General features: G+C 38.8%; 48 protein-coding genes and 1 riboswitch (2 of these 49 cut by a window edge). Of the genes, 34 read left to right on the top strand and 14 right to left on the bottom strand.

Annotation, left to right across the window (positions count from 1 at the left end; all coding sequences use genetic code 11):
• Positions 1 to 184, bottom strand: partial view of a LysR family transcriptional regulator gene (locus AAV97_RS19765; RefSeq protein WP_005032554.1) — the 5' portion only. The gene continues 737 nt to the left of window position 1, outside the view; 184 of the gene's 921 nt are visible here — the first part of the coding sequence; the start codon lies at positions 182 to 184; the stop codon falls past the left edge of the window.
• 102 nt (positions 185 to 286) lie between these two features.
• On the opposite strand from AAV97_RS19765, the gene AAV97_RS19760 reads away from it, so the two are divergent.
• From AAV97_RS19760 to AAV97_RS19750, 3 genes are all read left to right on the top strand, one after another.
• A complete protein-coding gene (locus AAV97_RS19760; protein WP_046761514.1) occupies positions 287 to 1,663 on the top strand; it encodes an aspartate aminotransferase family protein in 1,377 nt (458 codons plus the stop codon).
• Between the two features lie 51 nt (positions 1,664 to 1,714).
• Positions 1,715 to 3,280: a CoA-acylating methylmalonate-semialdehyde dehydrogenase gene (locus AAV97_RS19755; RefSeq protein WP_406935488.1), complete on the top strand. Its 1,566-nt coding sequence runs from the start codon at positions 1,715 to 1,717 to the stop codon at positions 3,278 to 3,280.
• Between the two features lie 164 nt (positions 3,281 to 3,444).
• Positions 3,445 to 4,836: an amino acid permease gene (locus AAV97_RS19750; RefSeq protein ID WP_046761513.1), complete on the top strand. Its 1,392-nt coding sequence runs from the start codon at positions 3,445 to 3,447 to the stop codon at positions 4,834 to 4,836.
• 171 nt (positions 4,837 to 5,007) lie between these two features.
• Here the strand turns inward: AAV97_RS19750 and AAV97_RS19745 are convergent, their stop codons facing one another.
• Together AAV97_RS19745 and AAV97_RS19740 are read right to left on the bottom strand one after the other, a co-directional pair.
• Positions 5,008 to 5,349: a DUF6616 family protein gene (locus AAV97_RS19745; protein WP_046761512.1), complete on the bottom strand. Its 342-nt coding sequence runs from the start codon at positions 5,347 to 5,349 to the stop codon at positions 5,008 to 5,010.
• 62 nt (positions 5,350 to 5,411) lie between these two features.
• Positions 5,412 to 5,909, bottom strand: coding sequence for a MarR family winged helix-turn-helix transcriptional regulator (locus AAV97_RS19740; RefSeq protein ID WP_081409774.1), 498 nt, complete (start codon positions 5,907 to 5,909; stop codon positions 5,412 to 5,414).
• Positions 5,910 to 6,519: 610 nt separating this feature from the next.
• On the opposite strand from AAV97_RS19740, the gene AAV97_RS19735 reads away from it, so the two are divergent.
• Complete coding sequence (locus AAV97_RS19735) at positions 6,520 to 8,622, top strand: TonB-dependent siderophore receptor (RefSeq protein WP_046761510.1); 2,103 nt, start codon at positions 6,520 to 6,522, stop codon at positions 8,620 to 8,622.
• Positions 8,623 to 8,757: 135 nt separating this feature from the next.
• Here the strand turns inward: AAV97_RS19735 and AAV97_RS19730 are convergent, their stop codons facing one another.
• Entirely contained in the window at positions 8,758 to 10,272 is a 1,515-nt protein-coding gene (locus tag AAV97_RS19730) for a PLP-dependent aminotransferase family protein (RefSeq protein ID WP_046761509.1), read from the bottom strand.
• A gap of 413 nt (positions 10,273 to 10,685) precedes the next feature.
• On the opposite strand from AAV97_RS19730, the gene AAV97_RS19725 reads away from it, so the two are divergent.
• The 6 genes from AAV97_RS19725 to aguA all read left to right on the top strand — a co-directional run bounded on the left by AAV97_RS19725 (position 10,686) and on the right by aguA (position 18,733).
• Entirely contained in the window at positions 10,686 to 11,441 is a 756-nt protein-coding gene (locus tag AAV97_RS19725) for a TorF family putative porin (protein WP_046761508.1), read from the top strand.
• Positions 11,442 to 11,775: 334 nt separating this feature from the next.
• Positions 11,776 to 13,035, top strand: a complete 1,260-nt coding sequence (locus tag AAV97_RS19720; protein ID WP_046761507.1) for a Zn-dependent hydrolase — start codon at positions 11,776 to 11,778, stop codon at positions 13,033 to 13,035.
• A gap of 77 nt (positions 13,036 to 13,112) precedes the next feature.
• Positions 13,113 to 14,513 carry an aminotransferase gene (locus AAV97_RS19715; RefSeq protein ID WP_046761506.1) on the top strand — a complete coding sequence of 467 codons (1,401 nt, stop codon included), beginning with the start codon at positions 13,113 to 13,115 and terminating at the stop codon, positions 14,511 to 14,513.
• Positions 14,514 to 14,703: 190 nt separating this feature from the next.
• Complete coding sequence (locus AAV97_RS19710; RefSeq protein ID WP_046761505.1) at positions 14,704 to 16,119, top strand: aldehyde dehydrogenase family protein; 1,416 nt, start codon at positions 14,704 to 14,706, stop codon at positions 16,117 to 16,119.
• 103 nt (positions 16,120 to 16,222) lie between these two features.
• A complete protein-coding gene (locus AAV97_RS19705) occupies positions 16,223 to 17,551 on the top strand; it encodes an APC family permease (RefSeq protein WP_046761504.1) in 1,329 nt (442 codons plus the stop codon).
• 96 nt (positions 17,552 to 17,647) lie between these two features.
• Positions 17,648 to 18,733 carry an agmatine deiminase gene (gene aguA / locus AAV97_RS19700; RefSeq protein ID WP_046761595.1) on the top strand — a complete coding sequence of 362 codons (1,086 nt, stop codon included), beginning with the start codon at positions 17,648 to 17,650 and terminating at the stop codon, positions 18,731 to 18,733.
• A gap of 100 nt (positions 18,734 to 18,833) precedes the next feature.
• Here the strand turns inward: aguA and AAV97_RS19695 are convergent, their stop codons facing one another.
• Positions 18,834 to 19,850, bottom strand: coding sequence for an ABC transporter substrate-binding protein (locus AAV97_RS19695; RefSeq protein ID WP_046761503.1), 1,017 nt, complete (start codon positions 19,848 to 19,850; stop codon positions 18,834 to 18,836).
• A 3-nt stretch (positions 19,851 to 19,853) separates the two neighbouring features.
• On the bottom strand, positions 19,854 to 20,441 hold the full coding sequence (locus tag AAV97_RS19690; RefSeq protein WP_046761502.1) for an ANTAR domain-containing response regulator: 588 nt from the start codon (positions 20,439 to 20,441) through the stop codon (positions 19,854 to 19,856).
• Between the two features lie 450 nt (positions 20,442 to 20,891).
• Here AAV97_RS19690 and AAV97_RS19685 point away from each other — a divergent pair, with 450 nt between their 5' ends.
• From AAV97_RS19685 to AAV97_RS19620, 14 genes are all read left to right on the top strand, one after another.
• Positions 20,892 to 22,271, top strand: a complete 1,380-nt coding sequence (locus AAV97_RS19685; protein ID WP_042085968.1) for an MFS transporter — start codon at positions 20,892 to 20,894, stop codon at positions 22,269 to 22,271.
• 46 nt (positions 22,272 to 22,317) lie between these two features.
• Complete coding sequence (gene nirB, locus AAV97_RS19680) at positions 22,318 to 24,864, top strand: nitrite reductase large subunit NirB (protein ID WP_046761501.1); 2,547 nt, start codon at positions 22,318 to 22,320, stop codon at positions 24,862 to 24,864.
• 17 nt (positions 24,865 to 24,881) lie between these two features.
• Positions 24,882 to 26,507 carry a nitrite reductase small subunit NirD gene (gene nirD / locus AAV97_RS19675; RefSeq protein ID WP_046761500.1) on the top strand — a complete coding sequence of 542 codons (1,626 nt, stop codon included), beginning with the start codon at positions 24,882 to 24,884 and terminating at the stop codon, positions 26,505 to 26,507.
• Between the two features lie 197 nt (positions 26,508 to 26,704).
• Complete coding sequence (locus AAV97_RS19670) at positions 26,705 to 29,497, top strand: nitrate reductase (RefSeq protein ID WP_046761499.1); 2,793 nt, start codon at positions 26,705 to 26,707, stop codon at positions 29,495 to 29,497.
• A complete protein-coding gene (mobA, locus tag AAV97_RS19665; protein ID WP_046761498.1) occupies positions 29,494 to 30,132 on the top strand; it encodes a molybdenum cofactor guanylyltransferase in 639 nt (212 codons plus the stop codon). Before AAV97_RS19670 ends, mobA begins: the two co-directional genes overlap by 4 nt.
• A gap of 188 nt (positions 30,133 to 30,320) precedes the next feature.
• A complete protein-coding gene (moaA, locus tag AAV97_RS19660) occupies positions 30,321 to 31,466 on the top strand; it encodes a GTP 3',8-cyclase MoaA (RefSeq protein ID WP_046761497.1) in 1,146 nt (381 codons plus the stop codon).
• A 1-nt stretch (position 31,467) separates the two neighbouring features.
• Entirely contained in the window at positions 31,468 to 31,776 is a 309-nt protein-coding gene (locus tag AAV97_RS19655; protein WP_081409773.1) for a MoaD/ThiS family protein, read from the top strand.
• Between the two features lies 1 nt (position 31,777).
• Complete coding sequence (locus AAV97_RS19650) at positions 31,778 to 32,386, top strand: molybdenum cofactor biosynthesis protein MoaE (protein ID WP_046761496.1); 609 nt, start codon at positions 31,778 to 31,780, stop codon at positions 32,384 to 32,386.
• A gap of 58 nt (positions 32,387 to 32,444) precedes the next feature.
• Positions 32,445 to 33,368 carry a bifunctional molybdenum cofactor biosynthesis protein MoaC/MoaB gene (gene moaCB / locus AAV97_RS19645; RefSeq protein WP_046761495.1) on the top strand — a complete coding sequence of 308 codons (924 nt, stop codon included), beginning with the start codon at positions 32,445 to 32,447 and terminating at the stop codon, positions 33,366 to 33,368.
• The gene (locus tag AAV97_RS19640; protein ID WP_046761494.1) at positions 33,365 to 34,615 is read left to right on the top strand and encodes a molybdopterin molybdotransferase MoeA; all 1,251 of its coding nucleotides are present in this window, start codon (positions 33,365 to 33,367) and stop codon (positions 34,613 to 34,615) included. Before moaCB ends, AAV97_RS19640 begins: the two co-directional genes overlap by 4 nt.
• Positions 34,616 to 34,626: 11 nt before the next feature.
• Complete coding sequence (gene modA / locus AAV97_RS19635) at positions 34,627 to 35,382, top strand: molybdate ABC transporter substrate-binding protein (protein ID WP_009587099.1); 756 nt, start codon at positions 34,627 to 34,629, stop codon at positions 35,380 to 35,382.
• A gap of 11 nt (positions 35,383 to 35,393) precedes the next feature.
• A complete protein-coding gene (gene modB, locus AAV97_RS19630; protein ID WP_005032517.1) occupies positions 35,394 to 36,092 on the top strand; it encodes a molybdate ABC transporter permease subunit in 699 nt (232 codons plus the stop codon).
• Positions 36,079 to 36,720: an ATP-binding cassette domain-containing protein gene (locus AAV97_RS19625; protein ID WP_046761493.1), complete on the top strand. Its 642-nt coding sequence runs from the start codon at positions 36,079 to 36,081 to the stop codon at positions 36,718 to 36,720. The genes modB and AAV97_RS19625 overlap by 14 nt, the downstream gene beginning before the upstream one ends.
• Before the next feature lie 105 nt (positions 36,721 to 36,825).
• A complete protein-coding gene (locus AAV97_RS19620; RefSeq protein WP_046761492.1) occupies positions 36,826 to 38,214 on the top strand; it encodes a methylenetetrahydrofolate reductase C-terminal domain-containing protein in 1,389 nt (462 codons plus the stop codon).
• Between the two features lie 6 nt (positions 38,215 to 38,220).
• Here AAV97_RS19620 and AAV97_RS19615 read toward each other — a convergent pair whose 3' ends face one another.
• Entirely contained in the window at positions 38,221 to 38,883 is a 663-nt protein-coding gene (locus AAV97_RS19615) for an epoxyqueuosine reductase QueH (RefSeq protein ID WP_046761491.1), read from the bottom strand.
• A 333-nt stretch (positions 38,884 to 39,216) separates the two neighbouring features.
• Here AAV97_RS19615 and AAV97_RS19610 point away from each other — a divergent pair, with 333 nt between their 5' ends.
• From AAV97_RS19610 to uca, 4 genes are all read left to right on the top strand, one after another.
• Positions 39,217 to 40,131, top strand: coding sequence for a LysR family transcriptional regulator (locus AAV97_RS19610; protein WP_004828965.1), 915 nt, complete (start codon positions 39,217 to 39,219; stop codon positions 40,129 to 40,131).
• 1,069 nt (positions 40,132 to 41,200) lie between these two features.
• Positions 41,201 to 41,303: riboswitch (guanidine-I (ykkC/yxkD leader) on the top strand.
• A 30-nt stretch (positions 41,304 to 41,333) separates the two neighbouring features.
• Positions 41,334 to 42,089 (top strand): urea amidolyase associated protein UAAP1, encoded by a 756-nt coding sequence (locus tag AAV97_RS19605; protein WP_046761490.1) that lies wholly within the window; start codon positions 41,334 to 41,336, stop codon positions 42,087 to 42,089.
• Between the two features lie 14 nt (positions 42,090 to 42,103).
• Positions 42,104 to 42,772: an urea amidolyase associated protein UAAP2 gene (locus tag AAV97_RS19600; protein WP_046761489.1), complete on the top strand. Its 669-nt coding sequence runs from the start codon at positions 42,104 to 42,106 to the stop codon at positions 42,770 to 42,772.
• 2 nt (positions 42,773 to 42,774) lie between these two features.
• Positions 42,775 to 46,380 carry an urea carboxylase gene (uca, locus tag AAV97_RS19595; protein WP_046761488.1) on the top strand — a complete coding sequence of 1,202 codons (3,606 nt, stop codon included), beginning with the start codon at positions 42,775 to 42,777 and terminating at the stop codon, positions 46,378 to 46,380.
• Positions 46,381 to 46,440: 60 nt separating this feature from the next.
• On the opposite strand, the gene AAV97_RS19590 is transcribed toward uca, so the two are convergent.
• Positions 46,441 to 46,977 (bottom strand): NAD(P)H-dependent oxidoreductase, encoded by a 537-nt coding sequence (locus AAV97_RS19590; RefSeq protein ID WP_046761487.1) that lies wholly within the window; start codon positions 46,975 to 46,977, stop codon positions 46,441 to 46,443.
• Positions 46,978 to 47,071: 94 nt separating this feature from the next.
• Between AAV97_RS19590 and AAV97_RS19585 the strand changes: the two genes are divergently transcribed.
• From AAV97_RS19585 to AAV97_RS19570, 5 genes are all read left to right on the top strand, one after another.
• The gene (locus AAV97_RS19585; RefSeq protein WP_009587107.1) at positions 47,072 to 47,431 is read left to right on the top strand and encodes a winged helix-turn-helix transcriptional regulator; all 360 of its coding nucleotides are present in this window, start codon (positions 47,072 to 47,074) and stop codon (positions 47,429 to 47,431) included.
• A gap of 281 nt (positions 47,432 to 47,712) precedes the next feature.
• On the top strand, positions 47,713 to 47,838 hold the full coding sequence (locus tag AAV97_RS21570) for a hypothetical protein (RefSeq protein ID WP_004828958.1): 126 nt from the start codon (positions 47,713 to 47,715) through the stop codon (positions 47,836 to 47,838).
• 4 nt (positions 47,839 to 47,842) lie between these two features.
• On the top strand, positions 47,843 to 48,277 hold the full coding sequence (locus AAV97_RS19580) for a CopG family ribbon-helix-helix protein (protein WP_042085901.1): 435 nt from the start codon (positions 47,843 to 47,845) through the stop codon (positions 48,275 to 48,277).
• A gap of 9 nt (positions 48,278 to 48,286) precedes the next feature.
• Positions 48,287 to 50,101, top strand: a complete 1,815-nt coding sequence (atzF, locus tag AAV97_RS19575; RefSeq protein ID WP_171249399.1) for an allophanate hydrolase — start codon at positions 48,287 to 48,289, stop codon at positions 50,099 to 50,101.
• Positions 50,098 to 51,120: an ABC transporter substrate-binding protein gene (locus AAV97_RS19570; RefSeq protein WP_046761485.1), complete on the top strand. Its 1,023-nt coding sequence runs from the start codon at positions 50,098 to 50,100 to the stop codon at positions 51,118 to 51,120. Before atzF ends, AAV97_RS19570 begins: the two co-directional genes overlap by 4 nt.
• A gap of 570 nt (positions 51,121 to 51,690) precedes the next feature.
• Here the strand turns inward: AAV97_RS19570 and AAV97_RS19565 are convergent.
• The 6 genes from AAV97_RS19565 to AAV97_RS19540 all read right to left on the bottom strand — a co-directional run bounded on the left by AAV97_RS19565 (position 51,691) and on the right by AAV97_RS19540 (position 56,831).
• On the bottom strand, positions 51,691 to 52,023 hold the full coding sequence (locus tag AAV97_RS19565; protein ID WP_009587047.1) for a DMT family transporter: 333 nt from the start codon (positions 52,021 to 52,023) through the stop codon (positions 51,691 to 51,693).
• A 16-nt stretch (positions 52,024 to 52,039) separates the two neighbouring features.
• Positions 52,040 to 52,927, bottom strand: a complete 888-nt coding sequence (locus AAV97_RS19560; RefSeq protein ID WP_009587094.1) for a hypothetical protein — start codon at positions 52,925 to 52,927, stop codon at positions 52,040 to 52,042.
• On the bottom strand, positions 52,924 to 53,928 hold the full coding sequence (locus AAV97_RS19555; RefSeq protein WP_009587102.1) for an isopenicillin N synthase family dioxygenase: 1,005 nt from the start codon (positions 53,926 to 53,928) through the stop codon (positions 52,924 to 52,926). The genes AAV97_RS19560 and AAV97_RS19555 overlap by 4 nt, the downstream gene beginning before the upstream one ends.
• An 80-nt stretch (positions 53,929 to 54,008) precedes the next feature.
• The gene (locus AAV97_RS19550; RefSeq protein WP_009587090.1) at positions 54,009 to 54,890 is read right to left on the bottom strand and encodes an ABC transporter ATP-binding protein; all 882 of its coding nucleotides are present in this window, start codon (positions 54,888 to 54,890) and stop codon (positions 54,009 to 54,011) included.
• Positions 54,890 to 55,834 carry an ABC transporter permease gene (locus AAV97_RS19545; protein ID WP_046761484.1) on the bottom strand — a complete coding sequence of 315 codons (945 nt, stop codon included), beginning with the start codon at positions 55,832 to 55,834 and terminating at the stop codon, positions 54,890 to 54,892. Before AAV97_RS19545 ends, AAV97_RS19550 begins: the two co-directional genes overlap by 1 nt.
• Positions 55,835 to 56,597: 763 nt before the next feature.
• The gene (locus AAV97_RS19540) at positions 56,598 to 56,831 is read right to left on the bottom strand and encodes a hypothetical protein (protein ID WP_004828949.1); all 234 of its coding nucleotides are present in this window, start codon (positions 56,829 to 56,831) and stop codon (positions 56,598 to 56,600) included.
• A 277-nt stretch (positions 56,832 to 57,108) separates the two neighbouring features.
• On the opposite strand from AAV97_RS19540, the gene AAV97_RS19535 reads away from it, so the two are divergent.
• Positions 57,109 to 57,671, top strand: partial view of a LexA family protein gene (locus AAV97_RS19535; RefSeq protein WP_042085885.1) — the 5' portion only. Its footprint extends 49 nt past the window's final position; only the first 563 of its 612 coding nucleotides appear in the window; it begins with the start codon at positions 57,109 to 57,111; its stop codon lies off the right edge, out of view.

Raw genomic sequence — 57,671 nt, 5'->3', positions numbered from 1 at the left:
CTCGTTGGCAAAGCCGAATACCTAAACGATTTTCAAGATCACTCATATGTAAACTAATCGCAGATCGGCTAATGCCAAGGATACTTTCAGCAGCAGTAAAGCTGTGGCAATCGCATACTGTTTTAAAAATTTTAAGCAACTTTATATCAAAATCAGTCACTTGGTTTAATTTTTTTGGTTTCATTTAGTTTTACTTTTTTATATCTAAACTCAAGATAATTTGAATTTATCAAAACTATATCGCTTTGTACACTCAAGACATAACCCTAAAACAAGAAGAGTGATTATGTTTGAGATCGATACATCAACTGACCGTGACTATGCAGCGGAAGCAAGTCAATCCAATACGCAGATGAATTTGAACTATCAAGCTTACTGGATGCCGTTTTCTGCAAATCGTAATTTTCATCAAGACCCACGTATGATCGTTGGGGCACAAGGATCATATTTAATTGATAACCATGGGCGTGAAATTTATGACTCATTGTCAGGTTTATGGACCTGTGGTGCAGGGCATACGAGAACTGAAATTCAACAGGCAGTCAGTCAACAGCTGGCGAAATTGGATTATTCACCGGCGTTCCAGTTTGGTCATCCTCTGGCTTTTCAATTGGCTGAAAAAATTATTCAGCATATGCCTGAAAAACTACAACATGTTTTCTTTACTGATTCAGGTTCAGAATCCGCAGATACCGCGATCAAAATGGCACGCGCGTATTGGCGAATTCAAGGAAAACCAAGTAAGACCAAATTGATTGGTCGAGCACGTGGTTATCATGGGGTAAACGTTGCAGGTACCAGTTTAGGTGGCATTGGCGGGAACCGCAAAATGTTTGGGCAATTGATGGATGTTGATCACTTGCCTCATACTTTACAATCCGATTTGAGCTTTACCAAAGGCTGTGCAGAAACTGGTGGCGTAGCGTTGGCGGATGAATTGCTCAAGCTGATTGAGTTGCATGATGCTTCTAATATTGCAGCAGTGATTGTAGAACCAGTGTCTGGCTCGGCAGGCTGTATTGTGCCACCTACAGGGTATCTACAACGCTTAAGAGAAATCTGTGATCAACATGATATTTTACTTATTTTCGATGAAGTCATTACGGGTTTTGGACGTATCGGAAAATGGACTGCGTCGGAATATTTTGGGGTGAGCCCAGATATATTGACCTTTGCTAAACAAATTACCAATGGTGCAATTCCTTTAGGTGGCGTGGTGGCGAGCCATGAAATCTATGATGCCTTTATGCAACAAGATCTGCCTGAACATGCGGTTGAATTTACCCACGGCTATACCTATTCAGCGCATCCAGTGGCTTGTGCTGCAGCATTAGCAACCTTGGATGTTATCGAAAAAGAAAACTTAATTTCTCAGTCTGCAATTTTAGCGCCAAGTTTTGAAAAACTGATTCATGAATTAAAAGGTGCACCTCATATTCTTGATATTCGTAACTGTGGATTAATCGGTGCCTTACAATTAGCCCCTCGTGATGGAGATGCGACAATTCGTGGCTTTGAAATAGGAATGAAGTTGTGGAAAGCAGGCTTTTATGTTCGCTTTGGTGGTGACACCATTCAATTTGGACCGATGTTTAACAGTACCGAAGCACAGCTGTCTCGATTAATGAATGCTGTTGGAGATACCTTATACCAAGTGAAATAAGTTTTGTAGATGAAATCAAAGCTCATGGAAAATGACGATCGACAAGGAAAAGTGATGAATAATTTAGAAAATTTTAGTCCAGCATCATCAGATACAGGTTTTACAGAAACAATCGAAACGGTTGATGTCGTTGGACATTTTATTCAAGGTGGTCTGGTTGCTAAGACCACCAGAAAACAAGCTGTGTATCATCCAGCAACAGGTCAGGTTAGCAAACAGGTGGCACTTGCTGATACTGCACTGGTCAATCAAGTCGTTGAGCTTGCGCAACAAGCATTCCCGGAATGGCGTGATACACCTGTGATTAAGCGAGCGCGAGTAATGTTTAAGTTTAAACAATTACTTGAAGAAAACGCGGATAAACTCTGTGAATTAATTGGACAGGAACATGGCAAAATTTGTCATGATGCCAAAGGTGAATTGCAACGTGGCATTGAAAATGTTGAATATGCTTGTGGAGCACCTGAATTTTTAAAAGGTGAATTTTCAAAAAATGTCGGTCCAGATATTGATTCATGGAGCGAATTTCAACCTTTAGGTGTGGTTGCTGGAATTACCCCATTCAATTTCCCTGCGATGGTGCCACTGTGGATGTTTCCAATGGCAATTGTCTGTGGCAACTGCTTTATTCTGAAACCCTCAGAAAAGACTCCATCCGCAGCCCTATATTTAGCTGAATTGTTGAAACAAGCGGGTTTACCAGATGGTGTGTTCAATGTGGTCAATGGTGATAAAGAAGCAGTCGATGCTTTGCTCCATCATCCAAAAGTACAAGCCATGAGTTTTGTTGGTTCTACCCCGATCGCTGAATATATTTATCGTACAGCAACCTCAACAGGCAAACGTTGTCAGGCATTAGGCGGTGCAAAAAATCATGCCATTATCATGCCCGATGCGGATATTGATAATGTAGTCAACTCGTTGTTGGGTGCCGCTTTTGGCTCATCTGGTGAGCGTTGCATGGCATTGTCTGTCGCTGTGGCAATCGGTGATGAGGTTGCCGATCTTGTGATCGAAAAACTCAAACTGGAAATGCAACAGTTAAAGTATGGACACTATGCCGATGAGCAAAATGACTTTGGACCGCTCATTACACAAGCACATAAAGAGAAAGTTCAAGCTTTTATCCAAAGTGCTGAACAACAAGGTGCTAAAATTGTTGTGGATGGACGCAATGCGAAGCCATTAGGTTATGAAACAGGTTTTTTTGTTGGTCCTACTTTGATTGATCAAGTCTCATCAAAAATGGTCAGCTATCAACAAGAAATTTTTGGTCCTGTTTTACAGGTGATCCGCGTAGCAACCATGCAAGAGGCGATGCAATTGATTAATGAGCATGAGTATGGAAATGGGACTTGTATCTATACACGCGATGGAGAAGCTGCCCGTTATTTTACCAACCATGTTCAAGTAGGCATGGTGGGCGTAAATGTACCATTGCCTGTACCAGTCGCATACCATAGTTTTGGTGGTTGGAAGCGTTCATTGTTTGGTGACTTATATGCTTATGGTCCAGACGGTGTGCGTTTTTATACGCGTCGCAAGACCATTACCCAACGTTGGCCTTCAGCTCAAATCCGCGAGTCCAAACAATTTGCAATGCCAACTTTAAATTAGCGTTGCGATCCAGAGAGAAAATCCTTGGTTTTCTCTCTTTATTTTTAATAGGAATTTAAAAATGTAATTCACAGTTTTATAAAAGCATGACCATTTTCCAAAGCGTTGTGACAAAGCTCAGATTTGAAATGGAAACTGCTGCTGATTATTTTAAGGAATAAAATATGAATAGTGCAAAAACAACAAAACTAGGTGAAGGACTTTCCAACCGACATATCACGATGATTAGTATCGGTGGTGTAATTGGTGCAGGTTTATTTGTTGGTTCTTCTGCTGCAATTGCAAAGGCGGGTCCTGCTGCTGTACTTGCTTATATTATTACCAGTGTGATCGTTTTTTTAGTGATGCGCATGCTTGGAGAAATGGCCGTAGCTCAACCAGATACAGGTTCTTTTTCTACCTATGCACGTAAAGCGATTGGTCCTTGGGCAGGTTTTACTGTTGGATGGTTATATTGGTGGTTTTGGGTCTTGGTGATCCCGATTGAAGCGATTGCAGGTGCTGAAATTTTACATGCTTGGTTTCCACAAGTCTCCAGTGCGATTTATGCTTTTGCATTTATTATTTTACTGAGTCTTGCCAACTTCTTTAGCACAAAAAGTTTTGGCGAGTTTGAGTTCTGGTTTGCTTTAATCAAAGTGATTGCGATCTTGTTGTTTATTGTGATTGGTGCAACAGCAGTATTTGGACTTTGGCCTTTGGCTCGAGATGTAAGTGGTGTGGGAAATTTATTTTCCAATGGTGGATTTATGCCTCATGGCATGGGCGGTGTGTTGTCAGCGATCCTAATATCTGCATTTTCATTTTTTGGTATTGAAATCCTCTCTATCGCAGCAGCCGAATCAAAAAAACCACAGGAAAAAATTAAACGTGCGACCAATTTAGTGCTCTATCGTATTATTTTATTTTTTGTTGTTTCGATATTTCTTGCCGTGGCCTTGGTCGATTGGCGTTCACCCGACTTACAAAAGTTAGGTACATTTCAGTATGTATTAGTGAGCCTAAATGTCCCTCAAACTAAATTGATTATGGATATGGTGGTGTTCATTGCGGTTGCGAGCTGTATGAATGCGGCGGTTTATACTTCTTCAAGAATGCTGTTTGCTTTGGGAGCACGCAACGAAGCACCAAGACTGGTTACTCAAATTAATGGTTCGGGTGTACCAACAATTGCAGTATTTGCTTCGACTTTTATTGGCTTGATTTGTTGTGCTGTGAATTATATGTTCCCAGGACAGGTTTTTGGCTTCTTACTGTCAACTACAGGCTCTATTGCTCTGGTGGTTTACTTGGTGATCGCTGTTTCGCAATTGCGTTCACGACATCAGTTGGAAAAAAGGGGCGCGCAGATTAGCTTTAAAATGTGGATGTTCCCTTGGCTGACTTGGTTTGTAATTGCCATCATCATGAGTGTGTTGTCTTATATGTTTTTATCACCGCAGTACAGTTATGAAACAACCTTGTCCTTGGGTGTAACTTCTATCGTAGTGATATGTGGTGTACTGGTGACCCGTAAGAATAAAACAACCAAAAGAGTAGTCGTACAAGTAGATTAGAGAATTTGCTCCAGTTTGTTCAAAAGATCAAACATTGCTAAAGTGATTTAATTGAGCTGTCAGAATTTATCCACTTTGAAGCCTCTATTTGTTGGCTGATAAAGTGGATAAATTTAATTTAAAAAATAATTTGATTCGTTCAATCAATTGTAGGGATATTCTTGAGTGTTTCTACCCACCATTGACCAAAGCTTGGATATGTTGAAGGAAATTTGCTTCAGCACCTGCAGCATTCACATGATCAAAATATTGATACCAACCACTGTCACGAATACCATCAAGGAGTGCTTCGCGCGCTTGCGAATTGGAAAAACGCCAAATTCCTAAATATTGATGAGCTGTACTTTGGTCAATTGGAGAAATGGTTTCCGTCAGAGTCAAAACTTCAACCCCCATACTTGATAAGTTTCCTAAAGCCTCGCCAACTTTACTCAGATATTCCAATCGTTGTTCATTTGGAAGTGTCTGCCAAGTGGTCTTTGGTGTATATAATTCAACAAGATAATGATACATATAATTTTTCCTTTCTTCGGTGGTTTTAAAATTTTAATTGTGCGTGATTTGATTTTGATGTTTTAAGCTTCTTTTTCATGAATCAGGTTTTGACTCACTTTTTCCAAAAGCGAAGTGAGCTGTATGCGTTCTTGTATCGTTAAGTTGCCAAAAATCTGTGCAATCCAACGACTATGTTGTTCAAACACAGTTTTCGCTGTTTGTTTGCCTTGCTTGGTCAGATGAATCTTTAAAGCACGTCGGTCATCATGGTCAGCATGACGTATGATGAGTTCATCCCGTTCTAATCCATCCAACAAACCAGTCACTGTTGCACGCGTAATACCTGCTTTATCAGCAATATCTTTTGGAGCTAAACCTTGTGGTGATGCATCTAATAAGAATAGAACGATAAAACGACCTTCGGTTAAACCATGTGGGGCAAGTTGCATTGCACAGTCATGATCAATCAAAGATGCGAGTGAAAGGGTTTGAAAACATAGTTTTATACTTTCAAGGTTCGCAATGTTTTGTTTGCTCGCTTCATCCAAGAGGGCTCGGTATTTTTGTTCTAGCTTCATTTTATTAGCTACCATATAGTATGGTGGCTAACTATATGCATCATATCAAATATTGTCAACTTAATTGAGTCAATGTTTAGTTAAATTTTAGTCAAAAAATATTGATGAAATTGTTGAATTTTTATTTAAAAAATAAATTTAAAATGATGTGTTTTAAGTTTTTTATAAAGATATTTTTGATAATCAAATTTTGATGATTGAATAAAAGTGGGTGATTGGATTGCTTTTTTGATCTTTATTTTTTTGGAGTCTAGAAATCAGTCAAAATAGATATTTGCTAAAGTGGATCAAAAACAATCATGGATAGAGTAATTAAAAGCTTAGAAAATTTGACAGATCTTTTTTACAATTAATATAAATCAATTAGAACAGAATAGACTGAAACCCTTGGAATGGGCATATCTTTAAGCTCATGACTAGGTGTTAGATACGATTCAAGATATGCCCTGAGTTCAATAATGACTAAGAATATGTCAATAACTTAGCATTTCTATATTTTATTTAAAGGGCTAAATTTAACGATATTAAAAGTCAGTTTTTCATGTAAAATTATTAGAAATTTAAATAAAAATGATTATAATTGCGATTAAATTTTTTTGGCTGTTGTTTAATGCAATTTAATAAATCCTCCCTGACATTTTCTGTGCTTGCCATCATGGCAAGTACTGCCTATGCACAAACTGAAGTTGGTCTTGAACAGCATGCAGATACTCAGAAACTCCCCACCATTACGGTTCAAGCAGAAAATAATCAGCAGCCTTATGCAGCAAAAACAGCAAATGCTGTTTTAAGATCGAATACGCCTTTATTTGAAACAGCTCAGTCGATTAGTGCAATCGGTCAGCAACAGATTGAACAAAAGCAAGCGAAAACTGTGGCTGAGGCATTGGAAGGTGTGGCAGGGGTCACGTCAGGACAATATGGTCGCCGTGGGTGGGATGACTTTATTATTCGTGGGCAGATTTCAAGTTCGCAAACTTTTATTGATGGTCTACGGATACAGGCATCTGATAATGTTTTGCGTGCTGAAGATATTTCGGGTTTAGAATCCATCGAAGTAGTCAAAGGACCAACTTCCGTAGGCTTTGGACTTGCCTTGCCTGGAGGACTGGTAAATTTAACGACTAAGCGTCCACAAGCTGAAACAGCCTATAAAGCAACACTGAGTTATGGAAGTTATGGTTTAAAAGAAGGGACATTTGATCTTAACTATGCACCCAATAATAGTGCAAAAGGTGCTTTTCGAGTTGTCGGACGAGTATCTGATCAGGATGACCCTACAGATCATGTTTATTTTAAAAATCAATATATCGCACCATCTTACAATTTTGACTTAGGTGATAAAAACGATCTTTCTGTCATTGCCAGTTATCAACATCGTGAATATATTCGTCAACAAGGTATTCCATATAGCAAAGGCAATTATAAAAACTATCCATCAAGCCTATTTTTTGGTGAACCTGATCATGGTTATGATGTTGGTGTTTATCGTCTCGGTGCAAATTATGCCCATTATTTTGACAATGACTGGGTGTTTAAACAGAACTTTGCCATTACTAAAACAGATACACAGGGTAATCCGATATTGGCATCGGGAAGCAATACATTACCAACAATTAAACGTGCAATTAACAACCAAGATAAACAGGACTTGAACTATACCTTAGACAACAATTTGCAACGTAATTTTGATCTTGGAAAGGTCAATTATGATGTGATGATTGGGGTCGATATGATGCGTGAACGAAGTGATTATGCACGTCGAACAGATACCATTAATGCTTTTAATGCAGATCGTCCTGTCTATGGAATCACCAGCACAAAATTAGGTTCGCCAACTCAAGCATTGACTTATAGTCAGTACGCAGGGCTCTATCTCCGCAATACCATTAAGGTGGATGATCATTGGATTATCGGGCTATCAGGTCGTCATGATTGGACACAAATCGAAATTGAAAATGTTTTAAAAAATACCAGCACTAAGAATTCAGATCGTGCATTTACTGGTAGTGGTTCAGTGATGTATCGTATCAATGATATGTTTGCTCCTTACATCAGCTACTCTACTTCATTTATGCCTGTGACCGATGTAGGAGAAAATGGACAATTACTGAATCCTGAAAAGGGTAAACAAGCCGAGGTTGGTGTTAAATTACAAGCACTTGATCAGCGTTTACAAGGTTATGTTGCCTATTATGATTTAACCCGCAGAAATGTCACAGAAACAGATGCTTCAGGAAATTTTTCGATTCAAACAGGTGAACAAGTCACTAAAGGGTTTGAAGCTGAAATAGCAGCAGCAATCACCAATCAATGGAATATTTCAGCGAATTACAGTTATATCCCAACGGCAAAAGTGACTGAAAGTGTGATCAGCAGCGACATTGGTAAGCGTAGTAACCATGTGCCTAAAAATGCCAGTTCATTGTCAACTCAATATTATTTTAGTCCAGATAAATTAGGTTGGAATATTGGTGCTGGCATTCGTTATCAAAGTTCTCGAACTGCACAACGTAATGCTGACTTCGTCTATCTACCAAGTTATGCATTATTTGATGTCAATGCAGGATATGAGGCTAAAAATTGGGGTGCAGGGCTGAGTATTAAAAACTTATTTGATCGAGAATATCTAGCTGGAACGACACCGAATGCTCAATTGGTCAATTGGGGTGATCCAATGATGGTGCGCTTGAATGTGAAGTTTAAGTATTAAATAAAAGGCTATTTTCTAAATATAACGCATTATTTTAGTATTCAACTCAGTGGGTATACCTAAAACATATACACACTTTGTATTTGAGCATTCAAAAATTTAGTTAGCCTGTTATAAAAATATTTTTTGATTGAGTTATACATTGATTTTTGGAACATTTGAATGAACACCATTTTCAATTAAACATTGTCGTAAAATACTAAATGTAAAAGTCATATCTTGTTCTTGAACACAAGCAAAACCAAGTAATAACCCTTGCTGAATAGGTGTATGAGTACCTGAATAATATTGTGAAAGTGGACGAACATTAATACTGCGAGAAAGTGCTAATCTGCAGATTTCAACATCATTCGCATGTTCAGGTAATTTAAGAACCAAGTGTAAGCCTGCATCATGATTATATTCATGTAAAAATTCTTCACCTAAATAACGATGAATCAGTTCAATCAGGTATTTGTGCCTTTTAGCATAAAGTAAACGCATACGACGAATATGTGCAGCATAATGACCTTCAACAATAAATTCAGCCAAAGCCTGTTGTGTCAATAAGTGTCCTCCCCGATATAGTTCTGCTGATATTGTTCGGAGGGGATGTACAAGTTGTTTAGGAACCACCATATAACCAATACGTAGAGCGGGATAGATCGTTTTACTAAAGGTTCCTATATATATGACGGGTGTATTTTCTTCTAAACCTTGCAATGAAGGATAAGGCTGACCTGAAAAGCGAAATTCACTGTCATAATCATCTTCGATGATCCAGCTATTGTACTTCTTTGCGATATCCAGCAATTTTCTTCGTCTCGATAAGCTTAAATGTGAGCCTAATGGATATTGATGTGAAGGCGTAACAAAAATCAATCGAGGAGTGATCTGGGGTTGTTCTTTCGGGATAATCCCCTCAGCGTCTACAGGAATTGGGGTAATAGATAAGCCATTGATACGAAGAATGTTTTTTGCACCCCAATAACCTGGATCCTCAATCCAAACCTCATCGTTCAAATCACACAAGGCACGAGATATAAGATCAACAGCTTGATGAATACCTTCTGTAATAATAATTTGATCAGTTTCACAATTGACTGAACGAGCAATCTTTAAATATTCAGCAAGCGCCTGTCGCAATTCAATACATCCACCTGCATTACTATAGATCAAATTTGAGATTTCAGGCTGGCGACTGAGGCGTGATTTAATACGATTAAATTCAACATGTGGAAATTCAGTGACATCAGGTACACCAGGAACAAAAGCACCCCATTGATAAGGGGATGCAGCTGCATGTTCAAGTAAGCCTACAGCACGGTCAGAAAGTGTAAAATTTGGCTCAATTTTGGCTGTTGAGATGGAAGTAGGTGTTGAACCAACCTCAATATAGTGATCTGGTAAGGTTTCAGATACCCAAGTTCCGCGTCCGGTATGCGCTTGTATATAACCTTCAGCTCGTAATTTTTCATAAGCATTTAATACAGTATTACGTGAAACATTAAGTTCATTTGCTAAATCGCGTGAAGCTGGAAGGCGAGTATTGGGTGAAAGAACGCCTTCTAAAATAGCATCTCTCAAACAATTAAAAACTCGAGTGGGTAACGTACCTTCACAGGTTTCTTGTAAATGTTGTAATAGATAGTCTGCTAATAGCGTATGCAATTGACTCTCTCCTTGAGCCCTAAAATGGTCTCTTTATTTGTTATAAAAGATACGCATTAATTCAAAATTATGCATTTGCGTGTTATTTCCATATCGTTTGTTTAAAGCTATTTAAATGCCGAATATTTTATTATTTTTATAATACAGCCATTAAATGGATACATAGCATATTGCAATAAATGTTCGTAAACAGCAAGCAAACTCTGGTAGTGTTGAAATAATACATTATCCAAGTCATCTAATTTTGCTGTTTTTCTATTTCATTATTGAGTACATAATTGGAGCGCTTTAACTGGCTTATCTTTTTGATGGTTTAAATGGTACCCATTATTTAATTAAATTGGTTCTCGGTTTTATTTTTAAATGAACGAAAATAAAAATTCAAAATAATTATCGACTCAAGGAATAAGTCAATGATAAAAAATACAGTGATGCTTGGGGTTTTCGCATCAACAATTGTCTCAAGTCTTAATGCCAAAGCGATTGAGGATAAGATATTAAAAGATCAGTTTGTGATCAGTGGCTCACTTTCATTTTTAACAGAATATTATTGGCGAGGAGCAACGCAAACACAAGGTAAACCTGCAGTTCAAGGTATTCTAAGAATGGATCATGATACAGGTGTATATGCACAAATTTTTGCATCAAATATACAGCTTGGAATTGGAAGTAGTTTAGAGTTTGATTATTTTCTTGGATATAATTATTCACTCAATGATCACTTAAAATTAAATTTACAGTATTTGGATGTGAACTATCCTGGCAAAGACAAAACTTTGCCACAGGTGGATTTTGAGGAATATTCACTCGGGTTAGCTGCTTCAGATTTATTGCGTAGCGATGATCAACTGGACTTTTCGTTTTATTATTCACCTGACTACACTTTAGAAACGGGGAAAATGTTACGTTACGAAGCGGGTTACCGCTTTCCAATCAATTCAAAGTGGGGAACTTATACTCAAATTGGATATAATAAATTTTCCAGTCTAGATGCGTATGCACGACTTTGGGACACGGATAAAAAGAAATATTTTTACGACTATAAAGTTGGAGTTGACTTAAGCTTTCAGAATTTTATTTTTGATTTGTATTATGCTGATGCAAATATAAATAAAGCTTTATCAAATGCAGATTCTACTGTGGTATTTAGTTTAAGTAGGATGTTTTAAATGGGTGATAAATTTAATATGTTTTAAAAATAATGATTTTATTTGCAATCTTATGGGTTAGTTAATTTTATATTTTTGTGTGAAAAATGACTCAAGAATGGGTTGGTTTATTATAAGATTATTTTAATTTGTTATATTTTTTCAACAGTATTTTATATGCTAAATAGTCTTTTAGTGCCAGTTAATTACACGTTTGTAATATAATTTTTTTTGCTTGTTATTTTTAAATTGGTTCCTAAAAATGTAATGGAATTGGTACTCGTTTTTAATCTAATTATCTTTCAAAGTACATATTAAGCTAATTCTAAAAATATTTAAAAAGGATGAATAAAAAATGAGAGTAAATGCAGAGCGATTATGGCAAATGCTGATGGAAATGGCAAAAATTGGCGCCACTGACAAAGGTGGAAATACACGTCTTGCACTGAGCGATCAGGATATTTCTGGACGAAACTTACTTTTAGAATGGGCAAGAAAAATTAATCTTTCAGTACATTATGATGAAATAGGGAATCTAATTTTACGCCGTTCAGGTCAAAATGATGAGCGATTGCCCATTGTAATGGGAAGTCATTTAGATACTCAACCTAAAGGTGGACGTTTTGATGGTATCTATGGTGTTTTAGCTGGAATGGAGGTATTGCAACGGCTTACAGAGGAGAACATCACAACATCTCATCCGCTTGAACTTATCGTGTGGATGAATGAGGAAGGGGCGAGATTTACACCAGCGATGATGGGCTCAGCGACATTTGTTGGAATATTACCTAAACAACAAGCCTATGATACGACTGACAAACATGGTATCTCAGTATATGAAGAGCTCATACGTACCCAGCAATTGGGTAAATATCCGTTGGCGCGCCCATTTCAAGCCTATTATGAAGCCCATATAGAACAAGGACCAGTGTTAGAAAACAATCAAATTGCAATTGGTGTTGTGACTGGTGGACAAGCGATTCTTTGGTTAGATGTCGAGACCAAAGGTAAAGCTGCGCATGCAGGCACCACGCCTATGAATATGCGCAAAGATACCATGGTGGGTACTGCTGAAATGATTGTTGCATTAGAGCAACATATTTTAGAGAAGTTTCCACAAGGCTTAGTGACCTTTGGTGAAATGCAAGTTGCAAACTCTTCACGCAATACTATTCCGGGGCATCTTCAATGGACCATTGATTTACGTCATCCAGAGGATGACATATTAAAGGCAATGGAAGTTGCAACGCGTAACATCTTACAGTCATTCGCTATTCAAAGAGGCTTAGAGCTTCGGATTTCACAGCATTGGCTCAGTCCAGCCACTTATTTTGATGCTATGTGTGTTGGTACGGTTCAAGATGCAGTAGATCAACTGGGTTATAGCCATCAACCGATTGTCAGTGGTGCAGGTCATGATGCAATTAATATTGCAAAACATTGCCCAACCACCATGATTTTTATTCCTTGTATTGGTGGTTTAAGTCATAACGAAGCTGAGGATGTGCATTTCAAAGATGCAAGCCAAGGAGCTGATGTTTTACTCAATGCAATTCTAAATTATGACCAAAAGTGTGCAGGATCAATGCGACAAAAACAAACAGAAGCAATTTAACAATTCTAACAAGACGCAAAATGTAAGAAATACAGGATTTTAAAACGAAGTATTTTGATGAAAAAGGATAGATCATTATGAACTCTAAATTACCCGTTGCAATCGATATTCAAGAGATTTGGCAAAAAGATAAAGATCATGTGATTCACCCATGGACAGATTTTTCGACCTTTCAAGATGAAGGTTCTTTAATCATGTCTAAAGGTGAGAATGCTTATGTATATGACGCTCATGGTAATAAATACCTTGATGGTATAGGTGGATTATGGTGTGTCAATATTGGATATGGTCGAAAAGAAATTGCAGATGCGGTTGCCGAACAAATCATGCAATTGCCTTACTATTCACCATTCGGTCATCAAACAACAGTACCCGCTGCAAAACTTGCCGCAAAGTTGGCTGAGTTGGCACCTGGAAATTTAAATCATGTCTTTTACGGCTGTGGTGGTTCAGTCGCAAATGATACGGCGGTGCGTTTAATTCACCATTATTTTTATCAAATTGGCAAACCTTCTAAGAAAAAATTGATTGCTCGTAAAGATGCTTATCATGGCAGTACTTATATCAGTATGACACTTACTGGAATCGAAGCAGACCACGTTGGATTCGAAATTCATAATGAACTGGTTCATCACGTTTCGTGCCCAAATCCATACCGCAAGCCAGCATCACAGTCGATGGAAGATTTTTGTGATGAAAAAGTCAAAGAATTAGAAGATACAATTTTAGCGTTGGGTCCAGATAATGTCGCAGCTTTCTTTGCTGAACCTATTATGGGAGCAGGGGGAGTAATTGTCCCGCCAGAAGGTTACCACGTTAAAACCTTGGCTATTTGTAAAAAATATAATGTTTTATATGTCTCGGATGAAGTGGTTACTGGATTTGGTCGTCTAGGTCATATGTTTGCTTCTGAAGCCGTTTTTGGCATTGTCCCAGATATTATTACCTGTGCAAAAGGTTTGTCTTCAGGATATTTGCCTTTAGGCGCGACAATTATTTCAGATGAAATTTATGATGCGATAAGTAAACCACATCATGACGGAGGATTATTAACGCACGGTTTTACTTACTCAGGGCATCCTGTCAGTTGTGCAGCTGCGCTTAAAAATATTGAAATTATTGAAAATGAAAATATTTGTGAACATGTCCAAGATATGGGCTGCTACTTCGAAGAACAATTGAAGACTTTAGATGATCTAGAAATTGTAGGAGAAGTACGTGGTAAAAAATTCATGATGTGCATAGAAAATTTACGTGATAAGCAAACTAAAGAACTATTTGATCGTTCTGTAGGTGTGGGGAAGCGTATTGCCAATCATTGTCAAAAACTCGGTTTAATTGTACGTCCTGTAGGACATATGAATGTCTTATCACCGCCATTAATTTTAACACGCGAACAAGTTGATTTTATTGTGCAAACTCTACGACGAGCAATTCAAAATACGATTCAGGAATTAAAGTCTGAAGGCTATTTATAAATATATCGTTGTTTTTCAATTTTATTGGTCGATCAACCTGTCCAAAGTGAATGTTGATCGCCCAATGTGAACATGCTAAAGAAGTAGCGCGAAAAACGTAAAAAAACAACTAATTGAATGATTTATAGTTTTTAAAAAAATACCAAAAAGTGAATGCCTAAAAGTGTATCGAAAAATGGAGAGTCAGCAGATGCAGAATTATATCAATGGAAGGTGGCAAAACACCACAGGAACATCAGAAATTGAACTGATCAATCCCTGCAATGAACAAGTGTTAATGCGCTATTTCACTGCTTCGACACAAGATGTAGATGCTGCTGTATTAGCCGCTCATCAAGCGTTCCATAGTTGGAGTTTGACGACACCTTTAGAAAGAGCAGGTTGGTTAAACAAAATTGCGAACCAACTTGAAAAAGTACAATCTAAATTGATTGAACTTTCACATTTAAACAACGGTAAGTCATCTGAACAGGCACGAGTTGATGTTGAAAACAGTATTCATTGCTATCGCTATTACGCAGATTTAGTTCAAAAAATAGCATTTAGCCAAATTACGCAGTGTGAAGATGAGACTGAATTGATCCATCAAAAAAATCCAATAGGAGTTGTTGCACTCATCACTCCATGGAATTTTCCTTTAATTACCAGTGCATGGAAAATTGCGCCTGCACTTGCTGCTGGTTGTACTTTGGTTTTTAAGCCATCTGAGCTTGTTCCTTTACCTGAATATGAATTCACAAAGATGCTAGATGAAATCCAGTTTCCACAAGGTGTCTTTAACTTAATTTTAGCTGATGCGGTTGCTGCACAACATTTAGTTGCCCATGATGACGTTAATAAAGTCTCGTTCACTGGAAGTACAGAAGTTGGGATACATGTTATGCAGGCAGCTGCTCGATCAGTCAAACGTGTCACTTTAGAACTTGGGGGAAAATCACCCATTTTAATTTTACATGATGCAGATTTGGATGAAGCAGTAGATAAAGCATTAGGCGGGATGTTTTATAACAGTGGTCAAATGTGTTCAGCTACTTCGCGTTTATTGGTACATCAGTCAATTGCAGATCGCTTTTATCAAAAGTTCAAAGCAGCTGTTGAATCCATGACTCTAGGAGCTGATCTCGTTGGACCTTTGAGTATGGGACCAATCACCACGCAGAAACAATTGAACAAGATACAAGAGTATTTAATGATTGCGCAAAATGAAAAACTGCAATCTTTAATTGATTTGAATCAAATTCAGTTGCCGAAATTAGGATTTTTTATCAAACCTCATGTATTTATCGATGTGCCTACAGAAAGCAGACTTTGGAAAGAAGAAATTTTTGGACCCGTAATCTGTTGTCGAATTTTCGAAAGTGAAGAGGAGGCAATCAACTTAGCCAATGATTCAGATTTTGGTTTGGCTGCGACCATTATAACGGGTTCAGTTGCGCACGGTAAAACGCTTGCTAAGCGACTACGTTCAGGTCACATCTGGATTAATTCTTTTCAAATGATTCAACCCAACTCGTTATGGGGTGGATTCAAAAAAAGTGGTATTGGTCGAGAACTTGGAGAGTCTGGTCTCAGCGGTTATTTAGAAGAAAATGTGATCACAATTTAGTTTTTTAACACGTACCTGATTGAGAAAAGGACTTCTCTTTCAAGTACTCGATAGTCAATAAAAATCTACAAAAAGTATTTGCACGAATACAGGAGAAATATGCATGGAAAGCGAGAATAATCATAGAGGGCTTTCACTTTGGCAAGTCGTTGTAATCGGTGTGGCCTATATGGCACCCGCAACAGTGTTTGATACCTTTGGTATCATTTCAAGAGTCACTGAAGGTCGTGTACCTTTAGCTTATATGTTGGCATTGATCGCAATGTTGTTAACGGCTTTTAGTTATGCCCGTTTTAGTCGGTCTTCGCCAAAATCAGGTTCAGCCTACACTTATACCACTGAAACTTGTGGTAAGACGGCAGGTTTCTTTGTAGGGTGGTGCTCACTCATCGATTATCTATTGATTCCCCTCGTCAATGTTTTATTGGCATCATTTTATCTCAATGCCTTGATACCAGACGTATCTTACACGGGATGGGTGATCATCATGGTGGGACTTCTCACCTTGATTAATAGCTTTCGCATTAATATTCTTGCGAATTTCAGTTTTGTATTCATTGCTGCAACACTTTCAATGATGTTGGTTTTTATCTTTTTGGTTGTAACTGGGATTGGCAAATCAGAGGGGTATAGCAGTGTGATGACTTTAAGACCGCTTTTTAATGGTCATTTTGAATACCTGACCATACTGACCGGTGTTTCTTTGGTGTGTTTTTCTTATTTAGGTTTTGATGCGGTATCTACGTTGGCACATGAGAGCAAGAACCCAACCAAGACGATTCCTAGAGCAATTATGCTCACCACGTTATTGGGTGGTGTTATTTTTATTACAGTTTCATGGTTTGTTCAATTGTCATTTCCATCACTTGAGCAATTTAAAAAGCCAGATGAAGCATTACCTGAAATTGCTTTGTATGTGGGTGGTGTACTCTTTCAGTCAGTATTATTGACAGTACAAATTATGAATGCCTTTGCTTCAGGTTTGGCATCGCATGCCAGTGCTTCACGTTTGCTCTATATCATGGGGCGAGATGGAGTATTCAATAAAAGGATATTTGGTTCGGTAAATGCAAAATTAGGTACACCACTATATTCAATATTTTTTGTGGGTATTGTTTCTTTATTGGCAATTGTTATTGATTTAGCAACAGCTGTCAGCCTAGTGAGTTTTGGTGCATTAATCGCCTTTACCATGGTGAACTTTTCAGTATTTATGAAGTTTTTTGTGCTTCGTAAAGAGCGTGCAGGATTTAAAAACATTTTCTTGAACTTATTACTTCCTATGGCTTCAGTGTTGTCATTATTAGGATTGTGGTTGCATTTAGAAAAATCTGCATTGGAATTCGGTGCAATGTGGTTAGCTGCAGGAGCTTTATTATTGCTTTATAAAAAGTTGAGAAAGCAACCGATTTCTTTTGGTGCAACCACCTAAAATACTCAAACCTAACACTTCGAAAGATTTAAAAATGAAAATTGAATTAGATGAATCATTATTTCTAAGGATGAAATTGTCGTGGATAAACAAAATATGGAACACAAAATAAATACACCGAATCAAGATGGTTTTTGTATGCCAGGCGAATGGGCTACTCAACAAGCTGTATGGATGATTTGGCCATACCGTACAGATAATTGGCGTGCAAATGCTCAACCTGCGCAACATGCTTTTTCCCAAGTTGCGAAAGCAATTGCTCAAACAACGCCAGTTTTTATGGCAGTTCCAAGGGCTGAAATGTATAAAGCACGTGACCTCCTAACAGATCAGGTGGTGCTTGTTGAGATGGAGAGTGATGATGCATGGGCACGTGATACTGGTCCGACAATTGTGAAAAACATACAAGGTGAAAGGAAAGCAATTGACTGGGTATTTAATGCTTGGGGAGGAGAAAATGGAGGGTTATATTGCCCTTGGGATCGAGACCAGTTAATTGCAAGAAAAATTGCTGATATACATGGTTTTTCCACATATCCAACGCCTTTAGTGCTTGAAGGTGGTGCAATTCATGTTGATGGGGAGGGCACACTTTTGACTACAGCAGAATGTTTGTTACATCCAAATAGAAATCCTCATCTTAGCCACCATGAAATTGAGAAAATATTGACAGAATGTTTAGGTGTGACCCATTTTATCTGGCTACCTTTAGGTGTTTATAATGATGAAACGGATGGGCATGTCGATAATATGTGCTGTTTTGTTCGTCCTGGAGAAGTTGCTTTACATTGGACAGATGATATAAATGATCCGCAATATCTTCGTTCAGTTGCAGCATTAGAGGTGCTTAAAAATACCAAAGATGCTCAAGGAAGAAGCTTAAAAGTTTGGAAATTACCAGCACCCGGTCCACTCTATACTTATGAAAGTGAAACGATTGATATCGAAAAGGGAAATGCAATTGAACGTTTTGAAGGAAATCGTTTGGCTGGTTCTTATGTGAATTACTTGATAAGTAATCAACAGATTATTTTCCCGTTACTCGACCATAGGACTGATGAACAAGCGAAAGTGTTATTTCAAAAGATGTATCCTGACTATCTCATTACTGGTGTTCCTGCACGAGAAATTTTATTAGGTGGAGGAAATATTCACTGTATTACCCAACAGATTCCAGCTTAAAACTTATTGGAACAGCTATATCATTTTCTGATATAGCTGTTATTTCAGCATATAAATTTATAGTTAAAAACGACTTCGTTGTAGCGGTAATTCTATACATTCAATTAATAATATTTTTAGATGAAGTATTACTTTCTTTTCCTACACATTGAACAGCAATTGCTTTAATTTGTGATTGATCCAATTTTAAATTTTCCCACGCACACATCTGTTGCAATATCCATTCAAAATCTTCAGCTTTGGGTGCATCTTGCATTCCAAAAGATCGAATAATATTTTGAATCTTATAAAAGGCTTGGGTATGAATCAAATCAGAACAATTAAAACGGATAATTTCACTGCGTTCTAACATATCCCAGACCAGTTGTAGAGATTCAAGTGATCTCAAGTCTTGTTGTGCTTGTTGAATTGCAACTTCAAGTGCATGTAACGTATGAGGATGTGTTTGTGCCCATTCTTGCGTCGTTGCTAAAACTTTGTCTGCAACTTCAGGAATAATTTGCTTGCTTTCCGCAATGACCAGACCATGACCTTGAATTTGTGCTTGAATATTCCAAGGCTCACCAACACAAAAGCCATCAATCAGTTGAGTTGAAATGGCATCAACCATATAAGGTGGGGGGAGTGTTAACAATTGATGTGTTTTTGCAGTGTCTAAATCTGCCAAAGCTAACCATTCTCTTAAGCAATAGTGGTGAATAGACTGTTTAAATACATGCGCCAATTGGATTTGATGACCTTGTTTGATTGAATCAACAATTTTCCTTGCAGACTGTTGTGGTGTGTCTTGAGCAGAGATGTCTAAATCATAACAGAGCTTTTGACTCAAACTGATAAATGCGCGATTGGTGCTGAGTACTAATGTGCTTTGTAAAGGAATTCCCAATTGATCATTGCCTGTTGCAGCGGCTGGAAGCATTGCCGATAAACAATGTGCTGCATCTAAAAGACCAAAAGCCAAACGGTCACGCAGACTTGCCCAAGATGGCTCTTTGACCAATGTGACATTTAAACCTTGCGCCGTGAAATAGCCTTGATGCTGTGCCCAAAGGATTGCGGTACAGTCCAATAGTGGAATATAACCTAATTGAATATCAGTTTTTTCAAGTGCCTGCATAGGTTATTCCTTAAATTGGGATTGAAGCAACGCTTGAGCTTCAATTAATTTTCGTGCCATTTCGCCCATTGTCATGCGATGACTCATGGCATTTTTACGCAATAAACTGAATGCTTTTTCCTCTTCGATTCGATGCATGTGCATCAACATTACTTTGGCTTTTTCAATGTCTTTACGGTCTGCAAGTTTGCATTTGGTCTCGTTTAAATCTTTGAGCAATTTTTTGTGTTTTTTAAATTGTTCGATTGATATCTCTAAGATACTTTCTAATTTTTCAGGATCGATTCCATCCACGATGTAGGCAGTTACACCTGCTTGAATGGCACTTTTTATGGTGTCTTTTTGCGAATTTTTGGTAAATAAAACAGTTGGTAAATCAAACTGACTGACGCAACTTTCGATGATGTCACGATGAGGATGATCCATATCGAGCAAAATTACATCAGCATGTAACTGTTGTAAGTCTGTACTATTTAAATGGTCAATCATTAGGCAAGCAACAACCTCGAAGCCATGTTCGATTAATGATGATCTGATAAAAGATGCGCGTTCTATATCATCATCAATGAGTGCAATTTTTAATTTTGACATGCAACGACTTGAGTGTGTCTAGACATAAAGATTGACTCAATGATAAGCAATTAAGATGCCAATTCTTTTACAGCACTCTGACTTGTTTATGGATGATGGATTGGTTTGTGGATGATGAATTGGAAAAAGGGAAAAATAAAATGCACTCTATTGAAGCAAATTGCATTCTAAACATGCATGTGCAATGAATATAAAGGGGAGATCAGTGTTTAGGTCTTTATATTTTAATTCTGAAGTCATGATTATTTTTATTTAATAAAACCTAAAGGAATTAAATTAAATTTAAAAACAGTGATTTAAAAATATTGGCACGAACTATGCTTATATCTGAGCAAGTCAAAGAAGACTTTCAAAATTTGTAAGACGGCCAACGACGTCCGTTCTGATCGTTACTGATATGCCTTGTGCATAGCAGCAACTTGTATGCGTTCAGTTCAGGAGATCGAAGCTATGTCTTCAAATTTAGATGCTAAAAAAGCAACAAAAATTAATCTGTTTAGTTTCAGCAGCGCAGCAATGCGAGCCTTCCATATGAGTTGGCTCGCTTTTTTTGTCTGTTTTTTTGCATGGTTTGCCTGTGCACCTTTAATGCCTGTGATTGCGGGTGAATTTCATTTAACCAAAGATCAAATCGCCAATATCAATATTGCTGCTGTTGCCATCACTATTTTAGTCCGTCTGATCGTTGGACCCTTATGTGATAAATACGGTCCACGTAAAACATATACGGCATTGTTGATTATCGGCAGTATTCCAGTTTTTGGTGTAGCTTCTGCAAATAGTTATGAGTCCTTTTTATTCTTTCGATTATTGATTGGTGCAATAGGTGCCAGTTTTGTCATCACGCAATACCACACCAGTATCATGTTTGCCCCAAATGTCGTAGGTACAGCAAATGCAACAACTGCAGGTTGGGGAAATGCAGGTGGTGGTGCAACTCAAGCATTGATGCCGTTGATGCTCGCTGCATTGGTCATGTTTGGTGTAGAGCAAGCGATGGGGTGGAGAGTTGCACTGGTTGTACCGGGTGTGCTGATGCTGATTGTTGGGGCGATGTACTGGAAGTTCACGCAAGATGCACCACAAGGGAATTTTAAAGAACTCCGTGCACAAGGGCTACAGGTTGGCAGTGATAAGAAAGGCGGTATGGCGATTTTAATACATGCTGCAAAAAACTATCGAGTGTGGATCTTATTTGGTGCTTATGCAGCATGCTTTGGGATAGAAATTTTCATTCATAACATTGTCGCAATGTATTACGTAGACCATTTTAAATTTGGTTTAAAAGAAGCAGGAATGGCGGCAGGTATTTTTGGTTTATTGGCACTCTTTGCACGTGCTTTCGGTGGCATTGTTTCAGACAAAGTTGCGACCAAGAAAGGTTTAGACGGGCGTACGAAAGTGCTGTTCGCCATGATCTTGATGGAAGGTGTTTTTCTCATCGTGTTTTCACAAATGAATACAGCGATATTAGCGATTCTTGCAATGACAGTATTTGCTTTATTTACCCATATGGCTTGTGGTGCAACTTATGCGCTGGTGCCATTTATTGATCGTGATGCATTGGGTGGTGTTGCTGGAATCATTGGCGCTGGTGGAAATGTGGGCGCAGTCGCAGCGGGTTTTTTATTAAAAGGTATGTTGGATATTCAAACCACATTGATGGTATTGGGCGGTTTAGTGGTGATCGCTGCGAGTTGTGTGTTGATGATTCGCTTCTCAGTTGAACATAAAGAGAAAGAGCAAAAGTTATTTGAAGCCGCTGTACTTGAACGCAATAGCATGGAACAAAATGCGACCACAAGTATTAAACACAACAGTGCGGCTTAATTGAGTCACAAATAACAAAAGCAAAAGTGAATTGAGGAGAATGAAGATGAAACTTGTCATGATTGGTCATGGAATGGTTGGACACAAATTTATTGAATCTGTGTTGGAACATGCGGGTGATGAAATTGAAATTACGATTTTGGCAGAAGAACCACGCCTCGCTTATGATCGGGTGCATTTAACAGAATATTTCACTGGAAAATCAGCAAAAGATTTAACCCTTTGTCGCACAGACTTTGCTGATGCTTATGGCATAGATCTTCGTTTAAGTACCAAAGCCATCGCAATTGATACAGTTAATAAACGTATCACCACCAATCAGGGAGATGTCATTGCCTATGATAAATTGGTACTTGCCACAGGTTCTTATGCATTTGTCCCACCTATTCCGGGAAATGAACGCGAAAACTGTTTTGTCTATCGAACCATTGATGACTTGGATGCAATTCGAGCAGCGAGTTTAAATGCCAAATCAGGTGTTGTTATTGGTGGTGGTTTGCTTGGTCTTGAAGCAGCAAAAGCTTTAAGAGATTTAGACCTTGAAACGCATGTGGTTGAGTTTGCACCTCGTCTCATGGCTGTTCAAATTGATGATTTAGGCGGTAAGGTTTTACGGGCAAAAATCGAAAATCTGGGTGTAAAAGTACATACCCAAAAAGCCACTTCTGCGATTGAAGCAGGTCAAAACAGCACGCACTTGATGAAATTTGGTGATGGCTCTGAACTTGAAACAGACATTATTTTATTCTCAGCAGGAATTCGCCCACGTGATGAATTAGCCCGTCAAAGTGGTTTAGTGTTGGGGGAGCGTGGCGGTATTGTGATTAATGACTATTGCCAAAGTTCCGATCCGGACATTTATGCGATTGGTGAATGTGCATTATGGAATAACAAAATTTATGGTTTGGTTGCGCCTGGTTATGATATGGCACGTATTGCAGCCAAACACGTGATGCAACAAAGTTGTGGTGCCTTTGCTGGCGCAGACATGAGCACCAAGTTAAAACTGATGGGAGTAGATGTTGCATCCGTAGGCGATGCGCATGCCATGACACCGAGTGCTTTAAGCTACTTCTATGCAGATGAAGATGCGATGGTTTATAAAAAAATCGTCGTCAATGCTGAGAAAACACAATTATTAGGTGCGGTACTGGTGGGCTGCGCCAAAGAATATAATGATTTATTGCAAATGATGTTGAATGGCTTGGCTGTTCCAGAAAATCCAGAAAGCTTAATCATGCCGGGATATGCTCAGTCTGCTGCTAAAGCAGGCGGGAGTGGAGTCGATCTATTGCCTGATAGTGCCACTATTTGTTCGTGTAATAACGTATCTAAGGCAGATCTATGTCAAGCCATCGCTGATGGCTCGACTTCATTAGGCGCATTGAAAAAATGCACCAAAGCTGCAACGGCATGTGGTGGCTGCGCACCTTTAGTTACACAAGTTTTAAAATCAGAGTTACAGCGTCAAGGCGTCACAGTCAATAACCATCTTTGTGAGCATTTTGCTTACTCCCGTCAAGAGCTGTATCACTTGGTTCGGGTCAATGAAATTAAAAGCTTTGACGATTTGATTCAACAGCATGGACATGGTTTGGGCTGTGATATTTGTAAACCGACAGTCGCCAATATTTTAGCTTCTTGCTGGAATGATTTTATATTGAAAGCAAATCATGCAGGACTACAAGACAGCAATGACTATTATCTGGGAAATATCCAAAAAGACGGCTCTTATTCTGTCGTACCACGTATGGCAGGTGGTGAAGTAACGCCAGATGGTTTAATTGCCATTGGTCAAATTGCCAAAGAATATGGTTTATATACCAAACTGACAGGTGGACAACGTGTTGATATGTTTGGTGCGCAAGTGCATCAATTACCTGAAATTTGGCAAAAACTGATTGATGCAGGTTTTGAGTCTGGACATGCCTATGGAAAGTCATTACGAACAGTAAAGTCATGTGTCGGCAGTACATGGTGCCGCTATGGCGTGGATGATTCTGTAGGTTTAGCGATCTTTCTTGAGAACCGCTACAAAGGCTTACGCTCACCACATAAATTAAAAATGGCGGTTTCAGGCTGTACCCGTGAATGTGCTGAAGCACAAAGTAAAGATGTAGGAGTGATTGCAACTGAAAAAGGTTGGAACCTCTACGTCTGTGGGAATGGTGGAATGAAACCACGTCACGCTGAATTACTGGCTTCAGATTTAGATACGCAAACTTTAATTCAATACATTGACCGATTCTTTATGTTCTATATCCAAACAGCCGATCGTTTACAACGTACTTCAGTGTGGCGTGACAATATGGAAGGTGGTTTGGATTATCTAAAAGATGTGGTGATACATGATTCTTTAGGCATCGCGACAGAATTAGAGCGCCGTATGAGTCATGTGGTTGGAACTTATCAAGATGAATGGCGCACTGCAATTGAAGATCCTGAAGTTCGTAAGCGTTTTGTGACATTTATCAATGCCAAGTCGCAACAACAACAAGACCCACATATCCAATTTGCAGAGGTTCGTGGACAAATTCGCCCTAAAACACAAGCGGAACGAGATCTTAGTCGTATTGCTGTAGTTGAAGCTTAAAGATAAGGGAGAGTCTCATGACAATTTTAAAAGAAATGAATGAATTAGATTGGTTGGATATTTGTGCTTTGGACGATATCACACCGAATACTGGTGTCGGTGCTTTGTTGAATGAGCAACAAGTGGCAATTTTTCGTGTAGGGAATGAAAAGCGAGTATATGCGCTCAGTAATCAAGACCCATTTAGCCAAGCATTTGTAATGTCACGTGGAATTATTGGAGATATTCAAGGTGAGCGTGTCGTAGCTTCACCCATCTACAAGCAACATTTTAGTCTCGCCACAGGACGTTGTTTAGAAGACAAAGACCAAAAGTTGTTGGTCTTCCCAAGCAAGATTGAAGATGGTCGAGTCTGGATTAGCCCAACGCCACAAAAAACCTATATCACTAACAATGGCATGACTCAGGAAAAAATGAAGCTGGTTTTGATTGGCAACGGTTTAGCAGGGATGCGTTGCTTAGAAGATCTGTTGGATATGGCACCTGAGCGCTACGAGGTCACGGTGATTGGTGAAGAACCATGGGGGAACTATAACCGAATTATGCTGTCACCTGTTTTATCGGGAGATAAAACGATAGAAGACATCATGTTACACCCACATGCATGGTATGCCGATAAAAATATTCGTTTCATCGCAGGTGATCCAGCCGTGCGTATAGATCGCCCTCGTAAGAAGATCTACACCCAAAAAGGTTTAATGGTGGATTATGATCGTTTGATTTTGGCCACAGGCTCTAAACCATTTATCCCACCTGTTCAAGGTGCTGATCTCAAAGGAGTATTGAGTTTTCGTGACATTTATGATGTCAACAAAATGCTTGAATATTGTCAGTCCAAACGCAATGCGGTGGTGATTGGTGGTGGCTTATTGGGCTTGGAAGCTGCTTATGGATTAAAACAACGTGGCATGAATGTCACAGTTTTACACTTGATGGATCGTATTATGGACCGTCAATTGGATGCCAAAGCCAGTCAAATGTTGCAAACGGCAATCGAGCAAAAAGGTATTTCAATTATCACGCAAGCCAATACAGAAGAGCTGTTGGGTGAAGATGGTCATGTCAGTCAAGTGTGCTTAAAGGATGGCACGATATTGGCTGCTGATTTGGTTATTTTTGCCGTTGGTATTCGTCCAAATATGGCTTTAGCACAAAGTGCAGGATTACGTTGCAATCGCGGTGTGTTGGTCAATGACACCATGCAAACCTATGACCCGAGTATCTATGCTGTGGGAGAGTGTATTGAACATCGCCAGCAAACCTTTGGTTTGGTTGAACCACTATGGGGGCAAGCCTTTATCTGTGCATCACATTTGGCAGAGCATGGCAGTTTGACTTTTAAAGCACCCACTGTTCCAACTCAACTTAAAGTCAGTGGTTGTGATGTTTTCTCCGCTGGACGTATTGATATCGAAAATAGCCAAGAGAATGAGGGCTTTGAAGATATTGTGTTGAATGATGAAAAACGACAAATCTATAAACGCATTATTATCCAAAAAGACCATGTTGTGGGTGCGGTGTTATTTGGAGATACAGAAGACGGTGCATGGTATGCAGAGTTGATTGCAGATCAAACTCCGATTTCTGCAATTCGCAATAAGTTGCTATTTGGGCGAGATTTTGCATTGAAAAAAGCAGGCTAATTTTATTCATGATTTTATCCCACTCACGCTGTATATGCCCAGCTCAAGTGTTGTTTAAGGCAATTACAGCATTTAACTTTTCTGATTTTGAATACTTCGTTGTGAACGAATGGTATTGATCCAGTCAAGTTATAGCGTGGGAATGAAAACCTCTAAAAATTGTTAACTCCATGCACAAGATAAGGAGTACCGCAGAAATGAATAGTATCCCTGTCGTGGAACTGCATAGCTCTACAGAAACTAACATCAAAATCACCCACACCACATGTCCTTATTGCGGTGTAGGTTGCGGTGTGAGTGCGACAGTTGAAGAGACTGCATTTGGGCAAAAGCTGTCTGTTGCAGGAGATATCGATCATCCATCCAATTATGGAAAACTTTGTATCAAAGGAAGCAATCTCGCTGATACAGTTGGTTTGGAAACACGTGTTTTACACCCCATGCTTGGAGGTGAAACAGGACGTCAAGAGAGTGACTGGGATACTGCAACTGATTTGATTGCAGATAAATTTCAACACTATATCCAGCAATATGGGCCCGAAAGTATTGCATTTTATGTCTCTGGGCAGTTATTGACTGAAGACTATTATGTGGTCAATAAATTTGTTAAAGGTTATTTGGGAACAGCCAACATCGACACCAACTCAAGGTTATGCATGTCTTCGGCGGTTGCGGCACATAAACGTGCTTTTGGTGAAGACTTAGTACCTGCCAGTTATGAGGATTTTGAACATACAAACATGGTGGTGTTGGTTGGGTCAAATACGGCATGGTGTCATCCTGTGTTGTATCAACGAATCATGCAAGCTAAAGAGTGTAGACAACAGCAACAAGATGATTTATTTGTGGTGGTCATTGATCCACGGTTTACCGCAACATGCGAAGCAGCTGACTTACATCTACCAATTCAAATTGGACAAGATGTCGCACTGTTTAATGGGTTACTCCAATATTTATATCAACATAACTATACCGATACCGAATTTGTAAATGCCCATACACAAGGGTTGAACGAAGCATTACAAAGCGCTGAAACGGAATCAAGCTTAGAAAATGTTGCGAGAAAAACAGCAATTTCACAGGAAAAATTACAGTTATTTTTTGAAAAATTTGCACACACAGAAAAAGTGATGACGCTTTTTTCAATGGGCGTTAATCAATCCTCTCGAGGTGTGGACAAAGCCAATAGCATCATCAATTGTCATCTGTTGACTGGAAAAATTGGAAAGTTAGGTGCAGCGCCATTTTCGATGACGGGGCAACCAAATGCCATGGGTGGACGTGAGGTGGGGGGACTTGCCAATATGTTGGCAGCACATTTGGATTTGGAGAATCCTCTTCATCAACAATTGGTACAAACATTTTGGAATAGTCCAACGATTGCTCAACAGGTGGGTTTAAAAGCAGTAGATTTATTTGAGGCAGTTGAACAAGGGAAAATTAAAGCCATTTGGATTATGGCAACTAATCCTGTGGTGAGTTTACCCAATGCAGATCAGGTTAAACGTGCTTTAACTCAATGTGAGTTTGTGGTGGTATCCGATATATGTAAAGACACAGACACTACAGCATTTGCAGATGTGCTTTTACCTGCTTTGGGGTGGGGAGAAAAAGATGGAACAGTGACCAATTCAGAACGGCGTATTTCAAGGCAACGGGCTTTTTTAGCAGCACCTGAACAAGCAAAAGCAGATTGGTGGTCTGTGTCGCAAGTGGCAAAAAAATTGGGTTTCTCAGGATTTGATTTTGAAAATAGCCATGAAATTTTTAAAGAACATGCACAGTTATCTGCATATCAAAACCAAAGACTGTCATCTCGTTCAGAGACCGGCACATTTCGATATTTTAATTTGGCAGGTTTAACTGGACTTTCATTTCAGCAATATCAAACGCTTGCACCAGTACAGTGGCCTATTTTGGATTCAGAACATCAGCAGGATGTTGGTCAATTATTTTCTTCTGGGCAATTCAGCCATATCAATGCACATGCCAAATTTATTGCCACAACAGCGATTGATCCAGTGCATTCAACAACACATGAATATCCTTTAATTCTCAATACAGGGCGGATTCGTGATCAGTGGCATACCATGACTCGCACAGGTCTTTCTGCAAATTTGTCTAGCCATAAGGCAGAACCTTTTTGTGAAATCCATCCTAATGATGCATTGAAGTATGGGGTGAAGGACGGTGAACTGGTTGAGATCAAATCCGCATGGGGCTTGTGTGTTTTAAGAGCGATACTGAGTGACAAAATTCGCCGTGGACAAATTTTTGCACCAATCCACTGGAATGATCAGTTTGCATCAGATGCACGGATTGGAAAAGTGGTCAATCCAGTTGTTGATGCCATCTCAGGAGAGCCTGAATTCAAGCATACTCCAGTGATGATTCAACCATTCTATACACAATGGCAAGGCGTGTTTTATGTACGAGTGGGTTATGAACATCTGGTTCAAAACAGTATCGAAAGTACAGTTTGGTGGACCAAAATTAAAACCACTCAGGCGATACGTTATGAATTGGCAGATCGGCGTCGTTTTGAGCAAATTACCCAGCATTTAAAGCAGCTTTTACCTTTTCAAGATGAAAGCTTTGAATGGCTGAATTTAGAAGATCAAACCGCACATATCAGTCATAGTGTAGTGTTAAAAGATGGTCGCCTGATTGCGAGTTTATATATCGCACCAAAAGCTTTATTACCTGATCGGGACTGGATTGCCAGTTTATTTAAGCGTGAACGACTCAGCGCAATGCACCGAAAAGCACTTTTGGCAGGACAAGCCATGTCGATAGCAAATAGTGATGGTTCACTGGTTTGTAGTTGTTTTAAAGTGGGTAAAAATCGAATTATTGCCACCATTAAAGAAAAAAACATCCAACATGAAAAACAAGTAACTGCATGCTTAAAAGCAGGTGGTAACTGTGGTTCCTGTCTACCTGAGATACGTGGACTGATTAAAGCCTGTCAAGCGGAGGCAATAGAATGAAAAAAAATAGTGCAATAACAACAAAGCTGTCGACATACCCTCAAACTGATTTGGTGATCCTTGCCGGTGGTCAAGCAAGACGTATGAATGGAATAAATAAGCTTTTACAAAAGTTTGATGATCAAATTCAGTTGCTAAAAATCCATCAACAACTGAAACATCAAGTTGCACAAGTCTGGGTCAACAGTCATCGTGATTATTCGATTTATCAAAAACTTATTCCCAATATTTATTGCTATCAAGATGATGAAAGAGGCTTTTTAGGTCCTCTCATGGGAATGAAAAGTGCGTGGTCTTATGTGAAATCTGACTATGTGTTGTTTGTGCCCTGCGATGTGACATTTGTTCCAGTACAGGTGGTTGAGAAATTACATCGGGCTTTAGCACGAGTCCCGTTGGCAGAGGTGGCTTATGTTGAGTTCAATGGCAAAGCGTTATACCCATTCTGTCTGTTAAAGCGTAGTGCATTCGCCATGATACGCACTCATCTTGAACAGGGACAGCGTAGTTTAAAACAATGTTTTAGTGATTTGCACGCTCAAAAGGCAGCTTTTGAAAATCATGCACTATTTTTTCACAGTATAAATTCTTTAGATGAGCTACAGCAATATCGCCAGTTAAAACTATTGTATTAAAAAATAGATTATTGTTTGAAATCATTGGGTTAGTTTTTAGTAAAAAACAACAACAGTGGTTTTATTTTAAGTTCGCTTCGCAATGATCAAAGTTGGAACACTTTTTGCAATTTTAAGCTTAAGAAAATAGCGCAAATTTCAAGTTCAAGAACATTTTGAACTTAAACAGTGCTTCAAGGGATGTGTGTATGAATGCAATGACACCACATAAACAGAATACTGCCTTTATCGACCAACATGGTCGCATTAAGCGTAAGCTTCGAATTTCAGTAACTGATCGCTGTAATTTTAAGTGTGTTTATTGCATGCCTGAACATCCTAAGTGGATCAAAAAACATGATTTACTCAGTTTTGAAGAGCTGTATGTTTTTTGCGAATTTATGGTGCAGCGTGGAATCGAGCATATTCGTATCACAGGTGGAGAACCGTTGATGCGTCAAGGTGTAGTACATTTCATCGATGAATTACAAAAATTGAAAAAGCTGGGTCTAAAAAGAGTTTCGATGACCACCAATGCTTATTATCTTAAACAACACGCAGTGCAGTTAAAACAAGCAGGACTTGATGATTTAAATATCAGTCTAGACAGTTTGCAACCTAACCAATTTAAAGATTTGACCAAAAAAGAATTATTGCCTGTACTTGAAGGAATTCGTGTTGCACAACAGGTCGGATTAAAAATAAAGATCAATGCGGTACTCATCAAAGGTAAAAATGAAGATCAAATTTTACCTTTGGCACATTGGTCGATTCAAAATAATTGCGTCGTGCGTTTTATAGAATTTATGCCTTTAGATGGTGTAGGACATTGGACACAATCAGATGTTGTGAGTGAACAGTATATCTTAGCGCAATTAAAGCAAGATTTTGAAGTCAGCTTACAACAGGGGCAATCCTCTGAGCCTGCTCGACAATATTTAATTAATGGTTATCCGATTGGGATTATTTCAACCATCACTCATTCATTTTGTGGTACTTGTGATCGTGTGCGTCTGACAGCTCAAGGCGATTTCTTCAATTGTTTATTTGCCCCTCAAGGTATTGCCCTCAAGGCACAGATTAGAGCATTACAACAATCATCAGCTCGGATGCATCCAACATATTTCGCTCAAACACCTTCGGTGCAAACCATATCTTTTGCGGTACACGCTAGATTGCCTCAACGCTTTACTTTTTTTCCTAAGACTTTCAATTTACAGTCTAATTTACAACTTCAACAGACTCTGACTGATTATATTTGGCAGAAAAAAAGAGGTTTTCATGATATCGCTCAAGAAGCAAAGTTAGATCACTCCCCATCCCGAAAAATTAGCATGTATATGATTGGAGGCTAATATGTTGAATTCTTCCGTTCTTTCTAAAACAGCAATAGACCATGATTCAAAGCAATCATCGCCAACGATTGAGATTAAAATTGAATGTTTTGGTGCGATAGAACGTTTATTACCTTCAGATTTAAGTCTGCAAACTAAATCTGGAATGACAATCTCAGACATTTTAGATGACTTAATATGCCGTTATCCCAAGGCAGAATCATTGCTTGATCGTTGTGCCTGCGCGATTGGTGAAGACATTATTCCACGTCAAACTTTATTAGAATCAGACAGTATCGTGGTTTTACTGTCTCCAGTGGCTGGAGGTTGATATGCATACTTTTAAACATAGTCTCAAACAATTTAACCGTATTCAGGATTCAGCACTGCACCTAGAAAGTTTTGACCCGATTCAAAATTTTCCTGAATGTGGTGGAATTGATTTTTTTATTGGAACTGTGCGGAATCATCATGAAGGTAAAGCGGTTAAGTCATTAAAATATACTTCCTATGCGCCTGTTTCTGAAAAAATGATTCGTCAAATTGAACAAGAAATCCAACAGCAGTTTGCTGTGCCTTATGTTCGAGTGATCCATAGGGTTGGGACTTTGGATATTGGTGAAAAAGCCATTATTGCAGTGGCTTATGCAGCACATCGTCGTGAAGCTTTTGCTGCGTGTGAAGAAGCTGTAGAGCGAGTAAAACATGAAGTTCCTGTGTGGAAAGAAGAGTTTTATCAAGATGGAAGTAGCCAGTATGTTGCAGGCTGTTGTATCCGTAAGGACTATGTAGGATCAAGTCAAGTTTCACATAATGAATCTCACATGCAACAGCATTGTGAACATCAACATTCAGCACATAAATCATTGCAGTCAGATCGTGAGCAAAACGCTGTAATGAATAAGACCTGTGAACAGACTATTTATCAATGGCATATGTAAAGCATATTCAGCACAACACGATTTGCCTTGGAAAATATCGCAATAGAAGGAAGATGTAATGAAAAATGTGGGCATGAAAGCAGAAAGCTATCGTACAGCGGTTGCAACAGGAATATTACATGCACCTTCGCATTGCATCGAACTGTTAAGAAATGGCAATACTGAAAAAGGTGATGCATTAAAAACTGCCCGAATTGCAGGAATTTTGGCAGCCAAACGTACCGATGAGTTAATTCCACTGTGCCATCCTTTGCCAATCTATCGTGCAGATGTGGAATACGAGTTAAATGAAACCTATGTGGTGATCATGGCTACAGTTGAAACAATAGGTCCAACTGGCGTAGAGATGGAAGCATTAACAGCAGTGAGTTTGGCAGGTTTAACTTTGTACGATATGTTGAAACCGCATTGTGAACCCGAGGACTTATGCCTAGATCAATGCAAATTACAAAAGAAAAAAGGTGGGAAATCACACTTTACGCGTGTATTGAAAGAATCTTTGGCAGCTTCAATTATTGTTTTATCTGATACTGTTGCTTCAGGCAAAAAACCAGATACTGCTGGGCAAAATGTATTGGAGATCCTCGAACAAGCCAATTTTGTGGGAATTGACTATCAAGTGATTCCTGATTCACCTGAACAATTATTGGCTTTAATTGAACAACAAAAAAATCAATATCCACTGATTTTAACAGTGGGAGGGACAGGGTTAGGGTCAAAAGATCTTACTGTGGAAACCATTCAACCCTTACTTCAGCGTGAAATTCCCGGTTTGATGGAAGCTTCACGCAGTTTTGGTCAGCGCCGTACACCTTATGCTGCTTTAAGCCGTGGGGTTGCTGGCTATATTGAAAAAAGCTTGGTCATCACCTTGCCGGGAAGTAGACAAGGTGCGCAAGAATCATTGATTGCGATTTTACCTGCTTTGGTTCATCTCTTTGATGTGCAAAAAAACATCCCACATGCAGGAGGCTATCAATGAATCAACACCTTGTTAATCAAGGTTGTGGTGTAGAGAAGGGCTTAATTTCTATTGATCATGCTTTAGCGCTTATTTTGACACATAGCCATTGTTTAGATACAGAAGTTTTACCACTGAGCCAAGCGCTTAATCGATATCTTGCAGATGATATTTTTTCAAAGATTGACTTACCTTTGTTTTCGCAAAGTGCTGTTGATGGATATGCATTATCTAGTCAAGAACCGGTAGAAGCGGGCACACAGTTTGATGTTGTGGGTGAGGTGCGTGCAGGGCAAACAGTCGATGTGAAACTGTTACAAGGACAGGCCCTACGAATATTCACAGGAAGTCAAATACCGATAGGAACTACTACAGTTGCCCGTCAGGAAATTGTGGAAGTGCTTAGCACGCAAGTGATTAGAGTTGATGAAAAATTAAAACAATATGCAGATATTCGTGAGAAGGGTGAAGAGGTGACGCAAGGTCAGCGACTTGCGCCTGCTGGTCAGAAGCTAAATACGGGAGTGATTGCTGCGCTGAGTATGGCAGGAGTAAAACAATTAAAGGTTTTTAAATACCCTAAAATTGCTGTAGTAATTACAGGGGATGAAGTTGCTGAGACTGTCGAGTGCTTAAATTCAGGTAAAATTTTTGATGCAAATGGACCTTTGATTCAAGCATGGTTCCAAACACACAATCAAAGCATAGATGTGATTCATGTTGATGATCAACAACAACAAGTCCTCAATTTATTTGACGAACTCAAAAATCAATATGATTTGATTATTAGTACTGGTGGTGTCTCTGTTGGGGACTATGATTTTGTTCGACCTGTTGCACTCAAGTTAGGTTTTGAGCAAATTTTTTGGAAAGTCAAACAAAAACCTGGCAAACCGATGTTGTTTGCTAAATATCAGCGCAAAGATCAACATCATTGTTATTTATTGGCATTACCGGGAAATCCAGCTGCGGTCTATATCGGTATGCAAGTCTACGTCTCAACTTTACTGGGCGCTTTGCAAGGACATCTATCTCCCCCGCATTGGCAAAACGGCATCATCAGTCACACGCTTAAATCCGATGCACGTGAAAGATTTTTAAGAATGAGTGCTGTCTTTGAACAAGGTCACTTAAGTTTAAAAAGTTTAGCAAAACAACAATCTCATATGCTCAGTAATCTCATTCATGCCAACTGTATTGTACGGGTTCCCGCAGAGCAAGACATACAGAAAGGACAGATTTTACCGGTGTTATTCATTCAAAATTGAGGGAATAAAAAATGCGTAGACCGATCAATTTTGTGCTTGCTTTCACGCTGTTTTCGACGCTATCACATGCTGAAACCGTTAAGATTTATTCGGCAGCAAGTTTGACCAATGCTATTACAGATATTGCCAAAGTATATGAAAAGCAAAATCCAGAGATTAAAATTGTGCCTGTGTTTGGTGCATCATCAGCACTGGCAAAGCAGATTGAAGCAGGTGCACCCAGCGACATTTTCTTTTCTGCCGATCAGGATTGGATGAATTACTTGGTACAAAAACAAAAAATTCAACACAACCAAGTGAAGCCTTTTCTGTTTAATCTGCTGGTTTTAATCAGCCCAGTTCAAAGTAAGCAACAGTTTAAAGCTGTACCACAGTTCAATTTTGCGCAATCCTTTCAGGGTCGCTTGTGTACAGGACAAATGGAATCTGTACCCGCAGGTAAATATGCCAAACAAAGCTTAATTAAATTGAATTGGCTCGATAGTTTGAATGGTCGAATTGTTGGCACTGACGATGTTCGCTCAGCCTTAGCATTTGTTGAACGTGGCGAGTGTCAGGTGGGAATCGTCTATAAAACAGATGCGTTGATCAGTAAAAAAGTCAAAATTTCAGGTGTTTTTCCAAGCAATAGCCATCAACCCATCGTCTATCCGATTGCTTTGACTGAACAGGGGCAAAATAATCCATCTGCAGTCAAATTTAATCAATACTTAAAGGAAAATCCGCAAGCTAAAAAAATACTGCTTCAATATGGATTTACCCTTTAAGGCCATCGTCTATGTTAAGCCCTGAAGAGTGGAGTGCGCTGTATTTATCTGCAAAAGTTGCGACTTGTGCAACTTTATTCTGCCTGCCTTTTGCAGTGATGCTGGCTTGGATACTGGCGCGTTATGACTTTAAGTTGAAGTTTGTTGTTGAAGCATTACTACAAATGCCAATGGTCTTACCGCCAGTTGTTTTAGGTTATTTACTTTTAATCTTATTTGGTGCACAGGGTTGGATTGGTCAATATTTGAATCAACTCGGTATTCAAATGGCTTTTAATTGGAAAGGTGCAGTTTTGGCATCGATGGTGGTGGCTTTCCCACTCATGGTACAGCCGATTCGATTGTCTTTTCAAATGATCAATCAGCAATTAGAACAGGTGGCAGGCTCTCTAGGTGCCAGTCCATTCAAGGTGTTTAGAAGTATTAGTTTGGTTTTGGCGCTACCCGGAATTTTAATCGGGAGTATTTTATGTTTTAGCCGTAGTTTGGGGGAATTTGGTGCAACCATTACTTTTGTCGGGAATATTCCAGATGAAACCCGCACTATCCCAATCGCCATTTATTCCTTGATTCAACAACCTGACGGCGAGCAGGCTGCCATGCGTTTGGTGGTGCTGTCATTGTTAATCGCTTTCTCTGCATTAATCGCAAATTATTATATTTTGCAGAAGTATCAGCGAAAACTGGGAGGTAAAGATGCTGCAATGTGATTTTCAGTTTCAATATGCTGACTTGAATTTACAGGTACAGTTGCACATGCAGCAACAATTACTCGGGATTATGGGACCTTCAGGATGTGGTAAATCAACCTTACTTAAAAATATCACTGGGTTATTACAACCGAGCCAAGGCTCAATATTACTGAACAAACAAGTATTATTTGATGATCAGAAAAAAATTCGTGTCCCGATGCATCAACGCCGTATTGCATTGGTTTTTCAAAAGGCATGGTTATTTCCACATATGAATGTTCAACAGAATTTAAAATATGCCGAACATTTACGCACTGATCTCGATAAAAAATTTGCTTTTGAGCAGATTGTGGATTTATTGGAACTAAGGAACTTACTTAAGCGCCATGCACATCAACTTTCTGGTGGCGAGGCGCAACGTGTTTCAATTGGACGAGCACTGTTGTCTTCTCCAGATTTATTATTACTCGATGAACCTTTAACAGGTTTGGACCAACGCTTAAAACAACAAATTTTACCTTTCCTTGATCGGGTAAAAACCCAGACTCAATTACCGATGATTTATGTGACACATCACGCCGATGAGTTGGCTTATTTAAATGCGCAAGTGCTTTATATGGATCAGGGAAAAATAATAGAGCGTTAAAATTATATCCAATATAAAATTGTGTCTAAGCACAGTAATTTGATGCAAAACATTCTATAATTCTGACTTAATTTTTTTGTTGTTTGTCCTTTTACATTTGCAATTATGTCTAAGCTTTCCCAGTATTTTGCTCAAAATCAATTTTGTTGCTTAGTAGAGTATCTCCCTACAAAAAATCAGGTACTGCCTGTAAGGGAAAGTTTGGCTGGTTTTCCAGCCTGTATGACCTTATCTGATCGTGTGCGTTCTGATGAGGATATTGCTCCTTTGATCGCTGCACAAGCATATCCAGATCATATCGAGAAGGTTTTACATTATGCAGGTAAGGGGCGAGACATTGATGATTTTAAATTATTTTTAAAGCAAGCAGATTCAGTCGGATTACGAGATATCTTGTTACTGACAGGTGATAAGCTTAAACAACACCATGATGGTCAGGGGCAACATGCCAGAACCCGCTATTTAGAATCGGTCAATGCGGTTATGGCTGCTCATCAATATGGCGGTTTCCATATTGGTGTAGCTTTTAATCCCTTTAAATATACGCCAGCTGAACAACAAGCACAGTATTTAAAACTACATAAGAAATTAAATGCAGGTGCAGATTACATCATTACTCAATTGGGTTTTGATTTGTCCGCTTTAAAACAACTGCAAACTTTTTTAGCCCAAGAAAAATATATCCAAAAAACGCTCGCTTGTGTCATGCCACTGACTTTAGCGCGAGCACAATTTATGGTGAAGCATAAAGTTGCCGGTATCGTGATTACCCCGCATATGCTAGAGGTTTTAACACAGGATCAAGTCAATCAATGCCCAGAAAATGTGTATAAGCGCTGTGCTTTACAAATTCTGATTTGCCAACATTTGGGTTATGCCGGTGTACACCTTTCAGCATGTCATAAAGCTGATGAGCAAATGCTGTTAGAACAGTATATTGAACAATATCGCGGCCTGAATTTGTCTCAATGCGAGATACTTTGGAATCAATTGTGGCAGCTAGCAGAGGGTGAACAACTTCGACCAAAAGTGACGGCTAAACGGATAAAGTCAGCATTGAACAACAAGGTGAAATATCAGTTTTTAGACCTGATTCATCGTGCTATGTTTCAGTCTAGCTTTATGAAAGGGGTGGGTACTTTTATTTTTAATGCCAGCTTCTGGAATAGAAAAACTGCCGCCAAAGTACTCTTACAGACTGAATATTTAAGTAAGCATTATTTGCTGGGCTGTGAAAGTTGTGGTCAATGTCGTTTGGCTGAAACTTTATATATTTGCCCAGAAACTTGTCCCAAAGGATTAGCCAATGGTCCATGTGGCGGTACCGATTTAGATCGCTGTGAGTTTGGCGATAGGGAATGCATCCATTCGGTTAAATCCCGTTTAGCGCATGATGTGGATCAAATTCAACTGTTAAAAGAACAACTGATTCCAACTGTACCGATCGAGGTACGAGGAACCAGCTCTTGGAAAAATTGGTATAAAGCAGAGTAGCTAAATTTAGTGCTCTTCATCCATAGCATTACTATAAAATTTTTCACCTAATTTGATTCGATCACGACCATTTTTCATACGCCAGCGATTGGTATCACGTAATGAATACACACAGCCACAATATTCTTGCTGGTAAAATTCTTCGCGTTTACTGATTTCAATCATACGATGCGCACCACCATTTTTGCGCCAGTTATAATCCCAATATTCAATTTCAGGATAATGTGCTGCTGCTCGGATTCCACAGCCATTGATCTGTTGCATGTCTTTCCAACGAGATATACCCAAGGAACTACTGATTAAGCGAAAACCATGTTCATAGGCATATAGGGCTGTTCGTTCGAAACGCATATCGAAACACATGGTACAGCGAATACCTTTTTCAGGTTCGTTTTCCATGCCTTTGGCACGGGCAAACCAATTGTCGGTATCGTAATCGCAGTCGATAAATTCAATATTGTGCTTCTCGGCAAAACGAATATTTTCTTCTTTTCGTATCAGATATTCTTTTACTGGATGAATATTGGGATTATAAAAAAAGATCGAAAAATCAATTTCTGATTCAATTAAGGTTTCCATCACCTCACCTGAACACGGCGCACAACACGAATGAAGCAACAATTTATTGTGACCTTGAGGTAATTCGAGTTTTTTTCGTTCCAGCGTCATGTTGAACAATATAAAAAGTGATGGATTGAGTATTGTAAAAGTTTTTATGCGATATGGGATTGCGATTAGGTGAAATGTTTTCATGTTAAACTGAATGATTTTATATTTAATCCTTTTTATTGAGCATTTTAACAGTTATATCAGTGCTTTATTTTAAAGTTGATGCACTTTAAAAGCTAAATAGAATATCGTAGCAGATTATTTATTTTTTGCTTTAAAGTGAAAAAAAATAATTATAATGAGCATTAGGTGAAAATAATTAAACATAACTTTAGTGAATCAGTTATGCTATAGGCAATAATCTGCGTCACAAACTCATCTGGTAATGACTGAATGTTAGAACTTCGACATCTAAAAACACTGACTGCTCTTCGTGAGCATGGCTCATTAGTGGCAGCCGCAGGAGATCTGTGTCTGACCCCATCGGCATTGTCGCATCAGCTCCGAGAGCTGGATCAATGGTTTGGTGTAGAAGTGGTTAACCGTCGTTCACGACCTGTCAGTTTTTCCAATGTAGGACAGAGATTATTAAAATTGGCAGATGATATTTTGCCTCAAGTACAAATTACTCAATCTGATATTACCCGTATCGTACACGGGCAAACTGGACGAATTGTTTTTTCTTCTGAGTGTCACAGTTGTTTTGACTGGTTAATGCCGTTGTTAAATCAATACCGTCAACAATATCCCGATGTAGACTTAGACTTTGCTTCTGGCTTTGAAGCAAATCCACATGAATTATTACAAACAGGTGAGTTTGACCTGTTAATTACTGCTGATCCAATCGCACTGAAAGGCATCGAATATTTCCCAATTTTTGAATATGAATCACGTTTGGTTTTATCTCAGACCCATCCTCTGGTACGTATGAAGGAAATTACGGTTCAGGAATTAGCAGAAGAAACTTTGGTAACCTATCCTGTAGATAAGCATCGTCTTGATATTATGTCTAGACTGTTTATTCCTGCCAATATTCAGCCCAAACATATTCGTACTACAGATCTGACCCAAATGTTGATCCAGTTGGTTGCCAGTGGTCATGGTATTGCTGCTTTACCAGATTGGGTGGTAAATGAATATGAGCAAAAAGGCTGGGTGGTGTCTCGACGCCTCGACTGCGTCGCACCTGAAGGTTTACGCCGGACTTTATATGCAGGCTATCGTATTGAAGAAAAAGAAAAAGATTATTTTGATGGTTTTCTTAAACAACTGGATAAATTTTCTAAGAAAAGAGCAAGCTATTATTAATTAATTTCACTTACCGTTGCTTGTCACCACTACAGAGCAGGGAGTAGTAAAACCTGATTGCCTGTAAAAATGGATCAGGTTTCTACCATAAATATGCTCATTTCTCTATAAACCTAGCTTTAACTTGCTATAAAAACTATGAAGAAATGTCTGAGTTTATAAAGTAGAAAAAATAACAATTTATAAGCCATGATGAAACATCCTTTCTTAGATGATTTATGAGAGACTTTTTATGACCGAACAGAATCATTCAGATTATCAAAATTTAAAAACCTTCATCGGTCAGACTTAAAAATAGTGTCTATCACAAAAGCAGAAGCAGTGAAATAAAACTAGATATGCAAAGTCGCTAAAACTTGTCTTTCACTTTTTTGATTCAGTAAAGTCATGACCGAATGTTTTTTAATGGCTTTACCTATCGAATCTATTCATCTAAATAACGTGAATTCGATACAATTAAATATTCAACTCATTGAAAAATAATAAATCTATGTGGATTTTTTCTGGATTTTCATCCGATTTTGGATCACCCTGCGGCTCGACATACTTGTTTTGGCATGAGGAGCGAAGCTCCGTAAGCGCAACCATCAATATAGCTTCATTTCTCTTGATCAATAAAATGAAGGCGATCAATAGATTGTTTGATGATCTAAAGCTTGCACTGCCACGCTTTAGTGCTAAAGTTTAAATTCTTTTGCGTAGGCGATGGCTCACTTTTCAGAGATGAAAAGTGACAAAAATCTTTCGTTGAGCGAGGGGTACATCCTTTACCCCCGCTAAACATGGCGACATCCATGTCGCCTCACGATAGCAAGACCATCAATGATTCAAAAAGTACAAAATAAATGAATCATCCAAATCACTTGTATGAATAATCAGGCGGTTTGACTGTATCATCTTTCATCAAGGATTTTTATCGAACTCAGGTTAAATAAAACGATTTTTGACCATAAATGGCGCTTCATTTTTAAAATAAGCCTAAAACGCACCCATATTGCTCAAAATAAGTATGACAAAAGCTGAAAATCGTAATACTGAATTGGCATAGCCTTTGCATTCCTTAGCCCTATAAAAAGTGATCTAGGGTTCCGATATTTGTACCACACAAATATGTCTGGACCGAGAGTTCACGGTTCGCAAGAACTACACGGAGGGATAAAAGCCCGGGAGGAAGTCAATCAACTATCCGAACAGGAGTGGCTATGAACACGACACATTATCATGATCAGAATGAGATTTGGTCTGAAAAATTACCGGGTGGGCATCACTGGTCAGGTCGTATTCCCAAAGGAACTGTACTGCAATTTAAAGCTTTAGCTAAAAATGCCAATGTGTCTTTGTTCTGTGTCAATGCGAATGACAGACTTGAACGCTTCAATATGCCTGACAGCCTAAAAGGGCAACATACTGCATATTTAACACAAGGTCATGTTTTATATTCTGATTTGGGACGAGTCATGGCATCAATTGTTCGTGATGATCATGGCTGGAATGATGTTTTATGTGGTGCAAGTCGACCTGAACAAATTCAGCGCACTTTTGGAACGAAAAGCTTTCAAGATGCCCGAAATCAGATGTATCAAAATGGTTTAGATGGTTTGCTGATTGAAATGAGTAAGTATTCTTTGGGGCAAATTGATTTAAGTGCCACGATTAACTTATTTTCAAAAGTCAGTCCAGATCAAACAGGTGCATTGAGTTATGTTGCTTCGGATAATCAGGATCAAATCATTCAGCTCCGATTTGAAATGGATAGTTGGGTGTTTTTATCCGCTGCACCACATGCTTTAGATCATTCTGCGGATTATGCTCCAGCAGCTATTGCTTTAAGTCTTTTTACTGCTTTGCCTTTGTCAGAACATGATATTTGTCGGGATTCTTGTCCACAAAATCAACGCGCATTTAACAACAATGATCGTTATTTTGCACGCCATTCATCACATAACATTAACGTATAAAGAGGGCAACGATCATGACCATATTCAGTTCAATCGAGCATCGTGTGTTCGACCAAGTACTTGTTGATGACGTATGCCTTGCAGGTGAGGCATGGATGGGCGAAATTAAAAAAGGACAGTATTTTCGCATTGTTGATTTGGAAGGCAATCAAGCAGTCGATACTTTGTTCATATCTGCAGAAAACCCAGCTGAACGTTATAGTGCGACGGACACTTTGAGCATCAATCAACATATATATTTAGAAAAAGGTACCACTTTATATAGCAATCATGGTCGTGCGATTGGCGTGATTCATGATGATAACTGCGGTCGACATGATACCTTGGGCGGTGCATGTTCATGTGAAAGTAATACTGTACGTTATGCACATGAGACTTATCCAATGCACAGTTGCCGTAATAACTTTATGTATGCATTGGCGAAACATCCAATTGCACAAAAACACCAACTTAATGTTCGACATATTGGTCCAAATATTAATTTCTTTATGAATGTCCCTGTGAGCTCTAAAGGTCATTTGACCTTTGCTGATGGTATTTCGGCAGCAGGAAAATATGTTGAAATCAAAGCAGAAATGGATTTGATTATATTGATTTCGAATTGCCCCCAATTAAACAATCCATGTAATGGCTATAACCCAACCAAAATTCAATTGATTGTTCATACTGGTACGGAGGCTTAATTATGTTTAAAAAAGTTCTCATTGCCAACCGTGGTGCAATTGCTTGCCGTGTCATACGCACACTGAAAAAATTAGGCATCGCTTCCGTTGCTGTTTATTCAGAAGCCGATCAAGATTCTTTACATGTGACCTTGGCAGATGAAGCATTTTGTATTGGTGCAGCGCCTGCGCAACAGAGTTATTTGAATATTGAAAAAATACTGGAAGTTGCAAAACAAACTGGCGCTGAGGCAATTCATCCGGGATATGGATTTTTATCTGAAAATGCGGAGTTTTGTGATCTTTGTGAAAATCAGGGGATTGCTTTTATTGGTCCAACATCCAGTCAAATGCTGGATTTTGGTTTAAAACATACTGCACGTGAACTTGCAATTCAAAGCCAAGTCCCGTTATTGCCGGGAAGTGCTTTGCTGGCTAATGAAAACGAAGCCATTACTGAAGCTACACGGATCGGTTATCCCGTCATGCTGAAAAGCACCGCTGGTGGTGGCGGTATTGGGATGCGTTTGGTTTGGAATGAAGCTGAGCTCAGAGATGCCTATCAAACTGTCTCTTATCTCGCTCAAGCAAACTTTAAAGATGCAGGTGTGTATTTAGAAAAGTTTGTGGAGCATGCTCGGCATATTGAAGTACAAATTTTTGGTGATGGTACAGGACAGGTATTGGCTTTGGGAGAGCGTGATTGTTCTGTACAACGCCGTAATCAGAAAGTCATCGAGGAAACGCCAGCACCCCATTTAAATGCTGAACAGCGCGAATATATTCAAAAAATTGCAATTCAACTGATGCAATCAGTCAATTATCGTTCGGCAGGGACTGTTGAATTTGTCATGGACACGGAAACAGAGCAATTCTATTTCTTGGAAGTGAATACGCGTTTACAAGTCGAACATGGGGTGACTGAACAAGTTTATGGTGTTGATCTGGTCGAATGGATGGTGACTTTAGCCAGTGGTGACTGGTCTGCTCCACAAGAAAAATTAGTCCCGAAAGGGCATTCGATCCAAGTACGTTTATATGCTGAAGACCCGATTAAGCAATTTCAGCCCAGTGCAGGATTATTGACGTATGTGCAATTTGATTCGCAGGCGCGTGTCGAAACATGGGTCGAAACCGGTTCTCATGTTTCTTCATTTTATGATCCGATGCTGGCCAAAATTATTGTCACAGCAGCAGATCGAAACTCAGCAATACGCGCCATGCAAGCCAGTCTTGCAGTAACTCAAATCGCGGGTATTGAAACCAATTTGGAGTATTTGCAGAATATTATTGCAGGCGAAGTGTTCCAATCAGGAATGCAAACCACGCGTTTTTTAAATACTTTCGTATGGAAAACTCAAAAAATCGAAGTTTTACAATCAGGTATTCAAACTTCGATTCAAGACATCACTGGTCGTTTAGGGTACTGGGATGTTGGTGTACCACCGTCAGGTGCAATTGACCCTTTAAGCTTAAATGTTGCCAATCAACTTTTAGCAAATCCATACAACACGGCAGGACTAGAATGTACTTTACAAGGTCCAACTTTAAAGTTCCATTGTGATAGTCAAATTGTCATCACGGGTGGAGAGATGGCGGTCACACTTGATGGTATCGCTCTACCGATGTGGCAAACAATCAATGTTAAAAAATCTCAAGTCTTAAAGTGTGGCGCAATCAGCACAGGTTGCCGTAGTTATATTGGGATTAAAGGCGGATTTGACGTTCCAGAATACTTAGGCTCAAAAGCAACCTTTACCTTAGGTCAATTTGGTGGACATGCAGGTCGTAATTTATTGATTGGAGATATGCTTCCAATCACTGAGTATTGTTCTGAAGACAGTAAGCGTTTAGCCAAAGATCAAATTCCAAGCTTTAGCCGAACTTGGGAAATCGCTGTGATGTATGGTCCGCATGGAGCTCCTGATTTCTTTACTACAAAAGACATCGATCAGTTTTTTACCAATACCTTTGAAATTCATTATAACTCCAGCCGTACAGGGGTTCGTTTGATTGGACCAAAGCCAGATTGGGCACGTGAAGATGGTGGTGAGGCTGGCTTACATCCTTCCAATATCCATGACAACGCTTATGCAATTGGTGCAATAGACTTCACTGGGGATATGCCAATTATCTTGGGACCTGATGGTCCAAGTTTAGGTGGATTTGTATGTCCCGCAGTAGTAATTCATTCTGAACTTTGGAAAATTGGTCAGTTGAAGGCAGGAGATAAAGTCAAATTTATACCTGTAGGTTATGCGCAGGCAAAAAGTCTCGACCAAAAATATCATCAAAGTTTAATCGCTACAGACACGACTACTGTTGATTTCCATCCTCTGATTCAGCCTGAACATGAAACTTTAAGCAATGCTATACTTGCGAACATAGAGGGGCAAGGCAAGTTGCCAAGTGTCTGCTATAGACCCGCAGGAAACAGTTATTTATTGGTTGAATATGGTGAACTGGTTTTAGATTTAAATTTACGATTCCGTATTCATGCCTTGATGCAATGGGTAAAAGCTCAAAATATTCAAGGGATTATTGATCTCACACCAGGTATCCGTTCTTTACAGATCCATTTTGATTCAATTCAAGTTGATCAATTGGAATTGTTAAAGAAATTACAAAGTGCTGAAGCTGAACTGGTTGATATTGATCAGATGCAAGTTCCTTCAAGAACAGTTTATTTACCTTTGGCTTGGGAAGATTCACAAACGCAGTTAGCGACTGAACGCTATACCCAAATTGTGCGTCCAGATGCACCTTGGTGTCCTGATAATATCGAGTTTATTCGTCGTATCAATGGTCTAGCTTCTAAGCAGGCAGTGAAAGATGTGGTATATAGTGCGCATTATTTGGTGATGGGTTTGGGAGATGTATATCTAGGTGCGCCTGTAGCCACGCCACTTGACCCTCGTCAGCGTTTGGTCACGACCAAATATAACCCTGCTCGAACTTGGACACCTGAAAATGCGGTGGGTATCGGCGGTGCCTATATGTGTGTTTATGGAATGGAAGGTCCGGGAGGATATCAGTTCGTTGGACGAACTACACAAATGTGGAGTCGTTATCGTCAAAACGCAAATTTTGAAGCAGGCAAACCATGGTTATTGCGCTTTTTTGATCAGGTGAAATTTTATGAAGTTTCCGAGTCAGAACTACTGAAAATGCGTGAAGATTTTAAAGCAGGTCGTTTGCAACTTCGAATTGAAGAGGGCGTACTCAACCTTAAACAATACAATGACTTCTTAGCTGAAAATCAAGACAGCATTCAGGCATTTAAACATACGCAACAAACCAATTTTGAAGCTGAACGTCGTCGTTGGCATGCGGCTGGTTTACAAGAATATGTTTCTGAAAGTCTGGATGCTGTAGACGATGCAGAAGCCGTCATTATCCCGCAAGGTGGGTGTGCAGTTGAATCACATATGCCCGGTTCAATTTGGAAAATAGAATGTGCTTCAGGTGACATTGTGGAAGAAGGCACAACCCTTGCAGTGATCGAAGCCATGAAAATTGAAATTCCAATCATTGCACCTGAGCGAATGAAAGTTGAAACTATAACCATCGAAAAAGGTCAAACGGTAAAAACGGGGCAGGTGTTGTTTACCTTAGCACCGGTGGTTTGAAAAAACCTCTAAAGAGAGAACAATACTAAAACAAAGGGCATCATTAAGATGCCCTTTTTATCAAGTATGAAGTAAATGTTTAAGAATTTTGTCACCGTGTTCGACCGCTTCCCGTTTGATTTTAGACGCTGAGTGACCAGATAAGGGGGACACATCAAAGAGTAAAAAAGTGCCACTTAAATTCATTTGACTATATTGAATGGAGTGCTGAACAGATTTTAAAAAGCTTTCGATTAAATTTTCGTGTTCATTGATTAAATTTTTTTCTGGCTGTCCAACGGTCATACTCAGCAAAACTTTTTTATTTTTCAATTTATCTCCTTGTGAACCATAAGCAAATTGATAGCTAAAAACTTCATCGAACCATAATTTTAAAATAGCGGGCATATTAAACCAAAACATTGGATATTGCAGAATGACCGTTTCATGTCGCAGTAATGCCTGCTGTTCCGCTGCGACATCAATTTGATAATCAGGGTAGCGCTGGAAAATATCTCGAACTTCTAAATCTGGATATTTGTCTGTCAGTTCATTGACAATGGTCTTGTTTGCAATCGACCGTGTGTAATAGGGATGCGCCAAAATGAGCAGTGCCATAATATGTACCTATTAACTATAAAAATAATAGTCACTATATTTTTTATATGGATGGCGTACAATAACTATCAAAGTTGATAGCCTAGAGATATTGATGGAACCTATTGAAAATAAATGTGAAATAAAAATGAATGGTAAAACCTATCCATGTCATATCAGTATGGCAATGGATTTGGTCGGTGGGAAATGGAAAAGTGTAATTCTTTACTATCTCAAAGATGGAGCAAAACGCTTTAATGAAATCAAACAACTGATGCCAACGATTACTGAAATGACACTCAGCCTGCAACTTAAGCAATTAGAACAAAGTGGATTGGTTTCTAGAACCGTGTATGGAGAAAAAGCACCAATCAAAGTAGTCTATGAAATGACCGACTTAGGACATTCTTTTAAGCCTGTTTTAGAATCATTGTCTATTTGGGCACATGGCATGCTTAATGAAGATTTAGATTAAAAAATAATAAAATGCTATTGCTGAATCGTACTTAAAAAAAATCTGATTGATGAATATAACGACTTGAATATTTTCGCCCCATCACTGCGCATGGGGCATTTTTTTGCCCACAAAATAGTCATAAATTTTGATCAATCGCAGTAAAAGCACGCTTAGAAATTGGCACATTTTCTGCATCTATAGGGGCGTAATACAAAAACTTAATTTGGTAATACTGATGCCTATTCTTCTATGTTTACAAATAGCGAATGGCCATCAGACCCTTACATAGGAGTGGTGCGATGAATCATGTAAAAACAGCAGACAAAAAAGTACATCCGCTCAAAACATTTTTTGTCGAATTATTCAGTGTACGCGCTGGTCTGTATATCAAACAAACACACTCAGTCCATAAACCAAAAGGATAGCACTGTGCCTAAACAAAAGTTGGCTCGGATCAGTATTACTGTACCTGAAACGACACTCAATGCCCTCGACCAAAAAATTGTTGATCAACACTATGAAAGCCGATCACAAGCAATTGTGGACATGATCAACAAACATTTGATTGCAGAGCAGGTTCAAGCGAATGAAGTGATGGTGGGGACATTAACCATTCTTTATGATGCAGGGCAGATGCCACTTAGAAATCAACTAATTGATTTACAACAACAGTTTTTAACCCAAGTGATCAGTTCACTACATATTCAACTTGATCAGCAAAAAATCTTGCAGGTGATGTTGATGCAAGGTGCAAGCTCAGAGCTCAAGCAAATTAGTCAGCAATTTATTGCACTCAAAGGCGTGATTAAAGGGCATTTAGAACTTATGGATGCAGTGATGCCTCCGATTCTACAAAATGATTAAATCAGGAGTATGGTCATGCAAGACTTATGGACGATCCAAGATTGGAAAAATGCGTATGCAAATCAGCAAATCGATATTGATGGTTTAATCGACTATGTTAAAACCATAAAAAATGATGATCATGCTTGGATTGAAATCGCATCTTCAGCACAAATACAGATGCAAATTGAGTATTTAAAAACTCAAAATTGCGATGATCTACCTCTCTATGGTGTGCCCTTTGCAGTCAAAGACAATATTGATGTTGCTGGTTTTCATACAACAGGTGCATGTAAAGAAGCTGAATATTTAGCAAATACAGATGCTTTCGTTATTGCTAAGCTTAAAAAAGCAGGCGCAGTCGTTGTTGGAAAAACTAATTTAGATCAATTTGCAACAGGTTTAGTAGGGGTACGTTCGCCGTATGGTGCAGTAAAAAATAGCTTTAATCCAGAATATATCAGTGGTGGTTCTAGTTCTGGGTCATCTGTGGCTGTAGCGAATGGAATTGTACCTTTTAGTCTAGGTACAGATACGGCAGGTTCAGGTCGAGTCCCAGCAGGTCATAACAATATAGTTGGATTGAAACCTACAAAGGGATGGTTTTCCACCACAGGTTTGATGCCTGCGTGTAGAACACTGGATGTGATTTCAATTTTTGCACTGACCAGTGATGATGCTTGGCTGGTTGCAACATTGATGCAAGCTAATGATAAAACAGATGCTTATTCGCGTAGTCATCCTGCCAATGTTGCAACACAATTTTCTAAAGGTAAAATTGCGATACCTACTCAACTTGAGTTTTATGGTGATATTGAATCTGAGAAAGCATTTAAAATTGCCGTAGAACGTGTTCAGGCACTTGGATATGAGGTTGAATCTATTGATTTTACGGATTTCAACCTTTTGGCGAGAGCACTTTATAATGATGCTTGGGTTGCAGAGCGAACGGTTGCTGTCGAAGCGCGAGTCTCTCGGCAACAAGCGCATCCAGTGATTGCTGAAATCATTGCGCAAGCAGATCAGTTTAAAGCTACAGATACATTTAAAGCTGAGTATCAACGGGCTGAATTAGCACAAAAAATTAATCTTCAGTTACAAGCCTATGATGCATTGATGGTACCGACTTCACCGACGATTTATCGGATCAGTGAAGTTGAAGCAGATCCACTCAATAAAAATTCACATATGGGGGCATATACCAACTTTGTAAATTTTGCTGATCTAGCTGCGATTGCCTTACCCAATATCATTCGTGCAGATGGTCTGCCAAGTGGCGTGACTTTTATTGCATCTGCTTGGTATGACCAAGCATTGGCAAAATTTGCCCAACAATGGCAAACACTCACAGAACTTCCTCTTGGCACATCATCATATCATTATCAAAAAAGCTTTGAAATTGAATCACAAAACTCGGTAAAGCTCGCTGTTGTCGGTGCGCATCTTTCAGGGATGCCTTTGAATTTTCAATTGACAACCCGGCAAGCGACATTGCTCGCAAAAACCCGAACGGCTAAAAGCTATAAGTTATTTGCTTTGAAAAATACTGTTCCACCGAAACCAGGATTGCAATTTGATGTTGATGGTACTGCGATTGAAGTTGAAGTTTGGGAGATTCCTTTAGCGAATTTTGGGGCAATCGTCGCAGAAGTTCCTGCACCACTAGGCATTGGCAATCTACAGCTTGAAGATGGAACATGGATTAAAGGCTTTATTTGTGAAGCTTATGCGATTCAAGAGGCTGTTGATATCAGTCATTTTGGTGGTTGGCGTGCCTACATCAAGTCACTCAGTCCATCAAATACTAAATTTAACTGTGAGAATGTTGGGGGAGTTTCGGTATGATTCATAAATCTTTTTTATCTATATCCATTTTGTCTGCGGTTTTAATATCGGGTTGTGACAACACAGCAAAAGTGCCAGAAGCCAAAGAAAATAAGCAAACCACAGCAAACGCACAACCGATTACTATTGGTTATAGTGATTGGCCGGGATTTGTTGCATGGCAAGTTGCGATTGAAAAGGGGTGGTTAAAAGAAGCGGGATTAAATGTTGATTTCAAATGGTTTGATTACTCCGCATCGCTTTCAGCTTTTTCAGCAAATCAATTGGATGCGGTATTTGTCACCAATGGAGATAATTTGGTGACTGCTTCAGGCGGTACGCAAGGCATGATGATTATGGCAACAGATTATTCTGCTGGAAATGATGTCATTATTGCCAAAGAGGGGATTAATCATATTCAGGATTTAAAAGGCAAATCGGTAGGTGTTGAAAAGGGATTGGTGGACCATTTACTGCTTGCAACAGCGATGTCAGATCAGAAAATTCCCATTAATGAAATCAAATTGGTGAATTCTGCGACCAATCAATTACCTCAAGTGTTTTCAAGTCCTGATATTTCAGCAATTGCAGTTTGGCAGCCTGTTGCCAGTCAAGCATTAAAAGCCGTTGCAGGATCAAAAATCATTTATACATCGCAAGATAAACCGGGTTTAATCTATGACACATTAACGGTCAATATGAGTCATTTAACTGCGCATAAAGAGGAATGGAAAAAAGTTCTGCAAGTGTGGGATAAAACGGTGAAATATATCAACGATCCGGCTACACATGCAGATGCAGTCAAAATTATGGCAAATCGTTCAGGTGTCGATCCGAAACAATACGAAACGATGGTGAATGGTACACATTTACTGGATATTTCAGCCAATAAAAAAGTCTTTAGCAAAGGTAATGGTTTTGATTCGATATATGGTTCGTCCTATCATGTGAATAAATTTAATGTACAGAATGGCATCTATAAAACTGAGCAAAATGTAGATGGTTTGATTTATCCAACCTTATTACAAGACTTACCATAAAGGGATTTGCGCTAATTGGATTGGTCTGGAGAGACATCTTTATGACCAATCGCGAATTAGCTAAAGACCCAATAGCCTAAGCAGTATCCTTCTGGAAACTTAAATAATTAGATAAGAAGCTTCACTGCTTCTTATTTTGTGAAAAGCTTTGATCAATTAGTGCAGACGATGCCTTAGTTTTCAGAGATGAAAAGATACCATCTCGAACATCGAGCTAATTTATTCAAAATAACTCGAACGCATATTATTTTCTTCCTCTACTCATATTGATCCGTATCATCGCCTGACTCAGTTGGGCTTTTAATTGTTTAGATCAAATCAAGCATAACAATATTTAAATCTGTTCATTCAGTATTATCTTTTTAAATACAGTCAATCTGTTGAAAAATTCATACAGTAGAATATCATTTCTGTTGATCAATAAAATTAAAGCGATCAATATATTGTTCGATGATATAAGCCTTGCACTACCACGCTTTAGCTCTAGAGTCCAAAGTGACTAAAAAGGAATTAAAAAAGAAGATTGAGGCAAATGAGTAAGCCTCAAAATTTCATCAGCATAAACTTTACTTAAGTGAGTTCTGTGCTGTTTGAGAAAAGATGAATAATTGAAATCCCAATAATCATCAGGGAAAGTCCAAGAATAGCAGCTAAATCCAAGTGCTGTTTATAATAAAAAAAGCCGACCAAAGACACCAAAATAATGCCAGCACCTGACCATAAGGCATAGGTAATACCGACTGGAATGGTTTTCATGGTCAGGGATAAGAAATAAATCGCCACAGCATAGCCACAGATGGTGATGATTGAAGGCAAGAGCTGACTAAATCCTTCTGAAGCTTTCATGGCAGAGGTCGCAATGACTTCTGCCACAATTGCAATAATTAAATAGATAAAAGACATGGTTAAAATATGCTTCCTAGACACTTATTTTTGCATGATGGAAAAGGTGGTTGTGTTCCTGATCAAACCAGGCAAGGCTGGCATTTGATGTTGCTGTCTCTGTGGAAAAACAAAAATCTTGCTCAAAAGTATCAATGGTGAAATATAACTGGCAACGTTGTCCTTGAATTAAGCGTTGCTGTACCAATGTGTTGTCATCCAACTGAGTAAAGTGATCAAGTTCCATGTGTGTGCCAACTTGCTCCGTCACAGTACTGAGATCAATCATTTGCTGTCCAAAACTCACCGATACTTCGTAATCTTGGATATCTTGAACAGTGAAATCTTGCTGAGCAAAGGCTTCGGTCAAGGATTTCTCCATTTCTAAACGTTGTTGGATCTCAGGACGGCGTGATCGTGCAAAGGCAATAAAATGATCACAAATAATTAAGCCACCATCCGCAGGGTAACTTGTATTTAAATCCATATTGTCAATTTTAAATAAACGTAAACCCAGAAAAAGCCCACGTTTGGCTTGCTGACGCCAATCTTCAACATAAGCATGGCTCGGGGAAAATTCTAAAATGGCATTGCCAATCGCATAAAGTTTTGCTGGTTCAGGCCATTGAACATGATTTTGATAATTACTGGTGATTTGCCAAGAAAGTAGTTGCTGTTGCTCATCCCACAGTGTATTGCCAACCCAGCCTTGTCGCTCCAAAACGGGTGTTGTGTTTTGGCTTTTTAAACGTAAATCGATGGTGAATGATTTAGACTGAAACCAATAGACCAAGGTAGTTTCGTCAGTGAGCCCATTGGCAAAGCTAATACTTTTACGGCGAAAAGCACCCAACAAATACTCAGGGAGTAGGCATGTTGAAGTAGCAGATACTTTGAGTTGAGTACAGAGTGTTATGAGATTCATTGTGACTCCTCGTTTTGGTTTAAACCAAAGGAGTAAAGTGGTCTGGCATTTTCAAGTTGAATTTCACCACGTGCGACTTTATCTTTGAGATATTGAAATGTTTGCGCTGTTTGATTAAATAAATGCTCCCCACCTTTTAATGGCGCATAGTGAGCAGATTCAGGATTGATCAATGGCTGAATGATGTAGTCATAATCACATGAGAAAAAGAATGGAAAAGAATAACGTTCCTCAGCCACTTTCTTCACCCGATGTTTGGTGGCTAAATAACGTCCATTGGATAAAATCTCCATCATATCGCCAATGTTCATAATCAAGGTATTTTCAAGCAATGGTACATCTATCCATTGTCCAGCTTTATTGAGCACTTGTAAGCCAGGTGCGGTCGGAAGAAGTAAGGTAAAACATTCATAATCCGTATGCGCACCTATACCTTCTTTATCCTGAATATCCGCAATATATGGATAATGTATCAAGCGAAGTTGACTGGGAGCTTTTGAAATATGCGCATCAAAATAATGCTCATCCAAGTCCAATGCTAAGGCAAAACTTTGAAAAATTTGCTGCCCAATTTTTTTAATGTGTTGATAATAATTGGAAACATGCAATTTAAAGCTAGGATCATCAGGCCACTGAGTTGGACCTACCAGTGGGCGTCGATCTTCCAAACTGAGGTAATCATAATTCACATCATAAGCTTCTTTGAGGTCGTAGGTATTTTCTACAAAACGTTCCTCTCCAATGGGCACATAGCCACTGTGATTTTCCGATAAGCCAATATAATTCTGCATCTTTAAGGCTGTATCTTGGGCAAAATACTGTTGCGCCGTTTGATGGAGTTTTTCAAATAATTCAGGCTTAAATTGTTCACCTTTTAGATAAAGAAAACCAACATCTTTACAGGCTTGGTCTAAAGCATGTGCGACTTTCAAGCGTTCATTACGATCAGCGCTACACAATAAAGAAATATCCAAAAGTGGTAAAACATAGCGATTTGTCATGAATATCACCAAAGTTGGTCGTCCAACAAAGAACTAAGCAATTTGGGTCGTCCCAAATGCGATAAGAAAGCGTTTATGGCTTATTTATCCGTACTGATTTGTGTCATACGTGGAATTTTCGGTAAATTTTGTAGTGCTGGATCAAGTTCATCTTCTTGAGCATGCACTAACTGATCAACGCGAGCTCTGAGTTGTTTGAATGCAGAGCTGTTGATTAAGTCTGTTGAACGTGGACGAGGTAAATCGACTTCAATGATCTCTTTGATTTCACCGGGGTTGGCTTTGAGTGCCACAATACGATCAGCCAACAATATGGCTTCATCCATATCATGGGTCACAAAAATAATCGTGATGTCTATGTTTTGCCATAAATCCATCAGATGTTTTTGCATCTTTTGGCGAGTATGCGGGTCTAATGCGCCAAAAGGTTCATCCATCAATAAAATTTTAGGTTCATTGACCAAAGCACGTGCAATAGCGACACGTTGTTTCATCCCACCTGATAACTGATGAGGATATTGATTTTCATATTTTTCTAAACCAATGATATTAATCCATTCACGTGCATGGGATTCAGCAGAGATTTGACTGATACCTTTCATTCGTGGACCAAACATGACATTTTCTTTGACTGTTTTCCAAGGAAATAGCGTATAGCCTTGGAACACCATACCCCGTTCAGGACTTGGACCTGTAATACGCTCGCCATCGACCAAGACCTCGCCACTGTGATAAGGATCTAAACCCGCAATCACACGACTTAAGGTGGATTTCCCGCAACCAGAAGGACCAATCACACAAACAAATTCTCGTTTATGAATTTTTAAATCAAGCTGTTTTAACACCACTCGTTCAGACTTGCCATGTTTAAATACTTGGCTGAGTTGTTTGGTCTCTAAAATGACAGGACGTGCATAGATCTTTTGAAAATATTCATGTGAGTTAAAAGTTGAATCATTCATTATTTTGCTCCTATTTTCCATGCAAACATACGCTCACCCAACCTCATCAACACCCAATCACAAACTAAGCCGATCACCCCAATAATTAAGATTGCGGCATACACATTGTCAAAGTTTTGATAGCGCGCTTGTTGGGTGATAAACCAAGTGATACCAGAGGTTGTTCCGATCAATTCAGAGACGATTAAATAGGTCCATGCCCAACCCAGTAGCACTCTTAAATCGCGGTAGATATCAGGAAATGCGGCGGGAATAACGACATAAAACAGACTTTTCAATTTATTGGTTCCTAGGGTATAACCCGCTTCAACCAATCCTTGATCAACCATGCGTGTGGTGTTGGCGATAATCAAAATTTGCTGAAAAAGTGTACTAATGACAATGATTGCAATTTTCGGTGCATCATTAATTCCTAAAATCGCTACAGCCAAGGCACCGAATGCAGGTGCAGGCAAATAGCGAAAGAATTCAACAAAAGGTTCAGTGAGTAGAGATATTTTTTGTGAGAAGCCACAAAGAATTCCCAGTGGGATACCAACAATTGAGGAAATCAGGAAAGCAGAGAAAACAATTTTAATACTGTGCCATAAGCTTTGATGAAACCAAGGCGTATCAGGTTGTTCGGGTGGTGTGGTAAAAGCAGTCACCAATGCTATAGCAACTTCATGTGGAGCTGGTAAGTAAATTGGATTGACCAAAACACCTTGTGGTGGTGCAGAATGGTGATCTACAGCATTTTGTGCCTCACTATAGAACACATTTTTATCGACACGGCTTCCGACTTGCAGATATGAAACACTTCCTGAATCGGTAATTTGCACTTGGGGATGCCAAATAAAAGGTAAATAACTAACAGCACACCAGAGACATATAGGGATCAGAAAAGAGGACAAGCTTAAGATCAGCTTGTTCTTTTGACCCATATCCTTTGCGACATAACCCATATTTGTCATCCTCATTCTTTGCTTGAGTATTACGATTATTAAAAAACGTAATATTGATTAAGCAAAATGAGTGCCATAAGGCAAAAGACAAGAGATTGCAGTAAATAAAAAAGTAAGTGATGTGTTCAAACAGTTGAGAGGTTTGAAACATGATGCTTTTAAAAAGCATTTAAAATAAAAAGATAATCGAAAAGTGTTGAATGAAATTATTGAGAATGAAATATAGTCAAAATGTCTGATTATTCATACAAGTAATTTGGATGATTCATTTATTTTGTACTTTTGAATCATAAACAGTCTTGCTATCACGAGGCGACATGGATGTCGCTATGTTGAGCGGGGGTATTAGGATGTACCCCTCGCTCAACGGAAGATTTTTGTTACTTTTCATCTCTGAAAAGTAAAGTATCGCCTACGCAAAACAATTTAAACTCTAGAGCTAAAGCGTGGCAGTGCAAGGCTTATATCATCAAACAATATATTGATCGCTTTAATTTTATTGATCAACAGAAATGATATTCTACTGTATGAATTTTTCAACAGTTTGACTATAGATAGAGTATTTAAGAATAAAGAGGACAAGCGTTGTGCGCTTTGAGGGTGATGTTCATGAATTGAATTCACACTTGTTGTTAAAATTGAACCATAAAGAAGCCGTTCTATTCAATTGAATACAACGGCATTTTGATTGCACAAAATATCGATCATGATTCACTAAAGTTGAACATCAAAGCATATTCAATTTCGGTGGATAAAATTTAATTTAAAATGGAAGCGGTTCTAATCCTTTGACGATATCGTTAAATTCAGAACCGTTCAGCCAAAATGATTTCTTTAAAAATAGTGTGGTCATGATACTTTCAGCATCATCACTGTTGGTGTTTTCACAGAATAAACCATATTGACTGCCAAGCACATTATTGTCTTCAATTAAACGAATATAGTACGCATGTTGTTCATCAGCATAACCAAGAATTGCATCACGTTGAGTAGCCATTTTTATGTCTCCACATAGAAAATCAATCAAATAAGTGCATAACGATGACCAGAGAACTTGTTCAAAGAAATCAATAAAATAACATTGAGCTTATATTGTAAATTATTGATTTATGATAAGTATATTGATTGTCTTTGACATCCTTGTTCAAAGAAATGTATCAAAACTGATCGATAGGGTTATTGTTATTCAAAAAAAACTTGCCGTCAACTTGAATTTGTAACTTTTTCAAGGTATATTGATTTTACTGGTTTTTATGTAGCATACAGGATAAAAAATGACTAAAAAAGTAGAATTTGAACATGGAGGTGCGAGAGCCAATGCTGGGCGTAAAGCACAATTCAGTGAGCCTACCAAAGTAATCCGTGTGCCTGAATCCCAAGTTGATTTTATCAAAAATTGGTTACTGAAAAATTTCAGCAATGCACAGCTAAGTGATTTTAGCTCGACTATGCATATCCAAACAGTTCAAGCAAAAAATGATAAGATTTATCAAATTCCTTTAGCGACCGAACGAGTTGCAGCAGGTGTGCCGTTTTCTGTTCAGGACACGATTGAACAATCTTTGGATATGAATGAATATCTGATTCGAAATGAAAGTTCGACTTTTATTGTTAAAGCCAATTCTCTTTCAATGTTGGATGTGGGGATAGATATTGAAGATCCGTTGATCGTCGATCGCAGTATCACGGCAAAGTCTGGTGATATTGTGATTGCGCGTATTGACAATGATTTTACCGTGAAGCGCTTAATGATTGATAAGCATTTTGATCCACCTAAAGTTTGGTTAAAAGCAGAAAACCCTGAATTTAAGAATATTTATATTGAAGAAGGGCAAGA

The sequence above is a fragment of the Acinetobacter sp. Ag2 genome (assembly GCF_001005515.1).
In the GTDB taxonomy this organism is placed as follows: domain Bacteria; phylum Pseudomonadota; class Gammaproteobacteria; order Pseudomonadales; family Moraxellaceae; genus Acinetobacter; species Acinetobacter bereziniae.
Note: the sequence above shows the minus strand (reverse complement) of the source record. Positions and strands in the feature narration are given on the sequence as shown.

Bases quoted from the DNA above. Each gene is read 5' to 3' on its own strand.
- AAV97_RS19735 (WP_046761510.1), top strand. From the start codon at position 6,520: ATGCAATTTAATAAATCCTCCCTGACATTTTCTGTGCTTGCCATCATG.
- AAV97_RS19550 (WP_009587090.1), bottom strand. From the start codon at position 54,890: ATGAATGATTCAACTTTTAACTCACATGAATATTTTCAAAAGATCTAT.
- AAV97_RS19540 (WP_004828949.1), bottom strand. From the start codon at position 56,831: ATGGCTACTCAACGTGATGCAATTCTTGGTTATGCTGATGAACAACAT.
- AAV97_RS19760 (WP_046761514.1), top strand. From the start codon at position 287: ATGTTTGAGATCGATACATCAACTGACCGTGACTATGCAGCGGAAGCA.
- AAV97_RS19615 (WP_046761491.1), bottom strand. From the start codon at position 38,883: ATGACGCTGGAACGAAAAAAACTCGAATTACCTCAAGGTCACAATAAA.
- AAV97_RS19705 (WP_046761504.1), top strand. From the start codon at position 16,223: ATGGAAAGCGAGAATAATCATAGAGGGCTTTCACTTTGGCAAGTCGTT.
- AAV97_RS19545 (WP_046761484.1), bottom strand. From the start codon at position 55,834: ATGGGTTATGTCGCAAAGGATATGGGTCAAAAGAACAAGCTGATCTTA.
- AAV97_RS19565 (WP_009587047.1), bottom strand. From the start codon at position 52,023: ATGTCTTTTATCTATTTAATTATTGCAATTGTGGCAGAAGTCATTGCG.
- AAV97_RS19585 (WP_009587107.1), top strand. From the start codon at position 47,072: ATGGAACCTATTGAAAATAAATGTGAAATAAAAATGAATGGTAAAACC.
- AAV97_RS19670 (WP_046761499.1), top strand. From the start codon at position 26,705: ATGAATAGTATCCCTGTCGTGGAACTGCATAGCTCTACAGAAACTAAC.
- atzF (WP_171249399.1), top strand. From the start codon at position 48,287: ATGGTCATGCAAGACTTATGGACGATCCAAGATTGGAAAAATGCGTAT.
- AAV97_RS19695 (WP_046761503.1), bottom strand. From the start codon at position 19,850: ATGCAGGCACTTGAAAAAACTGATATTCAATTAGGTTATATTCCACTA.
- AAV97_RS19640 (WP_046761494.1), top strand. From the start codon at position 33,365: ATGAATCAACACCTTGTTAATCAAGGTTGTGGTGTAGAGAAGGGCTTA.
- AAV97_RS19745 (WP_046761512.1), bottom strand. From the start codon at position 5,349: ATGTATCATTATCTTGTTGAATTATATACACCAAAGACCACTTGGCAG.
- AAV97_RS19655 (WP_081409773.1), top strand. From the start codon at position 31,468: ATGTTGAATTCTTCCGTTCTTTCTAAAACAGCAATAGACCATGATTCA.
- mobA (WP_046761498.1), top strand. From the start codon at position 29,494: ATGAAAAAAAATAGTGCAATAACAACAAAGCTGTCGACATACCCTCAA.
- aguA (WP_046761595.1), top strand. From the start codon at position 17,648: ATGGAACACAAAATAAATACACCGAATCAAGATGGTTTTTGTATGCCA.
- AAV97_RS19605 (WP_046761490.1), top strand. From the start codon at position 41,334: ATGAACACGACACATTATCATGATCAGAATGAGATTTGGTCTGAAAAA.
- moaCB (WP_046761495.1), top strand. From the start codon at position 32,445: ATGAAAAATGTGGGCATGAAAGCAGAAAGCTATCGTACAGCGGTTGCA.
- nirB (WP_046761501.1), top strand. From the start codon at position 22,318: ATGAAACTTGTCATGATTGGTCATGGAATGGTTGGACACAAATTTATT.
- AAV97_RS19690 (WP_046761502.1), bottom strand. From the start codon at position 20,441: ATGTCAAAATTAAAAATTGCACTCATTGATGATGATATAGAACGCGCA.
- AAV97_RS19685 (WP_042085968.1), top strand. From the start codon at position 20,892: ATGTCTTCAAATTTAGATGCTAAAAAAGCAACAAAAATTAATCTGTTT.
- AAV97_RS19560 (WP_009587094.1), bottom strand. From the start codon at position 52,927: ATGAATCTCATAACACTCTGTACTCAACTCAAAGTATCTGCTACTTCA.
- AAV97_RS19750 (WP_046761513.1), top strand. From the start codon at position 3,445: ATGAATAGTGCAAAAACAACAAAACTAGGTGAAGGACTTTCCAACCGA.
- AAV97_RS19710 (WP_046761505.1), top strand. From the start codon at position 14,704: ATGCAGAATTATATCAATGGAAGGTGGCAAAACACCACAGGAACATCA.
- AAV97_RS19625 (WP_046761493.1), top strand. From the start codon at position 36,079: ATGCTGCAATGTGATTTTCAGTTTCAATATGCTGACTTGAATTTACAG.
- modB (WP_005032517.1), top strand. From the start codon at position 35,394: ATGTTAAGCCCTGAAGAGTGGAGTGCGCTGTATTTATCTGCAAAAGTT.
- AAV97_RS19590 (WP_046761487.1), bottom strand. From the start codon at position 46,977: ATGGCACTGCTCATTTTGGCGCATCCCTATTACACACGGTCGATTGCA.
- AAV97_RS19720 (WP_046761507.1), top strand. From the start codon at position 11,776: ATGAGAGTAAATGCAGAGCGATTATGGCAAATGCTGATGGAAATGGCA.
- uca (WP_046761488.1), top strand. From the start codon at position 42,775: ATGTTTAAAAAAGTTCTCATTGCCAACCGTGGTGCAATTGCTTGCCGT.
- moaA (WP_046761497.1), top strand. From the start codon at position 30,321: ATGAATGCAATGACACCACATAAACAGAATACTGCCTTTATCGACCAA.
- AAV97_RS19740 (WP_081409774.1), bottom strand. From the start codon at position 5,909: ATGAAGCTAGAACAAAAATACCGAGCCCTCTTGGATGAAGCGAGCAAA.
- AAV97_RS19570 (WP_046761485.1), top strand. From the start codon at position 50,098: ATGATTCATAAATCTTTTTTATCTATATCCATTTTGTCTGCGGTTTTA.
- AAV97_RS19620 (WP_046761492.1), top strand. From the start codon at position 36,826: ATGTCTAAGCTTTCCCAGTATTTTGCTCAAAATCAATTTTGTTGCTTA.
- AAV97_RS21570 (WP_004828958.1), top strand. From the start codon at position 47,713: ATGAATCATGTAAAAACAGCAGACAAAAAAGTACATCCGCTCAAAACA.
- nirD (WP_046761500.1), top strand. From the start codon at position 24,882: ATGACAATTTTAAAAGAAATGAATGAATTAGATTGGTTGGATATTTGT.
- AAV97_RS19600 (WP_046761489.1), top strand. From the start codon at position 42,104: ATGACCATATTCAGTTCAATCGAGCATCGTGTGTTCGACCAAGTACTT.
- AAV97_RS19715 (WP_046761506.1), top strand. From the start codon at position 13,113: ATGAACTCTAAATTACCCGTTGCAATCGATATTCAAGAGATTTGGCAA.
- AAV97_RS19725 (WP_046761508.1), top strand. From the start codon at position 10,686: ATGATAAAAAATACAGTGATGCTTGGGGTTTTCGCATCAACAATTGTC.
- AAV97_RS19555 (WP_009587102.1), bottom strand. From the start codon at position 53,928: ATGACAAATCGCTATGTTTTACCACTTTTGGATATTTCTTTATTGTGT.
- AAV97_RS19650 (WP_046761496.1), top strand. From the start codon at position 31,778: ATGCATACTTTTAAACATAGTCTCAAACAATTTAACCGTATTCAGGAT.
- modA (WP_009587099.1), top strand. From the start codon at position 34,627: ATGCGTAGACCGATCAATTTTGTGCTTGCTTTCACGCTGTTTTCGACG.
- AAV97_RS19610 (WP_004828965.1), top strand. From the start codon at position 39,217: ATGTTAGAACTTCGACATCTAAAAACACTGACTGCTCTTCGTGAGCAT.